This is a genomic window from Planomonospora sp. ID82291, assembly GCF_015711645.1.
GTDB lineage: Bacteria > Actinomycetota > Actinomycetes > Streptosporangiales > Streptosporangiaceae > Planomonospora.
On record NZ_JABTEX010000001.1, the window covers coordinates 2,056,200 to 2,111,122 of the forward strand.

The following is a 54,923-nucleotide window of genomic DNA, read 5'->3' on the forward strand; positions in this document are numbered from 1 at the left end:
GTTCGCCAGCGTGCCGGAGACCCTGATCTCGGTGGCGGGCTCCTTCGGCAGCTCCGGGGTGATCGACCCGATCACGAGCTGGAGGGTCTGGCGGACCGCCGCCGCCGTTCCTGCGGTCGCCGTACCGCCGCCGGCCACGGCCGCGAGGGAGAGCAGCGTGGCGAGCAGGACGACGAGCGGCACGTGCTTGCGGATCACGTGCCGGCCAAGGGTGAAATACGGCGCACGCCCGCAATGCTATGGCCTATCCGACGAGCCGGGCGGTCATCGGCTCTCCTCGGGGGCGGGGGACGGACAGGTCGACGATCTTCCCGGGGATGAGGGAGAGCAGGTCGCCGGCGTCGATCCGGAGCGCCGTGTGGCGTTCTCCCGCCGGGGTGTGGACGGGGCCGTCGATCCGGGTGAGCCGCTCGTCCACCAGCACGGTCAGGCCGTCGGGGAGCAGCAGCGGGCAGACGAGTCCGGCGGCGTAGTCGGTGGCGGAGTTCACGGTGAAGGCGGCGGCCGGGCGGACCCGGCGCACGTCCAGGACGCCGCCGACCGTGCCGGGCCGGGGCGGGGCGCCGACCGGGGCGACGGTCGCGACGACCTCGGGGCCGATCCGGGAGTCGACCTCGAACACGGAGACGCCCACGCAGGTGGCGGGATCGGCGGACAGGACCTCGGGCAGCTCGTCGGCACTCGTCAGCACACGGGGAAGGCGTACGATCTCATGATGGATCTGGAGCGAGAGGAGCCAGCGGTGGATCGCGAGGGCGTCCTTCATACGGGTCCTCCTTGCCTCGGCGCTCGGCTCGGCCCTGACCGCGGCTGAACGTAGCCTGGTGATCGCTGTACGGCGTCTCCCCAGTGGGGAACGTGTTCCCTGACCGAAGGACCTACCCGGTTTGTCCCTTTCAAATCTGTCTGAGAGCCAGCGGCACGGCATGACCGAGCTGTTCCGCAAGATCGCACCGGTCGTCGACGAGCTCGGTGAGCTGTTCGCGGCGCGGGGTTACGAGATCGCCCTGGTGGGCGGCTCGGTCCGCGACGTCTTCCTCGGCCGGATCGGCAACGACCTCGACCTGACGACGGACGCGCGGCCCGAGACGGTCCTGGAGCTCATCCGCGACTGGGTCGACTCGATCTGGACGATCGGCATCGACTTCGGCACGGTCGGCGCGCGCAAGGGCAACTGGCTGCTGGAGATCACCACCTACCGCAGCGAGTCGTACGACCCGAAGTCGCGCAAGCCCGAGGTGGTCTACGGCGACACGCTGGAGGGCGACCTGGCCCGGCGCGACTTCGCGGTCAACGCGATGGCGCTGCGGCTGCCCGGCCGGGAGTTCGAGGACCCGCACGGCGGCCTGGACGACCTGCACGCCAAGGTCCTGCGCACCCCCGGCCCCCCGGAGCGGTCCTTCGACGACGATCCGCTGCGGATGCTGCGCGCCGCCCGGTTCGCCAGCCAGCTCGGGTTCGCCGTGGACCCGGCGGCGCTGGAGGCGATGACCGCGATGGCCGGGCGGATCGAGATCGTCTCCGCCGAGCGCATCCGCGACGAACTGGACAAGCTGATCTGCGGCGACCACCCGCGCGAGGGCCTGCGGCTCCTGGTCGAGTCGGGCCTGGCCGCGCACGTCCTGCCCGAGCTGCCCAGGCTCCGCCTGGAGATCGACGAGCACCACCGGCACAAGGACGTCTACGAGCACACGCTGATCGTGCTGGAGCAGGCGATCGACCTGGAGGAGGGCGGTCCTGACCGCATCCTGCGCTGGTCGGCGCTCCTGCACGACGTGGGCAAGCCCAAGACCCGCCGCCACGAGCCCGGGGGCCGGGTCTCCTTCCACCACCACGAGGTCGTGGGCGCCCAGCTCGCCAAGAAGCGCCTGACGGAGCTGAAGTTCCCCAAGGACGTGGTGGCCGACGTCGCCCGCCTGGTCGAGCTCCACCTGCGCTTCCACGGCTACGGCACGGGCGAGTGGACCGACTCGGCGGTGCGCCGCTACGTCCGGGACGCCGGCCACCTGCTGGAGCGGCTGCACAAGCTGACCCGCGCCGACTGCACCACCCGCAACCGGCGCAAGGCCCAGACGCTCTCGCGCACCTACGACCAGCTCGAAGAGCGCATCGCCCGGCTCGCCGAGGAGGAGGAGCTCGGCAAGATCCGCCCCGAGCTCGACGGCAACGAGATCCAGGAGATCCTCGGGGTGCCGCCGGGCCCGGTGGTCGGGCGCGCCTACAAGTTCCTCCTCGACCTGCGGATGGACGAGGGCGTCGTCGGCAAGGAGGCCGCGGCCGAGGCCCTGCGGGAGTGGGCCGGGGCCAACGGGGTGCTGCCCGGCTGACGGGCCGCGGCCGGTGCGTGCCGTACGGCGGGCCGGCGGGCCCCGGCCGGGTTAGGGTGGCGCGGTGGACGCGATCGATGGGGACGTGCCGGCGCTCGACCGCGCGCACGTGTGGCACCCGTACGCCTCCGTGCCCCCGCAGGTGCCGGTCCACCAGGTGGTGCGGGCCTCCGGGGTGCGGCTGACGCTCGCCGACGGGCGCGAGCTGGTCGACGGGATGTCGTCGTGGTGGGCGGCGATCCACGGCTACGGCCACCCGCGCCTCGACGGCGCCCTGACCGCGCAGCTCGCCGACATGGCGCACGTCATGTTCGGCGGCCTCACCCACGAGCCCGCCGTACGGCTGGCGCGCACGCTGGCGGAGATGACCGGGCTGCCGAAGGTCTTCCTCGCCGATTCCGGCTCGGTGGCCGTCGAGGTGGCGATCAAGATGGCCGTCCAGTTCACCGGGCGGCACCGCCTGCTGACGGTCAGGGGCGGCTACCACGGCGACACCTTCGGGGCGATGGCCGTCTGCGACCCGGTGAACGGCATGCACCACCTGTTCTCCGGCGCGCTCCCGCGGCACGTGTTCGCCCCCCGGCCCCCCGCCGACCACGACGAGGCCTACCTCGCCGAGCTGGCGGAGACGGTCGCCCGGCACGCCTCCGAGCTGGCGGCGATCATCGTCGAGCCGGTCGTCCAGGGCGCCGGCGGCATGCACTTCTACCACCCGGCCCACCTGCGGCGGCTCCGCGAGCTGGCCGACGAGCACGGCCTGCTCCTGATCGCCGACGAGATCGCCACCGGCTTCGGCCGGACCGGCGAGCTGTTCGGCTGCGACCACGCGGGGATCCGGCCCGACATCATGTGCCTGGGCAAGGCGCTGACCGGCGGCTACCTGTCCCTGGCGGCGACGCTGTGCACCGAGCGGGTCGCGGCGGGCATCGGCACGCTGATGCACGGGCCGACCTTCATGGGCAACCCGCTGGCCGCCGCCGTCGCGAACGCCTCCCTGGACCTGCTGGCCGAGCGCCCGTGGCGGCAGGAGGTCGCCCGGATCGAGCGGGGGCTGACCGCGGGCCTGGCCGGGGCGGCGGACGCCCCCGGGGTGAAGGACGTGCGGGTGCTCGGCGCGATCGGCGTGGTCGAGACGCGGGAGCCGGTCGACGTCGGGCGCGTCCAGGACACCGTCATGCGGCACGGCGTCTGGCTCCGGCCCTTCGGCCGGCTGATCTACACGATGCCGCCGTACGCCACGGACGACGACGACCTGGCGCGGATCACGGCCGCGATGACGGCCGCGGTCGCGGACATCGGCCGGGACGCCTGACGGGGATCACGGCCGCGATGACGGCTGCTGCTGCGGATATCGGCCGGGACGCCTGACGATCCGGTAGAGCACGGCGCCGCCGGCGTATCCGGCGGTGACGAGGACCAGCACGGTCAGTGACTTCCCGTCGGCCGGGAGCAGCGCCGCCGCGCAGGCCGCGGCCAGCACGTAGCTGCCGTTGAAGAGCATGTCGTAGATCGAGAACGCCCGGCCGAGGTAGGCGTCGTCGACGTCCCGCTGGACGGCCGTGTCCGCGCAGATCTTGACGCTCTGCCCGGCGATGCCCAGCACGAAGCCGGCCGCCGCGAACCCCCACTGCTGGAACGGCGCGCACAGCGCGAAGGTGAGCACCCCGGCGGTGACGAGCATGGCCGGGACCCAGCGGTGCAGCCCGAACCGCTCGGTGGCCCACGGGGTGACCAGCACGGCCAGGAAGTAGCCGACCCCGGAGGTGGCGACCACGACGGTGACCGCGTCCAGGGCGTCCTCGGCGCTCTCGGCGAAGTAGTAGCGCGAGAGCATGACGAGCATCGCCGTGCACATGCCGTACATGAACCGGTGGGTGGCCATCGCGCCCATCGCGGCGGCGGCGGCGCGGTGGCCCGCGATGTGCCGGGCGCCGTCGGCGAGGCCGCTGAGGACGTGCCGTACGGCCTCGCGGGCCTGCGGCCGGTCCGGGTCGTAGGCCGGGCCGAGCAGCGCCCGGTCCATGGTCCGGGCGATCAGCGCGCTGAGCCCGAAGATCAGGCCGGAGATCAGCAGGAGCACGGCGACGCCCTGGTCGTCGCTGCCGAGGACCTTCCTGAGCAGGATGCCCGCGCCCACGCCGACGAAGGTCAGCACGGTGCCGGAGGTGGGGGTGACCGCGTTGGCCACCATCAGCCGGTCGGCCGGGACGACGTGCGGGAGCGAGGCCCCGAGCGCGGCCAGGAAGAACCGGTTCACCCCGAGCACGCAGAGCGCGGCGGCGTAGAAGACGGCGTCGGGGGCGCCGCCGGCCAGCAGCGCCGCGGTGGCCAGTAGCAGCGTGCCCCGGACCAGCGGCGCGACGACCAGGATCCGCTGCCGGGACCACCGGTCGATGAACACGCCGACGAAGGGCCCCAGCACGGAGTACGGCAGGAGCAGCACGGCCAGGCCGGCGGCGATCTGGACGGCGCTGGTGCTCTGCTCCGGGCTGAAGAACGCGAATCCGGCCACCGCGAACTGGAAGATCCCGTCGGAGAACTGGGAGACCAGGCGGGTGCCGTACAGCCGCCGGAAGTCCCGGCCCTCCAGGACGACGCGGAGATCGGATACGAATGACACGGGCTCAGCCTACGTGCGGGACGGGCCCGGGGGATCGGGGATGCCCCTGAGATCACCAAGGGGCGTATGTTGACTTCCCGCCCCGTATCGCCGAATGGGCGTGATGGGTAGACATGATCACGTACTCTCGATCCGTGACACCTGATGAACACGTCGTGCTCGTCGACGTCGAGGGCAACGCGGTCGGTACGGCGCCGAAGGCGGCGGTGCACGGCCCCGACACCCCTCTGCACCTCGCCTTCTCCAGCTATGTGTTCGACACCGACGGCAGGGTGCTCCTCACCCGGCGGGCGTCGCACAAGCTCACCTGGCCGGACGTGTGGACCAACAGCTGCTGCGGCCACCCCCTGCCGGGCGAGTCGACCCACGACGCGGTGGTCCGGCGGCTGGACTACGAGCTCGGGCTCACGGTCGTCGCGGCGGACCTGCTGCTGCCGCGGTTCTCCTACCGGGCCGTGATGGACAACGGCGTCGTCGAGCGCGAGCTCTGCCCGGTCTACCGGGTCGTCGTCGGCACCGCGACCGGCACCGTGGCCGGCACCGTGGCCGTGCCCAACCCCGACGAGGTCGGGGAGGTGCGGTGGACGCCGTGGAAGGAGTTCGCCCAGGGGGTGCTCGACGGGAGCCTGGCGATCTCCCCGTGGTGCCGGGAGCAGGTTCCCCACCTCGACGGGCTCGGCGCCGACCCCCTGCTCTGGCCCGTCGCCGACCCGGCCGACCTCCCGCCCGCGGCGCGCTGACGCCGGGCGGTCCCGGCCGGGCGCGGTGAGGGCGTGGTCAGTGGCCGCCGCCCGCCAGGTTGAGGCCGATGACGCCGCAGAGGATGAGGGCGATCGAGGCGATCTTGAGGAGGGACGCGTCCTCGCCCAGTGCGATCATGCCCAGCGCGGCGGTGCCGACGGCGCCGATGCCCGTCCAGACGGCGTAGGCCGTGCCGACGTCGAGGCTCTTGAGAGCGAAGGCGAGCAGGCCGAAGCTGAGGACGGCGGAGACGGCGAAGCCGATGCTCGGCAGCGGTGCGGAGAACCCGTCGCTGAGCTTGAGCGAATAGGCCATGGCGACCTCGAACAGGCCGGCGACGACGATCATGATCCAGGCCATGACGGCTCCCTTCGGTGCAGGAGCGTCGTCTTCGCAGGCCGGGTACGGCGCGTCTCGTCCGGGCGGCCCCGGAAGCGGGCCCGCAGCGGTGACAACGGCGGTGGTCTCCAGAGGATTCCCACCCCGGCAGGATGGCCGCAGGCGACGGCGAGATCGAGGCAGGGCCTCGCCTCAGTAGAGATCGGCCAGTGTCACCAGGACGACGTCGCCGCGACGCCGGGCCTCGGCCTCCAGGTCGGCGGTGAAGCCGTTCCTGGCGAAGATCACCAGCTTGGCGTCCTCCGCCGGAACGCGCTTGGCGGTGATGACCGCCCGGAGGTGGTCCAGCCGGTGCAGGTCGGCGCTGCCGCGGGGCTCTGCGGTGTACTTCGCCTCGCCCAGCACACTCACCGCCGGACCCTTCGACCGGGCCTGCTCTCCCGGACCCAGCATGATCACATCGATCTGGTGGCTCTTCCGGCACTCGGGGCATGAGATCGTCGTCTCCCCGACCTCGCCGCCGCCGTCCAGGCCGAGCCGCTCCACGCCGTAGACCCCGGTCCAGCGGCGGCAGACCTCCTCGAAAGCCGGTCCGAGGATCTTGGACTGGACCGTGTCCCGTGCGGCGGCCCAGACCGCCTCCGCGTTTCCCAGTTCGGCGTCGTGGACGCGCGGCTGCACCACCAGGTGGTGGAACCGGAGCAGGGGGTCGCTCAGGCGGTAGGAGATCTTGCGCTGGTAGAGCACGTCCTCCTCCTTGGCGATGAGGCGACGACGCTGGCGATTCGGCCCCGACCGTCAGCAGGCGGCGGGACAGGCGGTGTGCGGAGCCGGATACTGATACCCCTTTTGCCGGGAGAAGCGGCGGTTGAAGATCATCTTTCTCGCCTCCGCGCTCGAACGGCCATGACCATACCTCGAACGGCCATGACCATACAGAGCACGGCCCCCACCAGAGACGTCACCAGGATCGGATTGACATAGGCCGGCACCAGGTCCGTCGTCGTCCCGTCCTCCCAATGGCAGAGATGCCGGATCGGGAACCAGGTCCAGGAGACATATGGGGAACCCAACGGCCTGCTCGTGCAGTATTCGTCGAGCGGGAGCAGCGTCGCGAATTCTCCACTCCATAGGGCGTGCACGTAGATGGCGGCCGCCGTGAGCAGCGCCATGCACGACATCGCGACCCAGCGGCGGGAACTCATGGTTCGTGTCCCATCGCTGCTCCTCATGGATCGGATTCGTGCACCCTCTTCGTTCACTCTGGCGTAGTTCACCTGCAACCGGTCTCGAGAAGAGAAGAGCCCTCCGCCCCGGGAGGACGGAGGGCTCTCGGACATCAGAGGTCAGCGCTCGACCTCGCCGCGGATGAACTTCTCGACGTAGTCGTGGGCCTCCTCGTCGGAGTACTGCTCCGGCGGGGACTTCATGAAGTAGGAGGAGGCCGAGAGGATCGGGCCGGCGACGCCCCGGTCCAGGGCGATCTTGGCGGCGCGGACGGCGTCGATGATGACGCCGGCGGAGTTGGGGGAGTCCCACACCTCCAGCTTGTACTCCAGGTTCAGCGGGGTGTCGCCGAAGGAGCGGCCCTCCAGGCGGACGTAGGCCCACTTGCGGTCGTCCAGCCACGGCACGTGGTCCGACGGGCCGATGTGCACGTCGGCCTTGGCCATCTCGTGCGGGATCTGCGAGGTGACCGACTGGGTCTTGGAGATCTTCTTGGACTGCAGGCGCTTGCGCTCCAGCATGTTCATGAAGTCCATGTTGCCGCCGAAGTTGAGCTGGTAGGTGCGGAGCAGCTCCACGCCGCGGTCCTCGAACAGCTTGGCCATGACCCGGTGGGTGATGGTCGCGCCGACCTGGGACTTGATGTCGTCGCCGACGATCGGCACGCCCGCGTCGGTGAACTTCTGCGCCCACTCGGGGTCGGAGGCGATGAACACCGGCAGCGCGTTGACGAAGGCCACCTTGGCGTCGATGGCGCACTGGGCGTAGAAGCGGTCCGCCTCCTCCGAGCCCACCGGCAGGTAGGAGACGAGCACGTCCACCCGGGCGTCCTTGAGGGCCTGCACGACGTCGACCGGGGCGTCGTCGGACTCCTCGACCATCTCGCGGTAGTACTCGCCGAGGCCGTCGAGGGTGTGGCCGCGCTGCACGGTCACCCCGGTCGGCGGCACGTCGCAGATCTTGATGGTGTTGTTCTCCGAGGCCACGATCGCCTCGGACAGGTCGCGGCCGACCTTCTTGGCGTCGACGTCGAACGCGGCGACGAACTCGACGTCGCCGACGTGGTAGTCGCCGAACTTCACGTGCATCAGGCCCGGCACCCGGGTGCCCGGGTCGGCATCCCTGTAGTAGTGCACGCCCTGCACGAGCGACGCGGCACAGTTGCCTACACCGACAATGGCTACGCGCACCGAACCCATGGCACTCGCTCCCCTTAGTTCTGTTTGATCAGTTGTCCTCCGGAGCGGCGGGCCGCTCCGGGCCATCGGTTCCGGGCGAGGGCGCCCGGGACGTGTCTTCGTGTGCCGGCTGCGGCTCCCCGCCCGCGGCGGGGGCTCCGGGGCCGGCGCCCGGGGCCGCTGCGGACCCCCGCCGCTCGGTCTCGATCAGCTCGTTGAGCCACCGCACCTCGCGCTCGACCGACTCCAGGCCGTGGCGCTGGAGTTCGAGGGTGTAGCCGTCCAGCCGCTCGCGCGTGCGGGCCAGGGCCGTGCGGACGGCGTCGAGCCTCTCCTCCAGGCGGCTGCGGCGCCCCTCCAGGATGCGCAGGCGCACCTCGGCCTCGGTGTGCCGGAAGAAGGCGAAGTGGATCCCGAAGCTCTCGTCCTCCCAGGCGGACGGGCCGGCCTGGGTGAGGAGCTCCTGCAGCCGCTCCTTGCCCTCGGCGGTCAGCCGATAGACGATCTTCGACCGGCGGCCGGGGAGGGGGACGGCGCTCTCGGGGGCGGGGTCCTCCTCGACGATGAGCCCGTCCGTCAGCAGCTGGCGCAGGCACGGGTAGAGCGAGCCGTAGGAGAAGGCGCGGAACATGCCGAGCAGGGCGTTGAGTCGTTTGCGCAGTTCGTAGCCGTGCAGCGGGGTCTCGTGCAGCGACCCGAGCACGGCGAGCTCCAGCACGCCGCCTCGTGAACCGGCCACTGGAACCACCACCTCTCGCGCCGATGTATCGAGCCGATACATCAGAAGGATACGTCGGCTCGACATACTCGGCAACGCGCGACTTTCCCAAGAGGTTGGGAGCAAACGCAAAAAAGCCGTAGTCTGACCGTTATGTGGTCACAGCGAGCGGTGGTGGGCTCCGGCTCGCGCGCGCTCCGGACCGTCGATGGGCACGGGGAATTTCACGTCTGCGCAGGAGAGACCCGTCGTGGTTGCTCCCGGAGCCGCCCGGAGGTCGCGTTCGTCCCCGGGAACGGAGATCCCCCCGAAGAGGTCGGCTACTAGTGAGCCAAGGTGCTGAGATGTCCCCTGTCTAAGAGGTAATCTCACCCGCGCCTGCACGCCGTCGTAGACCCCGATGACCGAACGAGGACGCGTTGAGTTACAGCAGCAGCCATGACCCGGAGCCGAGCGGGCCTCAGCAGCGCCCGGACGGATCGGCTCGTCAGGGGCGGCGCCGTCGCTCGAACCCGGGAGCCGCCGCTCCCCGTACCGTCCCCCCGGGCACACCGTCCCAAACCGGTGATCCGAACCGGGGTCTGCCCCACTCCCAGCCGTACGCGCCGCAGGGACCGACGCGGGGGCAGGGTCCCGACCCGCGGTACGGCGCGGCCCCGCCGGGCCACCCGCAGGGCCAGGGCCACCCGCAGGGTCAGGGCCACAGCCAGGGCCACCCGCAGGGTCAGGGCCACAGCCAGGGCCACCCGCAGGGTCAGAGCCAGGGCCACCCGCAGGGCCCGGGCGCCGACCCGAGGCAGGGCCGTACCCAGGCGGGTCCGGCCGGGCCGGGTCCCCGGCCGGGAGCGGCCCAGGCCCCGGCGGGGCCGGGCCGTCCGGGCGGCGTGCGCCGGCAGGACACCGATCCGCGGGGCCGCCGCCCCGAGGCGGCCTTCGAGGACACCCAGTCCATGATGGCGGCGCAGGCCGCGGAGTCCGGGGGCGGCCGCCCGCCGGGCGACGGCGGCGGGCGGGGCAGGCGGGGCCGGGGCGGACGCGGCTCCGGCGGCGGACCGGGAGGCTCGGGCGGACCGGGAGGTTCGGGCGGACCCGAGGATCCCACGGCGGAGGACGAGCCCCGCCGCAAGGGCTGGAAGCGGTTCGTGCCCAGCTGGAAGATCGTGGTGGCGAGCTTCACGATCCTCACCGCGGGGGTCTTCGGCATGATCGCCGTCGCCTACGCCAACACCCCCATCCCCGAGCTGCCCAAGGAGGACGTGAACGACCGGGGCAGCGTCATCTACTACCGGGACGGCAAGACCCGGATCGCCACGATCGGCGTCAAGCGGACCCCGGTGGAGTACAAGCAGATCCCCCGGCACGTCCAGGACGCGGTGATCGCCGTGGAGAACCGCAGCTTCCGCGAGGACAGCGGCATCGACTTCGTCGGCATGGCCCGGGCGGTCTGGAGCACCGTCAGCGGCACCCAGATCCAGGGCGCGTCGACCATCACCCAGCAGTACGTCCGCGGCTACTACGAGGGCATCAGCAAGGACATCTCCCCCAAGCGGAAGATCACCGAGATCTTCGTCGCGGTCAAGGTCAACAAGCAGTTGTCCAAGGAGGAGATCCTCACCCGGTACCTCAACACCATCTACTTCGGCCGCGGCGCCAACGGCATCGAGGCCGCCGCGAAGGCGTTCTTCAAGAAGCACGTCTGGGAGCTGAGCGTGCCCGAGGCGGCCTACCTCGCGGGCCGCATCCAGAACCCGAGCCGGTTCGACACCCTGGAGCAGAGCGGCAACTTCGCCGCGACCAAGGAGCGCTACGAGTACGCGCTCGACGGCATGGTGCTGATGAACCCGGGGGCGTACGGCAAGTACGCCGAGGTGCCGTTCGAGAAGCTGAAGTTCGAGGAGGTCAAGCACTCCGAGGTCAACAAGGGCCTCAAGGGCTACATGCTCGACATCGTGCGCCGCGAGCTCAAGGCACGCGGCTTCGACGAGGAGCGGCTGGAGACCGGCGGACTCCGGATCGTCACCACCTTCGACAAGGACATGATGCTCGACGCCAAGAGGACGGTGAACGCCAGGACGAAGGGGCTCGACCCCACCATCCACGCCTCGGTGGCCTCGGTGGACCCCAGGAACGGCCGGGTGCTCGCCTTCTACAGCGGTGACGACTACACCCAGGACTTCAACAACCGCGCGTTCGACTCCCTCAAGCAGGCCGCCTCGGCGTTCAAGCCGTACGTGCTGGCCGCCTGGCTGGAGGCGGGCTACTCGCTGGACAGCTACGTCGACGGCAAGAGCACCATCGAGATGCCTGAGACCAAGCCGATCAGCAACTCGGGCAAGCAGAACTTCGGCCCGATCAACATGGTCAAGGCCATGGCCAGCTCGGTCAACACGGTCTTCGTCCAGATGGGCGAGAAGGTCACCCTGGAGAAGGTGGCCGAGGTCGCCAAGGAGGCCGGCGTCGGCGAGCGGGCGAGGACGCACCCCTCCTACGGCGGGAAGAACTCGGTCGACTGGGCGGTGGAGAACCACAAGTACGCCGTGACCATCGGCAGCGCCGCCGTCACCGCGGTCGAGCAGGCCGCGGGCTACTCGATCTTCGCCAACGAGGGCAAGCACGTGAAGTGGCACACCGTCAAGGAGGTCAAGGGCCCGGACGGGACCGTGCTGGCGGCGGAGCAGAAGATGCCCCAGCAGGTGATCAGCCCCGAGGCGGCGGCCGACGCGACCTTCGCCATGCAGGCCGTGGTCAAGGGCGGCACCGGCGGCGCCGCGAACCTGGGCGTGCGGCCGGTGGCCGGCAAGACCGGCACCAACAACGAGTACAAGGACGCCTGGTTCGTCGGCTTCACCCCGCAGCTCGTCACCGCGGTCGGCATGTCCAAGGACGTGCCCTACGACCGGCCGTGGAACAAGCCCGGACGCAAGAAGATCAAGGTCAACACGTACGGCCAGGTCGCCAACCCCGACAAGTTCCAGGGTAAGACGATCTACTGGGACGAGGAGCCGATGCCCTCCTTCATCGGCGGCGGCGGCACCCCCACGCAGATCTGGCACGACTACATGGCCGCCGTGACCGCCAAGGACGAGGTCAAGCAGTTCCCGCCGAAGGCCGGGGTCGGCGAGGTGAACAACCTGGCCACGCCGAAGCCCACGCCCAGCCCGACACCCACCATGGACGGCGGCGGCGAGGACTGGCCGGGCGGGGACGACGGCCTGCCGGAGATGCCCGACGGAACGCAGTGCACGCCGGGTGACTGGGCGTGCGAGTCCAGGAACGACGGCGACCCCCCGGACCTCGGCGGCACCGACGACGGCGGCGGCTTCGACACGAACGTCGGCGGCACCCCGCCGGCGGTCACGCCGAGGCCGACGCCGACGCCGACCGGTCGGCGGCCCTGATGGGCGTCCGGACGGAGGAGCCGCTGCCGGAGTCGCTGACGGGCTTCGGCGCGCGGGCGGTGCCGTACCTGCCCCTGGCCCTGTTCGCGGCGCTGGGGGCGGTCCTGGCCTACGTGTGGAAGTGGCCGTGCCGCTTCGGCGGGGCCTGGAACCACGGCACGCTGCAGTTCACGAACTTCTGCTACACCGACATCTATCCGCTGTGGTGGAACGAGAAGCTCAACGAGGGCATGGTCCCCTACGTCGACTTCCCGGTGGAGTACCCCGTGGGCATCGGGGCCATCATGGAGTTCTTCCGCCGGATCATCCCCGGCGACGCGAACACCACGGCGGCCGGGACGGTGTTCTACGACCTGACCGTGGTCCTCATGGCGGTCTGCCTGGTCGTCGGCGTGCTGCTGATGGCCGCGCTGGCCGGCCCGGCCCGCCGCTGGGACGCGCTCTGGTACGCCCTGGCGCCCGCCCTGATCCTCACCGCGTACATCAACTGGGACCTGGCGGCCAACGCGCTCGCGCTCGGCGCGCTGCTCGCCTGGGCCAAGCGGCGGCAGTGGCTCGCGGGCGTCCTGCTCGGCCTGGCCATCGCCACGAAGTTCTACCCGCTGATGTTCCTGGGCCCGCTCTTCCTGCTGGCCTGGCGGACGGGCCGGTGGAAGCCGTTCCTGCAGACGGCCGCCGGTACGGCCGGCGCCTGGCTGGCCGTCAACGTCCCGGTGATGGTCTTCGCCTTCGACGGCTGGAAGCGGTTCTACGTCTTCAGCGAGGAGCGGCCGGCCGACTGGGGCTCGCTCTGGTACTTCTTCAACCAGAAGCAGTGGCCGATCCTCGGCGACGCCGACCGGCTCGACACCCTGGGCGTGCTGTCGCTCGTCGCGTTCTGCGCGGCCATCGCGGTGCTCACGCTGACGGCGCGGGAACGGCCCCGGCTGATGCAGCTGTGCTTCCTGACCCTGGCCGCCTTCATGCTCACCAACAAGGTCTGGTCGCCGCAGTACGTCCTGTGGCTGATCCCCTTCGCGGTGCTGGCCCGGCCCAACTGGAAGCCGATCGCGCTCTGGATGGCCGCCGAGTGCTGGTACTTCTTCGCGATCTGGCTGTACCTCGTGGGGATCCAGGACGGCAACGAGCATCTGGGCATCGCCGGCGGCACCTACTTCACCGCCGTCTGGGGACGCGCGATCACCATCCTGATCATGATGGCCTTCGTGGTGCGGGACGTCCTCCGGCCGGACGGGGACGCCGTCCGGCGGGACGGGAGCGACGACGCCTCGGGCGGGGTCTTCGACGGCGCCCCCGACCGGTTCCGGGTCGCCCTCACCTGACACCGCAGCGCACACAGCGCCGACACCGCGAAGGGGGCCGGGAGGCCGTGGAGGAGACCGCCGGCGCCGTGCCGGAGGCCGCCGGGACCGCCCGGCGGCCCGCCCGGACCCCGCGGACCGCCGCAGCGGAGGCGCTGACGCTCTGGGCCGCCTCCCGCCTGGGGATCGTCGTCCTCGCCGCCGCGTCCGCCCAAGCCCTGCTGGCCCGAGGAGAGACCGTTGCGCCGTTCCCGGAGCGCTGGAGGCACTGGGACGCCGGCCTGCTCGCCGTCATCGCCGAGCACGGCTACGGCGGTGACCCGTCACGCGATCCGGACGACGGGCTGCCCGCCTTCTTCCCCGGCATGCCCCTGGCGCTGCGCGCGGTGAACCTGATCACGGGCGACTGGTGGCTCGCCGGACTGCTGATCTCCTCCGTGGCCGGGGCCGTCGCGGTGGTCGCGCTGGCCCGGCTCGCCGAGTTCGAGGGGCCGCCCGGCGCCGGGTGGCGGGCGGTGCTGGCGCTGCTGCTCTGGCCGATGTCGGTGTTCCTGTTCGCGGGCTACAGCGAGTCGCTGTTCCTGGCCTTCGCGATCCCCGCCTGGCTGGCCGCCCGGCGGGGCCGCTGGCCGCTGGCCGTACTGCTCGCGGCCGGGGCGTCCTGCGTGCGGATCACCGGCCTGTTCCTGGCGCTCGCCCTGATCGTGGAGTTCGCCGTGCAGCGCCGACCGCTGCGGCGGGCGCCCTGGCTGGCGGTGCCGTTCCTGCCGCTGGCCGCCTACTCCGCCTACCAGTACGGGCGCACCGGCGACTGGATGGCGTGGAAGACCGCCCAGGAGGCCGGGTGGGGCCGGACGATGGTCTGGCCCTGGGAGTCGCTGTCCACGACGTGGGACATGGCCATGGGCGAGGGGCAGTTCGCCTGGGCGTTCCGGATGGAGCTCGCCGGGGCGGCCGTCGGGGTCGCGCTCGTGGCGGTCCTGCTCCTGCTGCGCCGGTGGAGCGAGTTCGTCTACGTGGGGCTGCAGGTGGGGGCGCTGATCTGCTCGGCGTACTACCTGTCGATCCCGCGTTCGGCGCTGCTGTGGTGGCCGCTCTTCCTGCTCGTCGCCCGCGCGGCCACCCCGGGGCCGCGCTGGAGGACGGGCGTCGTCGCCGGCTACGCGCTGGTGCTGGGGCCGCTGACGGTCTTCCACACGATGAGCTTCATGGAGGGGGCCTGGGTGGGATGACCATCCTTACCCCTTTCTGGCGAAAAGTAATCCAGGGAAGTTATCCACAGGCTGGGGACAACCGGGAAGGCGGATCCGGGGGCGCGGATCAGAGGTTCTTCCTGAGGAAGGCGAGGTCCTCGGCCTGACCGGCGGCCGGGGTCTCCAGCACGATCGGCGCGTCCGCCCGCCGGCACACGTCGAGGATGAGCGCGGGGTCGATGGCGCCCGCGCCGAGGTTGGCGTGCCGGTCGGCGCCGGAGTCGAAGGCGTCGCGCGAGTCGTTGCAGTGGACGAGGTCGATCCGGCCGGTGATCGCCATGACCCGGTCGACCACCTCCGACAGCTCCTCGCCCGCCGCGTGCGCGTGGCAGGTGTCCAGGCAGAAGCCCACGTCGAAGCCGTCCAGCGCCTCCCACAGCCGGGCGATCCGCTCCAGTTTCCTGGCCATCGCGTTCCCGCCGCCCGCCGTGTTCTCGATGAGCACCGGCACGGGCCGCTCCTCCATGCGCTCGAACACCTTGCGCCAGTTCGCGAAGCCGTTGGCCGGGTCGTCGCCCGCGCCCACGTGCCCGCCGTGCACGACCAGGCCCTTGGCGCCCACCTCGGCCGCGGCGGCCAGGTGCGCGGTCAGCAGCCTGCGGCTGGGGACGCGGACCCGGTTGTCGGCGGTGGCCACGTTGATCACATAGGGCGCGTGGACGTAGACGTCCACGTCGGAGCCGGCGATCTCGCGGGTCCGCTCGCCGATGACCGGGCCCTTCCAGCTCTGGGGGTCGCCGAGGAAGAACTGCGCGACCTCGGCGCCGCGCGCCCTGGCGTGAGCGAGGGGGTCGTCCGAGTCGACGTGGGCTCCGATGCGCGGCATGCGTCGAGCCTAGCCGCTCGTCACCTTCCGGCCAGGACCGCGGAACCGGCCGTTTCGGCGGGCCGTCCGGGGGAAGCCGCGAGGACGCGTCCCCCCGCCGCCGTCCCGGAGGCGGCCCGGCCCGAGGAGTCGAGAATGGCCCCCTACCGCTACCGCCGAGGCATCGGCCTCGTCGGCCTCATCTACATCCTGATCGGTCTCTACGTCGCCTGGGTTCACGAGTACATCACCCCGGCGCTGCTGCGGGACATCGCCGAGGCGCTGCTCGCCGTCCTGCTCTGGTTCCTGGTCCTGCTCGGCGTGGACCTGCACCTCGGCGGGTAGCCGCCCGGCCGGGCCGCCGTGCGGCGGCCCGGCCGTCACCGGGTGGGCGGCGCCGGGCGTCACGGGATGAAGCCGCCGTGGTAGACGCCCAGGGCCACGCCCACGAAGGAGGCCACGATGCCGACGACGTTGAGCGCCCGCTCCGGCGTCGTGGCCGAGACGTACTGCGAGTAGAAGCCGCCCCAGAAGCCGATCAGCCCCAGCCAGGACGCGGCCACGTGCGCGGCCGTGAAGATCCCGCACACGAAGGCCAGCAGCCCGACGGCGAACGTGGCGAGGCTCAGGCCGTTCTCCAGCGGATGGGGCTCGCCGCCGCCGCCGAGCGGGAGCCTGGCGAACGTCGGCGCCCGCCTGCGGGTGGGACGAGTCGCTCGCGACATGGATCATCACCCCTTTCCCCCTGGTACGGGGGTTCCCGTGGAACGTCCGCCCAACCCTCGGCCCACTGGTAGGCTGGCTCGGCTGCGTCGTATGGGGGCGTGTGTTGTGAGCCGCCCTCCCGGACCGGGCGCCGAAGTGGGCGCGCGGGACGACGACGTCAGCGTCCTCCTGTCACGGCACGGTGTCGTGACCGCAAGAGTCCAGAGGAGGTTGGAAGCCAGCATGCGTCGTTACGAGATGATGGTCATCCTCGACCCTTCGCTCGATGAGCGCACGGTGGCCCCTTCCCTCGACCAGTTCCTCACGGTGGTCCGCAATGACGGCGGCACCGTGGAGAAGGTCGACGTGTGGGGTCGTCGTCGGCTGTCCTACGACATCGCCAAGAAGCCCGAGGGCATCTACGCCGTCATCGACCTGACCGCGGAGCCCGCCACGGTCAAGGAGCTCGACCGGCAGATGAACCTCAACGAGGGCATCCTCCGCACCAAGGTTCTCCGCCCGGACGTGCACTGACCCCGGCTTTTTTGTCGGGCGGCAGCCGTACTCTGAGCCGATAACCAGCCGAGGCCGCAGGAAGGGCACGCTAGCCATGGCAGCAGGCGACACTCAGATCACCATCGTCGGCAACCTCGTCGACGACCCGGAGCTGCGCTTCACCCCCGCGGGGCAAGCGGTGGCCCGGTTCCGCATCGCGTCCACTCCGCGGTTCCTGGACAAGCAGACCAACGAGTGGAAAGACGGCGAAGGTCTCTTTCTTACCTGCAACATCTGGCGGCAGGCGGCGGAGAACGTCGCCGAGAGCCTCCAGCGCGGCATGCGGGTCATCGTTCAGGGACGGCTGCGCCAGAGGTCTTACGAGACCAAGGAAGGCGAGAAGCGCACGGTCTACGAGGTCGAGGTCGACGAGGTCGGCCCGTCCCTGCGCAACGCCACCGCGAAGGTCAACAAGACCGCCCGTCAGGGCGGTGGCGGCGGCTTCGGCGGTCCGGCCGGTGACCCGTGGGCCTCCGCGGCGCCCGCCCCCCAGCAGGGCGGCGGCTACGGCGGCGGCAACAACTACGGGGGCGGCGGCCCGCAGGGCGGCGGCGGCTTCGGCGGCGGTCCCCAGCAGGGCGGCGGCTTCGGCGGCGGCGACTTCAGCGACGAACCGCCTTTCTAACGGGCGTGATCCGCGGCGGGCCTTCCGGCCGCCGCGACCGCGCCCACCCAGTCCCAGTATCCGCAGCGACCATTCCCGCCTGACGGCGGGGCTCTGAAAGGAGCACCACGATGGCCAAGCCGGCACTGCGCAAGCCGAAGAAGAAGGTTTGCCTGTTCTGCCACGACAAGATCTCCTACGTCGACTACAAGGACACGGCGCTGCTTCGGAAGTTCATCTCCGACCGCGGCAAGATCCGTGCCCGCCGGGTGACGGGCAACTGCACCCAGCACCAGCGTGACGTGGCGACCGCTATCAAGAACGCTCGTGAGATGGCGCTCCTGCCGTACATGAGCACCGCGCGCTAAGGAGGTCCGGACCAATGAAGCTCATTCTCACCAGTGAGGTCACCGGCCTCGGCACCCCCGGCGACATCGTCGAGGTCAAGAACGGCTACGGCCGCAACTACCTGCTCCCCCGCGGCTTCGCGATCCTGTGGACGCGCGGCGGCGAGAAGCAGATCGCCTCGATCAAGAAGGCGCGTGACGCCCGCGAGATCCGCGACCTGGGCACCGCCCAGGAGGTCGCGGGCCGGCTCAAGTCCCTCAAGGTGACCCTGAAGACCAAGGCCGGCGCGTCCGGCCGCCTCTTCGGCTCCGTCACCACGGGCGACATCGCCGAGGCCGTCAAGGCCGCCGGCGGCCCCGAGCTGGACCGCCGCCGCATCGAGATCCCCTCGGGGATCAAGAGCCTCGGCTCCCACCGGATCAACGTCAAGCTGCACCCGGAGGTCTCCGCGGCCCTCGACATCGAGGTCGTCGCGGCCTGACCGCCCGCGTGAACGAGGGCCCCTCCCCGATCTTCCGGGGAGGGGCCCTCTTCCGTGCGCCCGGCGGACGCGGAGGCGCCCGGCGGCGGGGTCTCCGGTCCGGGCGCCGGGCCCGTGTGTCCGGATACGGGGGTCTCCGGTCCGGGCGCCGGGCCCGTGTGTCCGGGCACGGGAGGCCGTTTATGCCCTGGTCGGTGCCCCTACGTAGAATTCGGGGGTCATCGCTCTCCCCGGAGGTCTCTCATGCCCCGTCCCTCTCTGCTGCTCGCCCTCGGCGCCCTCGCGGTGACCGCGGTGGCCTGCGCGCCGGTCTCGGACACGACGGGTCAGGCGAGCCCCTCCGCCCCCGCCGGTTCCGCGTCCGCGGACGCCTGCGCCAAGGGCGCACTGCCGCTGAAGACCCCGGGCAAGCTGACCGTCGGCACCGACAAGCCCGCCTACGAGCCCTGGTTCAAGAACGACGACCCGTCGAACGGCGAGGGCTTCGAGAGCGCCGTGGCCTACGCGGTGGCCGGAAAACTCGGTTTCGCCAAGGAGGAGGTCGTCTGGGAGACGGTGCCGTTCGACGCCTCGTTCGCGCCCGGGGCCAAGAAGTTCGACTTCGACGTCAACCAGGTCTCCATCACCCCCGACCGGGCCAAGGTCGTCGACTTCAGCAAGGGCTACTACACGGTCAAACAGGCCGTCGTCGCGCTCAAGGGCGCGAAGTTCGCCTCCGCGACGGAGCTGGCGGCGCTGAAGGAGGCCCGGATCGGGGTGCAGGTCGGCACCACCAGCCTCCAGGCCGTCAAGGACGTCATCGCGCCCACCACCGATCCCAAGGTCTACAGCCAGCAGGTCGACGCGGTGAACGCGCTGAAGAACAAGCAGGTGGACGCGATCGTGGTGGACCTGCCGACGGCGTTCTACGTCACCGCCGCGCAGGTGGAGGGGTCGGCGATCGTCGGCCAGTTCGACGCCGCCGGCGGCGCGCCCGAGCAGTTCGGCCTGGTCTTCGAGAAGGGCAGCGCGCTGGTCTCCTGCGTCGACGCGGCCGTCGAGGAGCTCTCCTCCTCCGGTGAGCTGGCGAAGATCGAGAGCACCTGGCTCGGCTCGGCCGCGGGCGCCCCGGAGCTGAAGTGACCCGTCGCGGCATCCACGGGCCCGGCGCATGAGCGAGCAGCGCACCTGGGTCAAGAGCGAACGGCAGATCCGGCGGGAGAGGATCCGCCGGATCCGGGCGGTCCGGTCGGGCACGGTCGCCACGGTCTCCACGGTCGCCTTCCTCGGCGTGCTGGTGGCGGTGGTCACCGGCTCGCCGGGCTGGCCGCGCGTCCGGGAGACCTTCTTCGACGCCGAGGCCTTCACCCGGGCGTGGCCGGACGTGCTCGCCGGATTCTGGACGAACGTCCAGATCTTCCTGATCGCCGAGCCGATCATCCTGGTCCTCGGCCTGCTCGTCGCCCTGGCCCGGAACCTGCGGGCCCCGGCCTTCTTCCCGCTCCGGGCCCTGGCGGTGGCCTACACCGACGTGTTCCGCGGGGTGCCGACGATCCTGGTGATCCTGCTGGTCGGGTTCGGCATCCCCGCGCTCGGGCTGCAGGGCGCGCCCACCGACGAGATCACCCTCGGGGTCGTCGCCCTGACCCTCTCCTACGGCGCGTACGTCGCCGAGGTGTTCCGGGCGGGCATCGACTCGGTCCATCCGAGCCAGCGGGCCGCCGCCCGGTCCCTGGGGCTGAGCCAGGGCCAGACGATGCGCCACGTGGTGCTGCCGCAGGCCTGGCGCCGGGTCGTCCCGCCGCTGCTCAACGACTTCGTCTCGCTGCAGAAGGACACCGCCCTGGTCTCGACGATCGGCGTGGTCGAGGCGCTGCGCCAGGCGCAGATCTACGCCGCGAGCACGTTCAACTACACCCCCACCCTGGTCGCGGCGCTGCTGTTCATCGCGCTCACCATCCCCATGGCCCGCCTCACCGACCACCTGGCGGCCCGTTCGCAGAGGCGGCGCGGAGCATGAGCCTGCTGACCATCGAGGGCGTCTGGAAGAACTACCACGGTCACAGCGTGCTGCGCGGGATCGACCTGTCGGTCGAGGCGCACGAGGTGGTCTGCCTGATCGGGGCCTCGGGCTCGGGCAAGTCCACCCTGCTGCGCTGCGTGAACCTGCTGGAGACCGTCGACGACGGCGTGATCCGCCTCGACGGCGTCGACGTCACCGACGTCGGGACCGACGCCGACGAGGTGCGCAAGAGCGTCGGCATCGTGTTCCAGGCCTTCAACCTGTTCCCGCACATGACCGTGCTGGACAACATCACGCTGGCCCCCCGCCGGGTGCACGGGATGAGCCGGGCGCGGGCGGAGGAGGAGGCCCGGGAACTGCTGGACAGGTTCGGCCTGGCGGACAAGGCGGGCGCCTACCCCGACCGGCTCTCCGGCGGCCAGCAGCAGCGGGTGGCCGTCATCCGGGCGCTGGCCACCCGGCCGCGCCTGATGCTGCTCGACGAGGTCACCTCGGCGCTGGACCCGGCGCTGGTCGCGGAGGTGCTGGAGATCATCAGGGAGCTCAAGGAGGGCGGGATGACGATGATCCTGACCACCCACGAGATGGGCTTCTGCCGGGAGATCGCGGACACCGTCTGCTTCCTCGACGACGGGGTGCTGCTGGAGCGCGGCACCCCCGAGCAGATCTTCACCGAGCCCCGGGAGCCCCGGACCCGGGAGTTCCTGCGGACGGTGCTCGACGCCCGCCGCCTGTGACCGCGTCCGGCCACCGCCCGGAGACGCGCGTCCGGGCGGTGGCCGGACGCGGTCGTTCGCGGCGTGTCCTGGCTGCGGTCAGCGGCGGTGCCGTCCGCGGACCTCGAAGTCCGGGTCGGCGGGCGGACGGCCCCCGGCCAGCACGCTGTTGCGCCTGCCGTACAGCAGGTAGACCAGCATGCCGAAGGCCATCCAGGCGGCGAAGTACAACCAGGTGACGACCTGCAGGTTCACCGCCAGCCAGAGGGTCGCCAGGATCGAGGCGACGGGCACGTACGGGGAGAGCGGGGTGCGGAAGCCGCGGGGCAGGTCGGGCATCGTCCGGCGCATCCGCAGCACGCCGGCCGCCGCCGCGACGAACACGCACAGGGTGCCGATCACCACCAGCGGCTCCAGGGTGAGCACCGGCACGAACTCGGCGAGCAGGATCGCCACCCCGCCGATGACCAGGGTGGCCCTGGTCGGGCTGTGGTAGGAACGGTTGATCTTCGCCAGCGGCCGGGGGAACAGCCCGTCGCGGGCCATGGAGAAGATCACCCGGGTCAGGCCCACGAGCAGCACCAGGACGACCGTGGTGAGGCCGAGCACCGCTCCGACGTTGATGACGTGCACCATGAAGCCGTCGCCCGTGCGGCGGAAGGCGCTGGCGAGCGGGGCGCCCGGGTCGATCCTGTCATAGGAGGTCATGCCGACCATGACCACCGCGACCGCGATGTAGATCACCGTGGTCGCCACCAGGCTGCGGATGATGCCCCGGGGGATGGACCGGGGGGCGTCCTCGGCCTCCTCCGCGGCCGTCGCCACGACGTCGAAGCCGATGTAGGCGAAGGTGATGGCGGCCGAGGCGGCGAAGATGCCGAACCAGCCGAACGCGGTCGTCTGGCCGAAGACCATGCCCAGGAGCGGGGAGTGCAGGGTGTCCGCGGCCGTCTCGACCGGGGCGGACGGCACCGGGATGGCCGCCAGGTTGCGCTGGTCGAAGTGGGTCGCGCCGACCACGATGACCGCCCCGACGGCCAGCAGCTTGGCGATCACGATGATCCACAGGGCGCGCAGGCCGACCCGGGCGCCGAGCGCCACCACCCCGGTCAGCAGCACCAGGATGAGCAGGGTGAACAGGTCGAAGCCCTCGGCCTGGCCGATGATCCCGGAGAGGGAGCCGGGGAGGGGCACGTCGAGGTCGGTCAGCATCTGGGCGGCGTACAGGGACCAGACGCGGGCCACCACCGCCGCGGCCACGAGCAGTTCCATCACCAGCGCCCAGCCGACGATCCACGCCCAGACCTCGCCGAAGATGACGTAGGTGAAGGTGTAGGCGCTGCCGGAGGCCGGCATGGCGGACGACAGCTCCGCGATGCAGAAGGCCACGAGCAGGCTCGTGATACCGGCGATCATGAAGGAGAGGACCACGCCCGGCCCGGCCATGGTGGCCGCCTGGCGGCCGGCCAGGCTGAAGATGCCCGAGCCGATCATGACGCCGATGCCGAGCACGATGAGGTCGGCCTGCCCGTAGGTCGTGGCCAGGCCGTGGCGCGCGCCGGTCCAGCGGTCCACCGCCTCGCTCGGGAGGAGGCGGCGGGCGATCGACGGAGAACGGTCCTGAGGCACGGGGCGACCAATCCTGTTCGGAAACGTCCTTGTTGCCGGACCTGTTCACAGTGCCGCAGGAGATCACCCGGGACAAGAGACGGGTGATTACGTGGTGGACACCTCCAGATCACGTCCCGGCCACCTCGGGCCGCGGGCGGGCCGGGCGTGCCCCGGCCGCCCCGGGGATCCGCGTCCGTCGTGGCGGATCACACCCGTCCCGGGGGTCCGTATCCGTCGTGGCGGATCACACCCGTCCCGGGGGTCCGTATCCGTCGTGGCGGATCACACCCGTCCCGGACCGGGCCCCGCGCCCGTCACCAGCCAGCCGTCACCGCGTGCCCGCAGGCCCAGCGTCACCGTCCGGGCCGCCATCCACAGCCCGAGCGCCGCCCAGAGCGCGACCAGTCCTCCGCCGGAGACGACGACCAGCAGTACGGCGGGCAGGTAGGCCAGCGTCGTCCACAGCCCCGCCCAGGCCAGGTAGGTCTGGTCGCCGGCCCCGATCAGCACGCCGTCCAGCACGAAGACGACCCCGGCGACCGGCTGCAGGAGCGCCACCGTCCAGAGCAGGGGGAGCAGCTCTCCGGCCACCGCCGGATCGGCGTCGAACAACGCGGGCATGAGCGGTCCGGCCGCGACCACGAGAACGCCCAGCACGACCCCGGAGCCGACGCCCCACGCCACCATCCTCCGGGTCGCCGCCCGGGTCCCCGCCACGTCTCCGGCGCCCAGGGCGTGACCGGTGATGGCCTGCCCGGCGATGGCGATCGCGTCCAGGGCGAAGGCCAGCAGGATCCAGATCCGGAAGACGATCGTGTGGGCCTCCAGCCGCTCGCCGCCCATCCGGGTGGCCACCGCCGTCGCGATGACCAGCACCGCCTGCAGGCAGAGGGTGCGGACGACCAGCGCGGCCCCGGCCGACCCCGCCGCCCTGATCCCGGAGAGGTCGGGCCGGAACGGCGCCCGGTGGCGGCCGAACATCATGGCCAGGTAGACCGCGGCGGCCACCGTCTGGGCCGCCACCGTGCCCCAGGCCGACCCGGTCAGACCCCAGTCGAGGACCAGGACGAACACGCCGTTGAGGACCGCGTTGAGCGCGAAGGAGCCGACGGAGACCAGCAGCGGCGTCGCGGTGTCCTGCATGCCGCGCAGCACCCCGGTCCCGGCCAGCACCAGCAGCATCGACGGCACCCCGAGCAGGCCGATCCGCAGGTAGGCCGCCGCCTGCCGGGCGAGCTCCCCCTCCGCGCCGAGCGTGTGGACGAGGTAGGGCGCGAGCGGCCACACCACCGCGATGACCACCAGCCCGACCCCGGCGGCGAGCCAGAGGCCGTCGACCCCCTGGCGGAGCGCCCGCCGCCGGTCGCCGGCGCCCAGCTGCCGGGCCACCGAGGCGGTCGTGCCGTACGCCAGGAAGACGCACAGGCCCACCAGGGCGCTCAGCACGGTGCCCGCGACCCCCAGCGCGCCGAGCGCGGGCGCGGGCAGGCGGCCGACGATGACGGTGTCGGTGAGCAGGAACAGCGGCTCGGCGACCAGCGCGCCGAAGGCGGGTACGGCCAGCCGGAGGATCCGGCGGTCGTCGGCGGGGAGGGTAAGAGGCACGTACTCATTGTGCCTCTTACCGGTGGCGGCGCACGGCGTCCGGCGGGCGTCCGGGACGTCGGCGAACAGTTCGGGCGCGTGCTCCCGACTTTCTTTCCTCCACAGGCAGTGGATTATGTTTTCCCAGCTCACGCTGGTCTTCGTTCCTGTGGAAAAGAGTTGTCCACAGGTCTGTCCCCAGGGTGTCCCCATGTCTGGGGGTGAACTGCACACGTTATCCACAGGTCTGTCGACAGGTCGCGTTGCCGCCCGGTCCGCGGAGCGGCGAGACTGTCAGACCGGTCGGCTACAACTAGGGGAAGCGCGGCCGCAGCGAACGAGGGGGTGCGCGGTGAGCATCGCAGATCCACCGGTCTTCGAGCCGGGGTTCGAACGCACGCCGCCGAACAACATCGAGGCGGAGCAGTCCGTGCTGGGCGGCATGCTCCTGTCCAAGGACGCCATCGCCGACGTCGTCGAGATCCTGCGGTCCGACGACTTCTACCGCCCGGCCCACCAGCTCGTCTACGACATCATCACCGGCCTCTACGGCCGCGGCGACCCGGCCGACGCCGTCACGGTCTTCGACGAGCTGCAGAAGCGCGGCGAGGTCGCCCGGGTCGGCGGCGGCGCCTACCTCCACACGCTCACCGCCGTCGTGCCCACCGCCGCCAACGCGGGCTACTACGCGCGGATCGTCCGCGAGCAGGCGATCCTCCGCCGCCTCATCGAGGCCGGCACCCGCATCGTCTCCTTCGGGTACGGCGGGCAGGACGAGGAGGTCGACGACCTGGTCGACCGCGCCCAGGCCGAGATCTACAAGGTCACCGAGCGCCGCACCTCCGAGGACTACGCGCCGCTGGCCGACATCATGCCCGGGGCGCTCGACGAGCTGGAGGCCATCGGCGGCCGGAACGGCCAGATGGTCGGCGTCCCCACCGGCTTCCAGGACCTCGACGCCCTCACCAACGGCCTCCACCCCGGCCAGATGATCGTCGTGGCCGCCCGGCCGGCCATCGGCAAGGCGCTCGCGCTCGACACCCCACTTCCCACCCCGGCCGGATGGACGACCATGGGGGAGGTCCAGGTCGGGGACCTCCTGATCGGGGCCGACGGGAAGCCCACCCGTGTCGTCGCGGCGACCGGCGTGATGCACGACCGACCCTGCTACGAGGTGGAGTTCAGCGACGGAACGGTCATTGTCGCCGACGCGCAGCACCAGTGGCGGACGACCACGCGTGCGAGTCGCCGCCAGAGGTCGGAGAACAGGCGTTCTCTCCACTGGTCACCAGAGTCGATCGAACGGGTGAGGGACGCCTACGAGGCCTCGGTGTCCGGGCCGGACCGGCTCATCACGCATCGAGAGGCTCTCTTGGCGGTGGGAGCCGAGTTCCGTAACGTCCTCCACACCGTGGAGAAGGCACTCGGCTCCACGGGCAAGGTGCCTCGCCCTGTCACGGGGCCAACCCGCAGCTATGCCTGGAACACGCCGGCATACGCGAACGGACGTCTCTTCGAGGCGTTGTACTCCCGCGTGACACAGCCGAAGAACGCCGCCACGACCACTGTGCACGATGACGTCGTCACCACCGAGGAGATCGCTGCCACGCTGCGGTGCGCCTCGGCGGATGAACGTCCGAACCACGCGGTGGCCGTTGCGTCGCCGTTCGACCTGGAGGAGCAGGAGCTGCCCCTGTCTCCGTACGTCCTGGGTGTGTGGCTCGGTGACGGTCACAGCGACGGCGCCCGATTCACAACGGCGGACTTGGAGATCGTCTCCAACATAGAGGCGGAAGGCCTGCAGGTCACCCGTACGGCCGCGGAGCTGTCCTACTCGATCAGGTTCCCCGACCCACAGCCTGTGGCGTTGCGTGCCTGCGCCGTCTGCGGGGCATCGTTCATGCCGCAGACGTCCCAGGTGCGTACCTGCGGTCGGTCGTGCGGTGGAAGGGCGCGTTTCGTGTCGGATCCGGCCCCGGTGCCCACATGTCCCGACTGCGGTGAGCCGTCGAGCGGGTTGAGGCGGTGTCAGGTATGCCGGAACCATCACGGAACGGTGCAGGCGGTCCTGCGGACTCTGGGTGTCCTCGGTGACAAGCACATCCCTCGCCAGTACCTCCGGGCATCGGAGGGCCAGCGGAGAGCGCTGCTGGCGGGTCTGCTGGACACGGACGGCTATGTGAGCCGCAGTGGTCAGATCCAGTTCGCGGTCACGAACAAGCGTCTCGCCGAGGACGCCCTGGAACTCGTTCTCAGTCTCGGCTACCGGGCCACCATGCGGACGAGGGAGGTCAAGGGCAGGAGCGCGGACTCCTCTACCTGCTACATGATTAACTTTACGGCGGCGGAGAAAGTGTTCCGTCTCGCCCGCAAGGCCGCCCGGCAGGTGACGGCGGCGCATCCGAAGGCCCTTGTCCGTTACATCGTGGATGTTCGGGCCGTCCCTTCGACGCCGGTGCGGTGCGTCGAGGTCGACAACGCCGACCACATGTATCTGGCGAGCAAGGCGTGTATACCAACCCATAACAGCACCCTTGGACTGGATTTCGCACGCTCTGCTGCTATCAAGCACGGTATGACGACGGTTGTGTTCTCGCTGGAGATGTCCAGAAACGAGATCACGATGCGCCTGCTCTCGGCGGAGGCGCGGGTGGCGCTGCACTCCATGCGGTCGGGCTCGATGACGGACGAGGACTGGGCCAGGCTGGCGCGCCGGATGGGCGAGGTGGCCGAGGCCCCGCTCTACATCGACGACTCGCCCAACATGTCGATGATGGAGATCCGGGCCAAGTGCCGCCGGCTCAAGCAACGGCACGACCTGCGCTTCGTCGTCATCGACTACCTCCAGCTGATGTCCTCGCCGAAGAAGACCGAGAGCCGGCAGAACGAGGTCTCGGAGATCTCTCGTGCGATCAAGCTGCTCGCGAAGGAGCTGGAGGTTCCGGTCATCGCGATCTCGCAGCTGAACCGCGGTCCCGAGCAGCGAACGGACAAAAGGCCCATGGTTAGCGACCTTCGCGAATCCGGCTCCATCGAGCAGGATGCGGACATGGTCATCCTTCTGCATCGGGAGGACGCGTACGAACGCGAATCCCCCCGGGCGGGTGAGGCGGACCTGATCGTGGCCAAGCACCGTAACGGCCCGACCGCCACGGTCACCGTGGCCTTCCAGGGCCACTACAGCCGCTTCGTCGACATGGCCCCCCACTAGGAGACATGGCCCCCGCCGGGAGACGCGGCCCCCACGGGGAGGCACGACCTCCCGCTAGGAGTCGGTCGTCGTCCGCGGCGGGAGGCCGCCCTGCCGCAGTCCGTTCATGAGGAGGGTGAGCAGGCGGTCGGCCTGGGCCGGGCCGTCCGGGGCGTCCTGGGCGGCCCAGGCGATGGCGCCGGTCATCCTCAGCACGTCCGCGTCGCGCACCTCGGCGGCGACCGCGCCTGATCGGCGCGCCCGTGCCAGCAGGGCGGCCCCCACCTCGAATATCTCCGCATGCCAGGCCGATGCCAGGTCGTCCCCGCGGTTGAGCGCCGAGTTCATCACCTCGGCCGCCATGCCCCGATAGGTCAGGGCGTGCGTGAGCACGGCACGCAACCAGGTGGACAACGCGTCGAACTCGTCCTCGGCCGTCAGCAGCGCGCGGCCGAGATCGGCCAGCTCGGTCATCCGCTCGGCGAGCACCGCCGCCATGAGGTCCAGCCGGGTGGGGAAATGCCGGTACAGCGTTCCGCTGGCCACCCCCGCCCGCCGGGCGATCTCGTCCAGGGAGGCGTCCACGCCCGACTCGGCGAACGCGATCTTCGCCTGCTCGACCAGTTGCTCGTAGTTGCGCCGGGCGTCCGCACGCCTCGGACGTCCGGCGCGCGACCGCGACTCGTGATCCACCGGGGTGCTCACCGCATCCTTGCTAAACGGGGACACAGTCCGTTACCGTGCCCATTAACCGGACCGTGTCTCACTTTAACGGCATGGGCCACCCGACTCATGGAAGGCCACCCCGATGGCGCTGTCGGAACAGGACCGGATCGACATCAACGACCTGATCAACCTCCACGGCCACTTCGTGGACGCGGGCAGGCTGGATCAGGCGGGTGAGCTGTTCACCCCGGACGTCACCTATGACATGGAGGACCTGGGCCACGGCTCGCTGCACGGCGTCACGGCCCTGCGCGAGGCCGCGATCGCACTGGGCGGCGCCGGTCCGGTCGGCCATCACGTCACCAACATCGTGATCACCGGGATCGACGACCGCTCGGCGCGGGTCCGATCCAAGGGGATCGGCGTCCAGGCCGACGGAACGGTCGCCAGCGTCGTCTACGACGACATCGTCATCCGCCGGTCCGACGGCTGGAGGATCAGCCGCCGCAAGGTGAGCGCGGGGCACGCCGTCTGATCTGCGCTCCGTCCTGGAGGACGGGTCCGCCCGGCCCGCCGTACGGAGGTCAGGGCACCGTGCGGACGTGGGTGGTGAGGCGGCGGCCGTCGAAGACGTGCAGGGCGAACTGGGGCGGCCGGTCCCGGTCGAGCGGGATCCGCTCGGTGGTCTCCGCGGAGGTCAGGGCGGTGCTGACCACACCGGGGGCGACCAGCAGGGGCAGGCCCGCGAACACGGTGCTCGCCGGGGTGTGGGCGTGCCCGGCGAGCACCGCGACGACCTGCGGGTGCCGGCGGAGCACCGCCTCCAGCCGCTCCGGGGCGCGCAGCCCGATCTCGTCCACGTAGGGGACGCCCAGCGCGACGGCCGGATGGTGCATCCCCACGAGGGCCGGGGTGCCGGGCGCCTCGGCGAGCACGGCGTCCAGCCAGGCGATCGTCTCGTCCTCCAGGAACCCCTCCGGCCGCCCGGGGACACTGGAGTCGCACAGGGCGACGGTGAGACCGCCGAGCCGCAGGACCCGGTTGACGGGACCGTCCCCGTCCTCGCCCCCGCCGTCGCCGTCCTCACCGAGGAGGACCTTGCGGAAGGCCGTGCGGTCGTCGTGGTTGCCCGGGCACACGACCGTGGGGAAGCGGGAGTCCAGCAGGTCGCGCGCGGTCGCGTACTCCTCGGCCAGGCCGTGGTCGGCGATGTCGCCGGTCACCAGGACGGCGTCCAGCGGCCCGGGGAGGCTCTCCAGGTGCCGCATGACGGCCCGGGTCCGGTCGGCGCTGCGCGGGTCGGCGTCGAGATGGGTGTCGCTCAGGTGGGCCAGGGTCAGCATGAGGAGATCCTGGCACGCGGTCCGCTGCGGCGGGCGGGCCACACCGCCCCGCCCGGCGGGGAAGGAGCAGGCCACTTCCCGGCGGCCGGAGAAGATCGGCCGGAGAAGATCGGGCGGAGAAGATCGGGCGGAGAAGATCGGGCGGCGGGTGGTCGGAGCATATGGGGTTTCAAGTCATCCTTAAGTCGCCTATGGCAGGGTTCGCGCCAGTTGTACGACGACTGTGGGGTGGAGATGTTCGGGATCGTTCGGCCATGTCGTCATGGAATGTGCCGAGGGTTGTTCACGTCATGGATGGCGCACCTGTGCGGGCTCTGCCTGGCACTGCGTGACGAGCACGGTCACGCGGCGCGGCTGGTGACCAACTACGACGGGCTGATCGTCTCGGTCCTGGCCGAGGCCCAGGCCCCGGTGCTCTCCCCGCGCCGCCGGGCCGCCCCGTGCGCGCTGCGCGGATTCTCCGGTGCCGAGGTGGTCGGCGCCCGGGCCGAGGGGGTACGGCTGGCGGCGGCGACCTCGCTGATCCTGGCCTCGGGCAAGGTCAGGGACCACATCGCCGACGGCGACGGGATGTACGCCCGGCGCCCGGTCGCCGCGGCGGCGGGCCGGGTGGCCGCGCGCTGGGAGGCCGCCGGGACCCGGACGGCCGCCGCCGTCGGGTTCGACGCGGGGGTGCTGGTGGACGCGGTGGCCCGGCAGGCCCGGCTGGAGGCCGAGCCGGGACTGGCGCTGCTCGCGCTGACCGCCCCGACCGAGGACGCGGTCGCCGCCGCGTTCGCGCACACCGCGGAGCTGGCCGGCACGCCGCACAACGCCGCCGCGCTGGCCGAGGCGGGACGCTGCTTCGGACGGCTCGCGCACCTGGTGGACGCGGTGGAGGACCTGGCGGAGGACCGGGCGGCGGGCGTCTACAACCCGCTGCTCGCCACCGGGACCGACCTCGCCGAGGCCCGGCGGCTCTGCGACGACGCGCTGCTCGGCCTGCGGCTGGCGGTGGCCGACCTGGACCTGGAGGAGCGGGGCCTGGTGAGGGCGCTGCTGGTGAAGGAGGTCGGCCGCTCGGTGGACCGGGTCTTCGCACAGGGTTCCCCGGCGGTCGGCGGGACCGGCATCCGGGAGGCGTCGGGTGACGTCTGCGCCCGGGAGACCGGGGAGACCGGGGAGACCGCGCCCGAGACCGAGATCGGGGAGACCGGCCGGGGACCGGGCCGGGACGCTCCGGCGGCGGCCCGGCGGAAGGGCGGTCCCGGGACGGCCGCGCCCCGCGACCCGCGGCTGAAGCCCGAACCCGGCTGCGGGCCCCGCCTCTGCTTCGCGCTCGGCTTCATGGCCTGCTCCTGCGGGCTCTACCGGCCGCCGTGGGACGAGGACCGCTACAAGCCCTGCGGCGAGCGCCTCGACTGCGGCGGCTGCGACGCCTGCGGGCAGTGCTGCGACGCGTGCTCGGGGTGCTGCGAGGGCTGCTCGTGCTGCTGCGGCGACGGCTGCGGCTGCGACTGCTGACCCCGCCGCTCCTTCACCCCGGCGCCCCTTCACCCCGCCGCTCCTTCACCCCGGCGCCCCTTCACCCCGCCGCTCCTTCACCCCGGCGCCCCCTCACCCCGGCGACTGCTCGCCCCCGCCGGTCCCGCCACCGCGGTGGGCCGGCCGTCCTCAGGGCAGCAGGACCAGGCGGCCGCGGAGGCCCCCCTCGGCCAACCGCCGGTGGGCGGCCGCGGCCTCGGTGAGCGGGAGGGTGTCCGCCACCCGCGGGGTCAGGCGGCCCTCGTCCGCGAGCCGGGCCAGTTCGGCGAGGCGGGTGCCGTCCGCGCGGACCCAGACGTTGGCCACCCGGATGCCGCGCAGCGGCACGGGCGCGGCACCGCCGATCACGGCCACGAACGCGCCTCCGCCGCGCACCGCGTCCAGCGCGGGCAGGCCGACCACGGCCGCGTCGATCGCGCCGTGGGCCCCGCCGGGGACGAGCGCCCGCACGGAGGCGCTCAGCTCGGCGCCGCGGGGGACGAAGAACTCGGCGCCGAGCTTCCTGACGGTCTCCTCGTCGGCCGCGCCCGCCACCGCGATCACCCGCAGCCCGCGGGCCGCGGCGAGCTCGACGGCGTAGCCGCCCACGGCTCCGGCGGCTCCGGTCACCAGCAGCGTCCGCCCCTCCTGCAGACCGGCCAGGTCCAGGGCCTGGGCGGCGGTCAGGCCGTTCAGGGGGATCGTCGCCGCCTCGGCCGGGGTGGCGCGGCGCGGGGCCGGGGCCACCGCGTCGGCGTCGAGGACGATCCGCTCGGCGTATCCGGCGCAGGAGACGTCGAGCCGGTCGGAGATCCCGATGACCCGGTCGCCCGGTGCGAACGCGTCCACCCCCGGGCCGACCTCGTCGACCACCCCGGCCACGTCCCAGCCGATGCCCTGCACCCGGCGGGCGGTCATCAACCCGGCCTCGGCGAGCACCCCCGCCCGGGTGGCGGCGTCGACCGGGTTGACCCCGGCGGCCTCGACCCTGATCCGGACCTGGCCGGCGCCGGTCGCGGGGACCGGGACGTCGACCGTCTCCAGGACCTCCGGACCGCCGAACGAACGGATCACCACAGCGCGCATCCCTGTCTCCTGAATCGTGTTCCGGTGCGGATGCGGCAAACCTATGGAGTGCTACTCTCCCTCGGGAAGTACGCACCTCGGAGTGCGTACCGCACCAAGAGGAGCGCCATGGCCACCAGGACGGCCGAACAACGGCGGCAGGAGACCCGCGCCGCCTACGACGCCTACCTCGCCGCCTGCCCGGCCAGGCAGCTGCTCGACACGATCAGTGACAAGTGGGTCAGCCTGCTGCTGACCGCCCTCGCCGACGGCCCCAGGCGCTACAGCGACCTGTCCCGGATCGTGGCCGGGGTCAGCCAGAAGATGCTCACCCAGACCCTGCGCTCCATGGAGCGCGACGGCCTGGTCTCCCGTACGGTGACCCCGGCCGTCCCGGTCCGGGTCGACTACGAGCTCACCGGTCTGGGCCGGGACCTACAGCCGCTGATGCGCGCCATCAAGTCCTGGGCCGAGTCGCACATCGAGCAGGTCCACGAGGCCCGCGCGGCTTACGACGCACGCACGTGACCGGGGGGTGCGTCCGATCCGGACGCACCCCCCGGTCACGCCGCCGGGAAGCGGGGCCACCGCCTCCGGGCGGGATCACTGCCAGCGGAAGAGCCGGGCCGCCAGCCCGCCGAACAGCAGCAGGGTCACGGCCATCACCGCCAGGTTCAGCGGCTGCGGGGCACCGCCCGCCCAGGTGTCCCGCAGCGCCTGGCCGAAGGGCGCCAGGGGCAGGAAGTCGCCGATCCGCTGGAGCAGGTCGGGCAGGAACTCCCGGGGGAACCACATGCCGGCCATGAACATCAGCGGGAACATCAGGAGCGAGCCGATGGCCGGTGCGGACTTGGCGTTGGGGGCGACCGCGGCGATCAGCAGGCCGACCGCGAACAGCGAGGCGGTGCCGAGGAGGAAGACCCCGACGAAGGGCAGCGGGTTCTTGGGCACGGGCACGTCGAGGAAGAGGTGGCCCAGCACGACCAGCAGGGTCGTGGCGATCACCGAGACGGCGAGGTTGTTCACCAGCTGGGCGGCCAGCACCCTGATCGGACTGACCGGTGTGGTGGACATCCGGCGCAGCACCCCCGCCTCGCGGTAGGCCGCCAGCGTGCCGGGCAGCACGGTCAGCGCCATCGTCACCACGGACAGGATCGTCATCATCGCGGGGAAGTAGCCGTCGATCCCCCGCTGGCCGCCCATCTCCGGGTTCGCCTCCCGCAGGCCGGGGATGACGTTGCCCAGACCGATCAGGAGCACGAGCGGGAGCAGGATCGCGAAGATCAGCCCGCCCGGCTCGCGAAGGAACAGCTTGGCCTCGGTCATGATCATCTTGCTCATCGGGCGTCTCCATGGGTGATCTTCTTGCCGGTGAGGGCGAGGAACGCGTCGTCGAGGGTGGCCTGCTCGACGCGGAGGTCGGCGGGGACGACCCCGGCCGCGGCCAGGGCGGTGGTGATCGCCAGCAGCAGGTCGCCGGTGCCGGTGACCTCGACCCTCCCGCCGGCGCTGTGCACCCCGGTCACCTCGGGCAGCGCCTTCAGCACGGCGTCGTCGAGCGGTCCCGAGGGCCGGAACCTGACGGTCTGCTGCCGGTCGACCCGGGAGATCAGCCCGGCCGGGCTGTCGACGGCGACCACCCGCCCGGAGTCGATCAGCGCGATCCGGTCGCAGAGCCGCTCGGCCTCCTCCATGAAGTGGGTGACCAGCACGATCGTCACGCCGTCCGCCCGGACCTGCTCGATGAGGTCCCAGGTGTCCCGGCGGGCCTGCGGGTCCAGCCCGGTGGTCAGCTCGTCCAGGATCGCCACCTTGGGGTCGCCGACCAGCGCCAGTGCGATGGAGAGCCGCTGCTGCTGGCCGCCGGAGAGCTTGCCGTACCGGGCGTCGCGCTTGTCGGCGAGCCCGACGCGCTCCAGCAGCGCGTTCCAGTCGGCGGGCCGGGAGTAGAAGGACGCGTACAGGTCCAGCGCCTCCCAGACCTTGATCTTCTCGGGGAGCGCGGAGCTCTGCAGCTGCACGCCGAGCTCCTCCTTGAGCGCGTCGCGGTGCAGGCCGCCGAGCACCCGCACCGTGCCGGAGTCGGGGGTGCGCAGGCCGGCGACGCACTCGACGGTGGTCGTCTTGCCGGCGCCGTTGGGGCCGAGAACGCCGAAGATCTCGCCCTCCTCGACGGTGAACGACACGTCGTCCACCGCGAGCCGGTCGCGGTACCGCTTGCGGAGGTTTGCAACCTCGATCACCTTCATGGCGACGACACTAGGAATCGCGGGGTTCGGGCGGAATCGGCCTGGGCACCGAGCCGGGGTGGGGCTATCCCCACCCCGGTACGGCACGCGGCCCCCTGTGCGGAACCCGCCCGATCCACCAGACTTCATGCATGAGGCGGACGGCATGAGGCGATATGCGACGGCCACCGGCCGGTCCCTGCTCCTGGGACTCCTGGCGCTGGCGGACCTGCTCCTGGCGATGGTGACGCTGCTGGGGATCGTCCTCTCGTTCACCCTGGGAATGATCTTCCTCTTCACGCCGGCGGTCCGGGTGATCCGGTGGCGTACGACGCTCGCCAGGAGGCTGAGCGGCAGGTGGCTCGGGCGCGAGGTCGGACCGTCCTACCTGCCGCCCCCGCCGCCGGTCCGGCCCCAGCCCGACGGCTGGTACCGCTACGACCGCCAGCTCTACAAGACACCGCGCTGGCCCGAGTGGAACAACCGCTGGAAGTGGATGTGCAGCGACCCGGCCACCTGGCGGGACGGACTCTGGCTGCTGCTCAACCCGCTCATGGGCGTCGTGCTGCTGCTGCCCGCGGTCGCGGCCGGGTACGGCGCGGCCGCGGCGTGGCGCTGGCATCCGGCGGCGCTGCCCGCGGGTCTGGCCGTCACCGCCGCCGCGGTCGCCGCGGCTCCCCGGCTGCTGCGCTTCTACGGCTGGTGGCACGAGCTGCTGCTCGGCCCCACGGCCAAGTCCCTGCTGGCGAGCCGGATCCACACACTCGACCAGGCCCGCCTGGAGACGGCCGATTCGCAGGCGTCCGAGCTGCGCCGGATCGAGCGCGACCTGCACGACGGGGCCCAGGCCCGGCTGGTGGCCATCGGCATGACGCTCGGCGCCGTCGAGGCGCTGGTGGACTCCGACCCGGCGGCGGCCAAGGCGCTGCTGGCCAAGGCGCGCGACGCCTCGTCCACGGCCCTCACCGAACTGCGCGACCTGGTCCGGGGCATCCACCCGCCGGTGCTGGCCGAACGCGGCCTCGGCGACGCCGTACGGGCCCTGGCCCTGGACAGCCCGCTGAAGGCCGAGGTCACCGTCGACCTGAAGACGCGGCCCGAGGCGCCCGTCGAGTCGGCCGCCTACTTCTCGGTCAGCGAGCTGCTGACCAACGCGGCCCGGCACGGGGGGGCGGACCGCGTCTGGATCGACGTCAGCGGCCGGGGCAAGAGCCTGCGGATCACGGTCACCGACGACGGCTCGGGCGGCGCCGATCCGGAGCGGGGCAGCGGCCTGCGCGGCATCGAGCGGCGGCTGGCCGCCTTCGACGGGGTGCTGGCCGTCAGCAGCCCGCGGGGCGGCCCGACCACCGCCACCATCGACCTGCCGCACGCCCTGGTCTGGGAGGAGGAGCGCGACCCGAGGCCGCGGATGCCCCGGTGGAAGTGGCTGATCGTCGGGCTCGGCTACGGCCTGGGATGGCTCCCGCTCTTCGCGCAGGGCGTGGTCGCGGCGGTGATGAAGGCCGTCGCCCCGGAGAACAAGAGCTGGTTCTACACTCTCTACCTTCCCGAATCGGCGCAGTGGCCGATGATCGCCTTCAACGTCGTCCTCGGCGTCGGCATGTACGCCGCGGCCGTGCTGATCCCGATCCAGCACTCCCGCGAACGCTGGATGGCCGAGGCCACTCCGCGCCGCCTATGGTTGGACCGGTGACCACCCGCACCGACCGGCCGGGCCGATGAGACCCCGCGCCGTCATCGCCGAAGACCTCTACCTGCTCCGCGAGGGCCTCGTCCACCTGCTCCAGGCGCACGGCTTCGAGGTCGTCGCCGCCGTCGAGTCCGGCCCCGAGCTGCTGAAGGCGCTCACCGCCGAGCGCCCCGACGTGGCCGTGGTGGACGTACGGCTCCCGCCCACCTTCACCGACGAGGGCCTCCAGGCCGCGCTGGCCGCCCGCCAGGCGGTCCCCGGCCTGCCGATCCTGGTGCTCTCCCAGCACGTCGAGCAGCTCTACGCCCGCGAGCTGCTCGCCGACGGCTCCGGAGGGATCGGCTACCTGCTGAAGGACCGGGTGTTCAACGCCGACCAGTTCGTCGACGCGGTGCGCCGGGTCGCGGCCGGGGGGACCGCGATGGACCCCGAGGTGATCGCCAAGCTGCTGGCCAGCACTGCCCGGCACGGACCGCTCGCCGCGCTGACCCCGCGCGAGCGGGAGGTGCTGGAGCTGATGGCCGAGGGCCGGTCCAACGCGGCGATCTCCCAGCGGCTGTTCCTCAGCGAGAGCGCGGTCGGCAAGCACACCGCGAACATCTTCGCCAAGCTCGGCCTCGGCCCGTCCGACGACGACAACCGCCGGGTCCTGGCCGTGCTGACCTACCTCAACGCGGCCCGGTCCTGAACGCCCCCGCCGCGATCCGCCGCGGTGCGCCGCGGTGCGCCGCGCGGCGGGGCCGAATGTCGGTGGCAGCGGATAACGTCTTTCTGAGTACGGGCATCCGTCCTCAGAAGGGATTCCGCCGTGAAATTCCGGGTTGACCGTGACATCTTGGCCGAAGCCGTGGCCTGGGCCGCCCGGGCGCTGCCGGCCCGTCCGGCGATCCCCGTCCTGTCCGGCCTGCTCCTGGAGGCCGGACAGGAGGACCTCGTGCTCTCGGCCTTCGACTACGACGTCTCCGCCCGGGCCTCGGTGGAGGCCGCCGTGGCCGAGCCCGGCCGGGTGCTGCTCCCGGGCCGGGTCCTGGCGGAGATCACGCGGAGCCTGCCGGGGGAGGCGGTCGAGGTCGTCGCAGACGGGGCGGAGGCGACGCTCACCTGCGGCAGCGCGGAGTTCACCCTGCGCACCATGCCGGTGGAGGACTTCCCGACGCTGCCCGCCATGCCCCCGAAGATCGGCGCGATCGGCGGCGGGGTCTTCGCGAGCGCGGTCGGCCAGGTCGCCCCCGCGGCCAGCCGCGACGAGACCCTGCCCATGCTGACCGGCGTCCGGGTCGACGTCTCCGGCCGGCACGTGGCGATGGCCGCCACCGACCGCTACCGCATCGCGGCCAGGGAGTTCGACTGGCGGCCGGAGCGGCCCGACGCCGAGGCCGCCGCGGTGGTCCCCGCCCGGGTGCTCGTCGAGGTGGCCAGGTCGCTGCGCGGCGGCGAGGTGGCGGTGGCGCTGGGCGACGGCATCGCGGGGTTCGAGAGCGTCGGGCGGAGCACCACGGTCCGGCTGCTCGACGAGCAGTTCATCGACTACCGCACCCGGCTGACCGGTGACCGGTCCATCCGGGCGGACGTCCGGGTGGCGCCGTTCGTCGAGGCCATCAAGCGGATCCGGCTGGTCGCCGAGCCCACCACCGCGATCCGGCTCTCCTTCGGGCAGGGGCGGGTGACCATCCAGGCGGGGGGCGGCGAGGTGGGCCGGGGGACGGAGGTCCTCGACGCGGAGCTGTCCGGCGGCGACATCCAGATCGCCTTCCAGTCCCAGTTCCTGCTGGACGGCCTCGCGGGGGTCGAGAGCGAGTTCGTCCGCCTCAACATGGAGTCGCCGACGCGCCCCGCCCTCATCACCGAGGTCCCCGGCGACGCCGTGCCCGCCTTCCGCTACCTCGTCATGTCCCTGCGCCAGGCGTGACCGCCTCCCCGCAGCGGGGGTGAGCCCGTCCCCGCGTGCCAGGCGCGGCCCCGGGCCGAGTACGTCTCCCGGGCCGAGTACGTCTCCCGGGCCGAGTACGTCTCCCGGGCCGGGCGCGGGCGACGCCCGGTGCCTCCGCGCGCCGACCCGTGCCCCGCATGCGGAAGGGCCCGTCCCGATGGGGGCGGGCCCTTCCGCGTCGTGTGCGGGAACAGCGCCGCCGGGTCAGGCGGAGACGTCCTGGGAGTCGGTGAGCGCGATCAGGATGTGCTCCATGCACGCGTGTCCCGCACGCTCGGCGGCGGTCACGTCGCCGGCGGCGATGGCGCGGGCGATCGCGTCGTGCGGGATGTAGCTGCTGTCGAGCGCCGTCCCCGCCGCCTTGATGCTGGCGCGCAGGGCGGCCGAGAAGTCCTCGTAGAGGTCGACCAGGACGCGGTTGTGGGTGGCGTGGACGACCGCCATGTGGAAGGCGAGGTCGGCCTCGACGAACCCGTCGGGCTCGCCGAGCTCCCAGGCCCGCTCCCGCACGGCCAGGGCGTCGTCGATGAGGGCGATGTCCTCGTCGGTGCGACGGGTGGCGGCCAGCCGGGCGGCCTCCACCTCCAGGGCGCGCCGCACCTCGAAGATCTCCAGCTGCTCGGCGGCGCGCAGCCGCCGGAGCATGGCCCCGGAGAGCTCGCTCGTGGCGCGCACGTAGGTGCCGTCACCCTGGCGGCACTCCAGCAGGCCCGCGTGGGTGAGCGCCCGGACGGCTTCCCGCACGGTGTTGCGTCCGACCCCGAGCTGATCGGCGAGCACCGTCTCCGTGGGGATCTTCGCGTTCATCTGCCAGGAGTTCGACGTGATCTGCTCTTTCAGCTGATCGATCACCTGGTCGACGAGCGACGCTCGGTGCGCCGTACGCAGACTCACAGTCCGCCTCCTATGGGGAACCAATCATCCTATGAGTCAATGACTGATCGACCCTAATTATTCCGGAGGCATAAATCCAAATCTGGAGCCCTGGGGGCAAGAGAATTCTTACCGCACCAGAGCCGAGTCGACCGTCATTCCCACCAGCGCGCCGCGCACGCCGACTGCCTCGAGTGCCTTACGATACGCCGCGGTCTGCGACTCCTGTGCACCGGCCCGGCCGTACAGGTCGCCGAGCCGGCGCCAGACCCGGGCGGCCTCCCGGCCGGAGCCCGCGAGCGCCGGGCGCAGGCCGTCGAGCAGGGCCTGGGCGTTCCGCAGGCTGCTGAGGGCGTGGCCCTCGCCGTACGCGAGCGCGACCTCGGCGAGCACGAGGTGCGCTGTGGCGCCGATGCCGTCCGGGTGCTCTCCGAGGACGTCGAGGGCCGACCCGGCCAGGCGGACCGCGCCGCCGGGGTCGCCGGTCCGCAGGTGCACGTGGGCGAGCACGACCAGGCTCCTGGCGCGCTCTCCGACGCGGGCGGGGAAGGAGGCGAAGACCTCGCCGGCCGCGTTCGCGAGCTCGGGGATCCCGCTCATGGGCTCGTCGTCGCGCAAGGCCGCCAGCCGGGACCACTCCATCGCGACGAAGGCGAGTCTGAGGGCCATCCGGGCCGGACGCCCGGTCGCGATCGCATCGTCGGCGAGGCGTACGGCGAGCGCCGAGTCCTCTCCTTCGGCGGCGGTCGCACTCGCCTGCCAGAGGGAGCGGACCTCCGCTTCGCGGTTGACCACGGCGGGCACCCCGTTGGCCATGATGACCTGCCGGACGTAGGCCAGCCCCGGGGAGTCCGTCTCCCGGGAGGAGTCCGTCTCCATCAGGGCGGCGGCCAGGTCGACCGCGATCTCCCCCTGGGTCAGCGCCAGCCGGTTCACGTGGGCCAGGGCGTCGTGCGCCAGATCGTGGGCGCGCAGGGTGTCGCCGGCGCGCAGGTAGCACCTGCTCAGGGCGACGGTCAGCGGCAGGTCCGCCAGGCGCTCGGGATGGGCGGCGGCCTCGCGCCGGAGCCGCTCGAACGCCTCGACGGCGGAGCCGAGCCGGCCCTGCGACTCCAGGGCGCGGGCCCGGCCGAACCGGGCGAGGGCGGAGATGACGGCGTTCTCGTCGCCCGCGGCCTTGACGATCTCCGCGAAGCGGTCCGCCGCCAGGGCCGGGTCGCCGTGGTGGAGCTCCAGCTCCGCGTGGCGCAGGCCGAGCTCGGTGTCGATGCGCTGCCGCGGCTCGACCCCGTGCAGGAGGAACTCGGTGGTGCATCCCAGGCGCTCGGCGAGCAGCCGCGCGACCACGGGGGTCGGCGTGCGCTTGCCCGACTCGATGAGGGACACGTAACTGTCGGACAGATCCGGCCCGGCGAGCTGGGCCTGGGACATGCGCCTGCTCAGCCGCAGTCCGCGGACACGGTCACCGATGGTTCCCTGACTCGGCATCTGATCTCTCAGGGCGGGGGATGGTCAATGGTGCAGCCATGATTGCACGAAGCAGTCGAATCGGGTAACCCCCGCGCAGAATCCCTGATCGAACTCGTTCCAATTCCGCTGCGTCACAGCGGACATACAGGGATTAATCATCCGAGTCGTTGCCGCCCGGGAAGAGCATCTGACAGACCTCGAGGTAGAGCGTCTCGGGATAGGGGATGTAGGGGATGGTCGACAGCGCCTGGTCCTGACCCGCCGACTCGAGGACGAACTCGCCGTATCCCAGCATGCGCCCGAGCAGGGAGCGCTGGAAGCTCATGTCCGTCACCTTGCCGAGCGGCATCATGTCGACCCGCCGCGTGATCAGCCCCGTGGTGAGCAGCATGCGCTTGGAGGTCACGACGAAGTAGTCGACCGACCACTCCGCCACCTTCCACACGAAGCGGATGAGCAGCAGCAACCAGGCCCACCAGACGACGAAGATCCCGCCGCCGGCGCCCTGGTCGTTGAGCCACTTGCTGAGCAGGCCGGCGATGATCAGGCCGCCGAAGACCTCGGCGACGGGACGGAGCAGCACGGCCGGGTGACGCCGCACCATGATGACCTGGTGTTCGTGGGGGAGCAGGTAGCGGTTGACCGACGAGGGAGCGGAGTCCCCGTGAGTCACCAGCCTCATGAGAGGTGGGAGACGAACTGGGCCAGGGAATCGGCCGCGGTGTACATCGAGTCGATGGCTCCTCTGACGGTGTGCGCCGCATCATCCGGCCGGGTGAACAGGAAGAACGCCACGAAGATGATGGCACTCCATTTCAAAACCTTCTTGCCCTGCACTGAGGCCTCCAGTTACCACTCACCCACTGCACCCGACGTATACATTACCCACGCATTACGTGGGGTAAAGCGCATGAGCCGATTCGGTCTTCCGCCGTCGGCGGACCTCACCGGCCCGGCACGGGTCTCATCGGTCGCGCCCGCTCGCGGCCGGCGCCAGCACCTGCAGGTGTTTGCGGGCGATCCGCTCCACCAGCCAGGGATGGGCGTGGCCTGTGATCTCCAGCGCACCGTAGCGGGCCGCGTCCACGCAGCGGGTCACGGTGGCCGCCGGATGGATCGCGGAGAACTCCTCCCGCAGCACGGCGCTGAGGTCCGCGTAGGGGTCCGGTTCCGCGGCCGGGATGATGCCCTCGTTCACTGTTCTCCCTGTGTGCGTCCGCGGTCGCCGGGCCGGGCGTGCCGAAGAGATGCCCTGTCGAAACTCTCCGTACCCATGTAATCACGCAATGTAACGGAGGGTGTCGGCGACACCCTCCGTTCGGCGGGAAGGACGGATTCGGCGTAAGGGGGAGGAGGGAAGGCGGAGGGGCGGAAAGAAGGGAGCGAGAAGGAGGGGACCGGCCCTGAGGGGCCGTCAGACCACGCCGTAGAGGCGGTCTCCGGCGTCTCCCAGCCCCGGGACGATGTAGCCGTGCTCGTTGAGCCGCTCGTCGAGGCCGGCCGTGACCAGGCGGATCGGCTTCCCGGTGCCGGCGAAGGCCGCGTCCATGGAGGCGACGCCCTCGGGGGCGGCCAGCAGGCAGATCGCGGTCACGTCGTCGGCGCCGCGCTCGAAGAGGAACTCGATCGCCGCGACCAGGGTGCCGCCGGTGGCCAGCATCGGGTCGACCACGTAGACCTGGCGGCCCGACAGGTCGTCGGGGAGCCGGGTGGCGTAGGTCTCCGCCTGGAGCGTCGACTCGTTGCGGATCATCCCGAGGAAACCGACCTCGGCCGTCGGCAGGAGCCTGGTCATCCCGTCCAGCATGCCCAGGCCGGCCCGCAGGATCGGGACCACCAGGGGGTGCGGGTGGGCCAGGTGCACGCCCTTGGCGGGGGCGACCGGGGTCTCCACGGTGACCTCGCTGACCCGGACGTGCCGGGTCGCCTCGTACGCGAGCAGGGTGACGAGCTCGTCGGCGAGGCGCCGGAAGGTGGGCGAGTCCGTCTTGGCGTCCCGCAGGACGGTCAGCTTGTGGGCCACCAGCGGGTGGTCGACGACCAGGGTCTCCATGGACGTCCACGGTAGCCGGGACCACAGGCAGGTGGATAACGGACGATGTGTGACATGAGTTTCGGGAGGGGATTTTGATCACGATTTGGCCGGAGTGGCGTACGGAGGCGCTCCACTTCTGAAAGCATTGGCATCCGTACAGGTCGGCTCGGTGGAGATGACGATGACAGACGAAGATGCGCTCGACTTCGCCATCGTGGTCTATCGCGAGGAGGACCGCTGGGAGGCGGAGATGCTTCCCGTGGCGCTCACCTCCGACCTCCACGGGCTCATCCACGCCCTGCGCCAGCAGCCCAGCCTGAGCGGCACGATTGGCCTGGTCGCCGTGGGGGATGAGTTCTTCGTGGCGCTACGGGTGTTCGGTGAGCGGGTGGAGGTGTTCCTCTCGGACGTCGCCGCGTCGCTGGACTTCCCGCTCGCGGAGCAGGTGCTGGACTACCTCGACGTCCCGGTGCCCGACGAGGACGAGCTCGACGCGATCCTGCAGGACGAGGAGACGGCGCTCCCCGCGGGGGACCTGTCCATCTTCGCCGACCTGGGCCTCGACGAGATGGAGCTCGGCATCCTCTCCGGGGACATCGACCTGCTTCCCGAGGACGTGCTGTCCAGCATCGCCGCGCGGCTCGGTTTCTCCGAACCGTTCGAACGCGCCATCGACTCCATGTTCGGCTGAGCTCGGGAGATCGCCATGGCCTCCAGACCGTCCGGCAGCAGGCTCTTCTCGGCGGCCTTCGTGCGCACCGCGAACGGCTGGCGGGGCGCCGAGGTCGACCTCGGCGAGGCGGAGATCGTCGACGACCTCGGCGACGTCGTCCAGGAGAGCCTCGGCCTCGACGGCGAGGAGCTGGCCCTGCTCTGCGTCGAGGCCGAGGACGAATGGTTCGCGATCGTCCGCTACCGGGGGGAGTCCGATCCCCGCGCCTTCCTGTCCGACGCGCAGGCCGCGCGCACCGACACGCTCGGCGAGCTCTTCGGCGAACTGGCCGGGGTCGCCCCGGCGGGGGACGCGCCCGAGCTGGGCGTACGGCCGGCGGGTGACTTCGAGCTCCTGAGCGATCTGGGGATGAGCCCCGACGAGCTCATCGAGCTCAGCATGGAGGAGGGCGCGCTCCCGGCGGACACGCTCTCGGTGATCGCCGAGCGGCTGGCCTTCGCGGACGAACTCGACCGCCTGCGGTGAGGGCTCCGGCGGCGTCCGCGGTGAGGGCTCCGGCGGGAGTGAGGAGTCCGATGGAGAGCGGGGATCCGGTGGAGCGGTGAAGGACCCGGTGGAGACGGGTGCCGGGGGGACGGGTGCCTCGGAGGCGGGCCACGGTCCCGCGATGCGGCTGGCCCTGGCGCAGGCCGTACGGGCGGGGGAGCGCGGTGAGGTGCCGGTCGGCGCGGTCGTGCTCGGTCCCGGCGGCGAGGTGCTGTCGCAGGCGGGCAACGACCGCGAGTCCCTGGCGGATCCGACCGCGCACGCCGAGGTGCTGGCCCTGCGGGAGGCGGCGCGCGGGCGGGGCGGGTGGCGGCTGAGCGGGTGCACGCTCGTGGTCACGCTCGAACCCTGCACGATGTGCGCGGGGGCCGCGGTGCTGGCACGGGTGGACCGCGTCGTCTACGGAGCGGTGGACGCCAAGGGCGGGGCCGCGGGCTCGCTGTGGGACGTGCTCAGGGACCGTCGGCTCAATCACCGCCCGGAGGTCGTCATGGGGGTGCTGGCCGACGAGTGCGCCGGGGTCCTCACGCGGTTCTTCGCCGCGCGCAGGCCGCGCGAGCAAGGGTGATTATCCGGTAAGCTGCTCGGCGGTGGTGTCGCCTAGTGGCCGAGGGCGCACGCCTCGAAAGCGTGTGATGGGGCAACTCATCCGTGGGTTCAAATCCCACCACCACCGCCACTGCGAAGGGCCTCCGACCTGTGTGATCAGGTCGGAGGCCCTTCGCATGTCAAGTGATGGGGCCGGTGACGCCGGCGCAGCGGCGTGCGAAGGCGCGGGTGAGCTCGGGCGGGCTGATGACCGTGGTGGCGGTGTCGAAGCGGGCGATGGCGGCGGCGAGGCCGGTCCAGGACCAGGAGCCGAGGGTGAGCCGGCAGCGGCCCGGGCCGATTTCCTCGAGGACGCCGTCGCCGATGTAAGGCGCCAGGGTGGCGGCGTCCTGGTCGAGGATGACGGTGCCCGTGCAGGGCCAGCCGCCCGCGGGGTCGGTGGAGCCGCGGAATCGTCCGGTGACGAAGGCGGCGACGTCACCGCCGGGCAGCTGCCTGGGGGGGAAGCGGGGTCCGTTGGGGGTGCGCAGGGTGATCCGGTCGGCGCGGTAGGTACGCCACTCCTGCTTGTCGAGGTCGTAGGCGACGAGGTACCAGCGCCGGTCCCAGGTGACGACGTGGTGGGGTTCGACGCGGCGGGGAGGCCGGTCGAAGGGGTCGGTGCCGTAGCCGAAGCCGAGCACTTCGCGGTTCCGGGCGGCGGTGCTGAGCGCGAGCAGCACGTCACCGCCCACGGGGGCGGCCGGCTGTGCGGCGGGTCGTTCGACCGCGGTGACCTGCAGGGCGTTGACGCGGTTGCGCAACCGGGCGGGCATGACCTGCCGGATGGTGTTCAGGGCTTGGGCGGCGGGTACGGCGAGGCCGCCGTCGGCGTTGCCGGCGGCGATCTGCAGGGCGACGGTGAGGGCGATGGCCTGGTCGTCGTCGAACAGCAGCGGGGGCGGTTCGGCGCCGGCGCCGAGCCGGTACCCGCCCTCGGGGCCCTTGACCGCGGTGATGGGGTAGCCGAGTTCGCGGAGCCGGTCGACATCGTCGCCCACCACGTCGGCTGACCTCGGCCCGGAGCGGGGGCTGCGACCGTCTCACCGGCCGGGAACGCCTCGGCCGGAGACGGGCGGGGCTCAGGCGTCCGGCGGCAGGTCGAGGACCCTGGCGTGCAGGACCGGGCGCTGGTGCAGGGCCGAGCGCAGGGCCCGGTGCAGGCCGTCCTCCAGATAGAGTTCGCCGCGCCACTGGACCACGTGCGGGAACAGGTCGCCGTAGAAGGTGGAGTCCTTGGCGAGCAGGGAGTGCAGATCGAGCACCGCTTTCGTGGTGATCAGGGTGTCGAGCCGGACCTGTCGCGGCGGTATCTGCGCCCACTCGCGGTTCGAGAGGCCGTGTTCGGGGTAGGGCCGTCCATCGCCGACCAGCTTGAAGATCACCTCATATAGTTTAAGAGACAATCCGGTCGTTCGCCCGCCGGTCCGGTCGCCGCGCTGGTCACGAGCCCGGCCCGGTGCCCGCTCGGTGGCCGGCCCCGCGTCCCGGCTCGGCGCCCGCCCGGCGTCCCGGCTCGGCGCCCGCCCGGCGTCCGCTCAGATGCCGCCGGAGAAGGTGTCGCAGCGCTTCGGGTCGCCGGTCTCGTACCCGGTGGTGAACCACTTGACCCGCTGCGCCGAGGTCCCGTGGGTGAAGCCCTCGGGGTCGACCCGGCCCCGGGTGCGCTCCTGGATGCTGTCGTCCCCCACCGCGGAGGCGGCGCTCAGCGCCTCCTCGATGTCGGTCTGCGTGAACGGCTTGGCGAACAGCCCGGTCTCGTAGGCGTTCTTCGCCCAGGCGCCCGCGTAGCAGTCCGCCTGCAGCTCCACCCGGACCGCGCCGCTCTCCGGCCCCTGCCGGTCGTCCTGCGAACGGCCCAGGACCCCGGTCAGGTTCTGCACGTGGTGGCCGTACTCGTGGCCGATCACGTACGCCTGGGCGAACGGGCCGCCCTTGGCGCCGAAGCGGCTCTGCAACTGGTCGAAGAAGCTCAGGTCGAGGTAGACCCGCCGGTCGCTGGGGCAGTAGAACGGTCCGACGGAGGAGTCGGCGGCGCCGCACCCGGTGTCCACCGCGCCGGAGAAGAGCACGGTCTTGGCCTCCTCGTAGCCGTCCACGGCCGTGGGCCAGTACTCCTGGATGCTGTTGACCACGCCGATCACCCGGCATTCCTCGTTCTGGTCGGCGTCCTGGCCGGTCTTGCACTGCGCCGCGAGGTCGGCGCCCGAGTCGACCGGGGCGGGGGCCGCACCACCGCCGGTGAGGCCGCCGAGGTCCACGCCGAACACCAGCGCCGCGATGAGCGCGATGATCCCGGCGACGCCTCCGCCCACCGCGAGCCCGCCGCCGGGGACGCGACGGCCGCCGCTCTCGACCTGTGAGCTGTCCAGTCGGACATCGTCCTTGAAATCCATCGCCGACGTCCCTTCGATCCGGTCGGGACGCCTCCACTGCCCGTGAAGCGGCGCGGGAAACGGCGGCGGGGCGGGCGAAGCAGGAAGGGACCGGCGGGAGGGGCCGGAGAGAGGGAGAGAGGACGGGAACGCCGGAGGGGCCGGACCGCGTGTGCGGTCCGGCCCCTCTGATGTGGCGGAGGATAGGAGATTCGAACTCCTGAGGGGTTGCCCCCAACACGATTTCCAATCGTGCGCCCTAGGCCAACTAGGCGAATCCTCCGCCGGAAAGCTTAGCGGACTTTCGGGCCCGGGGTGACCGCGTACCCGTGCGACATTCGCGGACCCGAGCACCGCCGCGGGGGGTTAGACTGTGTCCGGACCCCTCGCGCGGCGTCATCCTGTGAACCTCCCCAGGGCCGGAAGGCAGCAAGGATAAGCGGGCTCTGGCGGGTGTGCGAGGGGTTCCTTCGTTGCAGGACCCCTCGCAGGCGGGAGCTCCTTGATGAGTCTGGCGCTCTACCGCAAGTACCGGCCCGGGACCTTCGCCGAGGTCAAGGGCCAGGAACACGTCACGGAGCCGCTCCGGCAGGCGCTGCGCAGCGGCCGGATCAATCACGCCTACCTGTTCAGCGGCCCCCGCGGGTGCGGCAAGACCTCCAGCGCCCGGATCCTGGCCCGCTCGCTCAACTGCGAGAAGGGGCCGACCCCCGACCCGTGCGGTGAGTGCGAGTCCTGCGTGGCGCTCGCCCCCACCGGCCCCGGCCACCTCGACGTCATCGAGATCGACGCGGCCTCGCACGGCGGCGTGGACGACGCCCGCGACCTGAGGGAGCGGGCCTTCTTCGCGCCCGTGTCGGCGCGCTTCAAGATCTACATCATCGACGAGGCGCACATGGTGACCCGGGAGGGGTTCAACGCGCTGCTCAAGCTCGTCGAGGAGCCCCCGCCCCACCTGAAGTTCGTCTTCGCGACCACCGAGCCGGAGAAGGTCATCGGGACGATCAAGTCCCGGACCCACCACTACCCCTTCCGGCTGATCCCGCCCGCCGCGCTGCGCACGCTCATGGAGGAGATCCTCACTTCCGAGGACGTCCCGTTCGAGCCCGCCGCGCTGCCGCTGGTCGTGCGGGCGGGCGCGGGCTCGGCCCGCGACTCCCTGTCGATCCTCGACCAGCTGTTCGCCGGGTCGGACGAGGCCGGCATCACCTACGCGCGGGCGGTCTCCCTGCTGGGCTACACCGACGGGGGCCTGCTCGACGACATGGTCGCCGCGTTCGCGGCGCGGGACGGCGCGCGGGTCTTCCAGGCGGTGAACCAGGTGATCGAGGGCGGCCACGACCCCCGCCGGTTCGCCATGGACCTGCTGGAGCGCTTCCGCGACCTCGTGGTCCTGGCCAACGTGCCCGAGGCGGCCGGCAGCGGCCTGCTCGACCGCCCCGACGACGAGCTGGAGCGGCTCCGGGAGCAGGCCGCCTCGATGGGACCCGCCGACCTGACCCGGGCGGCGGAGGTCTTCAACGCCGGACTGGTCGAGATGCGCGGAGCCGCCTCGCCCCGGCTGCTGCTGGAGCTGATGTGCGCCCGGGTGCTGCTCCCCGGAGCGGCCCAGGACGAGGCGGCGCTGCTGGCCCGGCTGGAGCGGCTGGAGCGGGGCACCGCGGGCCCGCCCGGGGCCCACGCGTTCACCGTCCCAGGACCTACCGCCGGATACACGCCTCCCTCCGCGGGACCCGCCCCGGCCGCCGTGCCCGGACCTCCGGCCGCCGGGTACGCGGCCCCCGCCGCGACCGCGCCCTACACGCCGCCCACCGTCGCGCCGCAGAGCGTCACGGTCCCCGCCGTCGCGCCGCAGGCCGCCGCGTCCGGTCCGGTCGCGGCGCCGCAGACCGGTACGGCCTCCGCCGACGACTGGCCGGTCACGGTCAAGCCCGGCTCGCCGCCCGCCGCTCAGGCCGGGCCGCGGTCCCCGGCGTCCGGACCGTCCTCAGCGCCCGCTCCGGTGCCCGCGCAGCCCGCCGCGCCCCCGGCGCCCCTGACGGGTCCCGCCGCCGGCTCCGAGGTGGCGGCCGTGCAGCAGGCCTGGCCGCAGGTGCTCGGCGCGCTGAAGCAGCGCAGCATCGTCGTCTGGGCGAACGTCAACACCAACGCCCAGGTCGTCGGCGTCGAGGGGAAGATCCTCACGTTGGGCTTCACCCAGGTCGGCGCGATGAAGAACTTCGTCGGCGGCGGAAAGGACGCGGTCGTCGCGGCGGCCCTGCAGGACGTGCTGGGCGGCGCCTGGAAGGTCGAGGCCGTGGTGGGCGGCTCCGGCGGGGCCGCCCCGTTCGGAGGCAACCATCCGCCGGCCGCGCCGCCGCAGCAGCCCTCCGTGCCGGGTCCGGCACCGGAGACCCCCGGCGCCGGGGACCCGGTCCGGAGCGCTCCGCCGGTCCCGCGCGCGCAGGGCGGCCCGGACGGCCCGGGGGGGACCGCCCAGGCCGTCGCCGTCGCCCCCGTCCGCCGGGAGACGGCCGCCACGGACGAGTCGTGGCCCGACGCGCCCCTGCCGGAGGACCCCGGCTCGCCGCCCGCTCCGGGCCCCGGCCTGGCCGCCGCCCGCTCGGCCGCCAGGGCGGCGGCCCAGGGCGGCGTCAGGGCGGGCGCCCCGGCCGGTGCCCGCACGCCCGCCCAGCCCGGGCCGCGCCCGGCCGGCGGCGCGTCCGCCTGGCCGGACGCGATACCGGGTCGCGGGTCCGGCGTCGAGGCCGACGAGGTCGATCCGCTGAACGACGCGGACGCCGACGTCGACGCGCTCACCGGCATGGCGCTCATCCAGCGCGAGCTCGGCGGGCAGATCATCGAGGAGATCGACCACGGCTGACCGGCGGCGCGCCGTACCGGGCCCGGCGGAGGTTCGGCGGGCGCGGTCGGGGAACACGTGCGACCGCCAGTGCGCGAGCCCGCTCCGACCCCGTAGGCTCGTGACGACTGACGTCATGGACGAGGAGCGCACGACGGTGAATCCAGGGGATGTCAACCTCCAGCAGCTGCTGGAGCAGGCACAGCTCATGCAGCAGCAGCTGGTGAGCGCCCAGCAGGAGCTGAACGACGCGGAGATCGAGGGCTCGGCGGGCGGCGGCCTGGTCGTGGCCACGGTCAACGGCGGCGGCGAGCTGCTGGAACTGAAGATCAGTCCTGAGGCCGTGGACCCCGGTGATCCCCAGGAGACCGCCGAGACGATCGCCGACCTGGTGATCGCGGCGATCAGGGACGCCGTCCGCGCGGCCAACGACCTGCAGCAGGAGAAGCTCGGCCCGCTCGCCCAGGGGCTGGGCGGCGGCGGTCTCGGCCAGCTGCCCGGGTTCTAGGCCATGTACGAGGGGGTCGTCCAGAACCTGATCGACGAGCTGGGCATGCTGCCCGGCGTCGGTCCCAAGAGCGCGCAGCGGATCGCGTTCCACCTGCTGGCCGCCGAGCCGGCCGACGTGAAACGGCTCGCGCACGCGCTGCTGGAGGTCAAGGAGAAGGTCCGCTTCTGCCGGGTCTGCGGGAACGTGGCGGCGGAGGAGGAGTGCCGGATCTGCCGTGACGCCCGGCGCGACCCCCACGTGATCTGCGTCGTCGAGGAGTCCAAGGACGTCGTGGCGATCGAGAAGACCCGGGAGTTCCGCGGCCGCTACCACGTGCTCGGCGGGGCGATCAGCCCGATCGACGGCGTCGGCCCCGACGACCTGCGCATCCGGGAGCTGATGACGCGCCTGGCCGACGGCCGGGTGACGGAGCTGATCATCGCCACCGACCCCAACCTGGAGGGGGAGGCGACGGCGACCTACCTCGCCCGGCTGGTGAAGCCGATGGGCCTGAAGGTGACACGACTGGCCAGCGGTCTGCCTGTGGGCGGTGACCTCGAGTACGCCGACGAGGTCACCCTGGGCCGCGCGTTCGAAGGACGGAGGCTGCTGGATGTCTGAGATCTCCAATGAGTGGAGCGCGTTCGCGGACCGGATCGCGGTGCACGCGCAGAACTACCTCGACGGCCTGACCCGGCTGGCGGGCGGCGAGGGCGGGGACGCCGTCCTGCCGCTGCTGCTGGTCGAGGTCGCCCAGGTCAGCTCGGCCGGCGCGCAGCTCGGCGCGAGCCAGGACGTGATCCTGTCGGAGAACTGGGAGCCGCACCTGAGCGCGGACCCCGACGTCGACCCCCTGCGCACGGCCCTCGCCGAGCGGCTGGGCCCGGTGGACGACTACGCCGAGGTCTTCGACCCCTACAAGGACACCGCGGTCACGCCGTACCGCCTCTCGGACGACCTGACGGCGGTGGCGGCCGACCTCATCCACGGCCTGCGGCACTACCGGGCGGGGCGTCCGCTGGAGGCGCTGTGGTGGTGGCAGTACTCCTACTTCAACACCTGGGGCAACCACGCGGGGGCGGCGATGCGGGCGCTCCAAGCGCTCGTCGCCCACACCCGCCTCGACGTGGCGGAAGAGCGGACAACCGTGTGATCGTCCACATAGTGGTCTAAACCAGAGGAAGCCCGGTGCCGCGACAGTAGACTGAGAGCTCCACAGCCCCAGATTGCTTCGGAGACATCTCGTGGCGCTCGTCGTTCAGAAGTACGGTGGTTCGTCCGTCGCCGACGCGTCCTGCATCAAGCGGGTCGCGCAGCGGATCGTCGCGACGAAAAAAGCCGGCAACGACGTCGTGGTGGTCGTCTCGGCGATGGGCGACACGACCGACGAGCTGCTCGACCTCGCCCAGCAGGTCTCGCCGCTGCCGCCGGGCCGCGAGCTCGACATGCTGCTGACCTCCGGCGAGCGCATCTCGATGGCCCTGCTGGCGATGGCGATCGCCAACCTGGGCCACGAGGCGCGCTCGTTCACCGGCTCCCAGGCCGGGGTCATCACCGACTCGACGCACGGCAAGGCGCGGATCATCGACGTGACGCCCAGTCGGATCCGGGGGGCCCTCGACGAGGGCCAGATCGCGATCGTGGCGGGCTTCCAGGGCGTCTCGCAGAACACCAAGGACATCACCACGCTGGGCCGGGGCGGCTCCGACACGACCGCGGTCGCGCTGGCCGCCGCCCTGGACGCCGACGTGTGCGAGATCTACACCGACGTGGACGGCGTCTTCACCGCCGACCCGCGCATCGTGGCGAAGGCCCGCAAGATCCCCCGGATCTCCTACGAGGAGATGATGGAGATGGCGGCCTGCGGGACGAAGATCCTGCACCTGCGCTGCGTCGAGTACGCCCGCAGGTTCAGCCTGCCGATCCACGTCAGAAGCTCGTTCAGCACCAAGGAAGGCACGTGGGTCGTCTCCGACCCCGACAGCGAAGGAAACGAGATGGAGCAGCCGATCATCTCCGGCGTCGCGCACGACCGGAGCGAGGCCAAGATCACCGTTGTCGGGGTGCCCGACAAGGTCGGCGAGGCTGCCACGATCTTCAAAACGCTGGCGGACGCCGAGATCAACATCGACATGATCGTGCAGAACGTGTCGGCGGCGGCGACGGGCCGGACGGACATCTCCTTCACGCTGCCCACGACCGACGGCTCCGCGGCGCTGACCGCGCTGAAGAAGGTCCAGGAGCGGATCGGCTTCGAGTCGCTGCAGTTCGACGACCAGATCGGGAAGGTCTCGCTGATCGGGGCGGGCATGCGCTCGCACCCCGGCGTCACCGCGACGTTCTTCGCCGCCCTCGCCGACGCGGGGGTGAACATCGAGATGATCTCCACCTCGGAGATCCGCATCTCGGTGATCGTCGGGCAGGACGAGGTGGACGCGGCCGTCACCGCCGCGCACCGCGCGTTCGACCTCGACGCCGACCAGGTCGAAGCAGTGATCTACGGAGGTACCGGACGATGAGCCGCAAGCCCACCCTCGCCCTGATCGGCGCGACCGGTGCCGTCGGCACCGTCATGCGCGACATCATCTCCTCCCGCGAGGACGTCTACGGCGAGATCAGGCTCGTCGCCTCCGCCCGCTCCGCGGGCAAGGTCCTGCGGGTCCGCGGTGAGGACGTGGTCGTCCGGGCGCTGGCCCCCGAGGTCTTCGACGGCGTGGACATCGCGATCTTCGACGTCCCCGACGAGGTCTCCGCCGAGTGGGTGCCGATCGCCGCCGGCCGCGGCGCGGTCGTCATCGACAAGTCCGGCACCTTCCGGATGGACCCCGAGGTCCCGCTGGTGGTGCCCGAGGTCAACCCGGAGGCCGCGCGCAACCGGCCGAGGAACATCATCTCCACCCCGAACTGCACCACGCTCTCGATGATGGCCGCGATGGGCGCGCTGCACGAGCAGTACGGCCTGCGCGAGCTGGTGGTCGCCTCCTACCAGGCGGTCTCCGGCGCGGGCGTGGCCGGTTCGGCACGGCTCTACGACGAGGTCGAGGCGCTGGCCGGCGACCGCACGGTGGGCCAGACCGCGGGCGACGTGCGCAAGGCGCTGCAGAACACGCTGGGCGACGGCGAGTCGCCGTTCCCGGCGCCGGTGGCGTTCAACGTCGTGCCGTGGGCGGGCTCGCTCAAGGACGGCGGCTGGGCCTCCGAGGAGCTCAAGCTCCGCAACGAGTCCCGGAAGATCCTGGGCATCGACGACCTGAAGGTCTCGGCGACCTGCGTCCGCGTCCCGGTGATCACCACGCACTCGCTGGCCGTGCACGCGACCTTCGAGCGCGAGATCACCGTCGCCGACGCCCACCGGATCCTGGAGGCCGCCCCCACCGTGGTCGTCATGGACGACCCGGCGAACGGCGTCTACCCGACCCCGGTCGACGTCGTCGGCACCGACCCCACCTATGTGGGCCGGATCCGCCAGGCGCTGGACTTCCCGAACACGCTCGACCTGTTCGTCTGCGGCGACAACCTCCGCAAGGGCGCGGCGCTGAACGCCGCGGAGATCGCCGAGCTGGTCGCGGCCGAGTTCACCGGCTGACGCCTTCCGCACGGGCCGTCGCGGGCCCCTTCCGCCGTGCGGCGGAAGGGGCCCGTCCGTGTGCGGGCCGTCCGCATCCAGGGCCGCCCGTGTGCGGGGCCGCCCGTCTCCGGCCGGCGCGGCCGGGAACGGGTGCTCACGGGTCAGCGGAAGAGGATGTCCCAGTGGGACGGTGTGCGGGCGTAGAGGGCCTCCGGAGAGCCGTAGAGGAGCGCTCCGTCGGACCGCGTGCCGCGGAACGGCCGGGTGGCGGTGATGTGCCGGTCGACGCAGGCGTTGGGCGCCACGTCCAGCTTGTAGCCGTTCCCGTGGCTGTAGCGGCCGACCACGTGACCGATCTCGGTGCCGCCGGTCAGGGTGACCGGGCAGCCGCTGCGGTGCTTGAGCCGGATCGCCCCCCGCAGCGTCCTGGCCCTGATCGCCTCCAGGGAGGTGCACTGCCGCATCCGGCGGTCGGTGCACCCGCCGGACGAGTACAGCCCCAGGCCGGCCCGGTCCAGCCGCCGGGCCGCCTGGCCGTGGCTGAGCCACATCGACCGCGCCCGCCGGGCCGGCGCGCCCGCCAGACGCAGCGGGGCCGCCGGGCGCAGCGGGGCCGCCAGGACCGCCGCGGTCATCGGCGCGGTCGGTGCCGGAGCCGGGCCGCGGGCAGGGACGGCGGTGACGCCGGCCGCTGCGATGAACGTTGTCTGTACGGCGAACAGGGTGCCGGCGGCAAGCCGGACAGCCCTCCGTTCGCAGGGACGTGTCCCCATACACCTTTTCCTTGTCGCGGGTTCGCCCTTCCGCCGAGAAGATCAGTCCCACGCCCGGAACCGGATCACGCCGGGGACGCTCCGATCTTTGCCCTGTGATGTCGATCACCGTGAGGCGCCATGACTCACCGGGGCGCGGGCCGTACAGTGACGAGCGTGGCCGAGCCGACCCGCAGGACCAGGGGATCCGACAGGACCCGCGAAGCGATCGTGGAGACGGCCCTGCGGCTGTTCCGCGAGCGGGGCTACGAGGCGACCACCATGCGGGCCATCGCGGCCGAGGCGGGGGTCTCGGTGGGGAACGCCTACTACTACTTCTCCTCCAAGGAGGCGCTGGTCCAGGCCTACTACGACCGGGCGCAGGCCGAGCACGAGGCGGCGTGCGAGCGGGTGCTGGCCACCGAGCGGTCCCTGGCCGGGCGCCTGGGCGGGGTGCTGCGGGAGTGGGTGCGGGTCTCCGAGCCGTACCACGAGTTCGCGGTGAAGTTCTTCAAGCACGCGGCCGAGCCGAGCAATCCGCTCAGCCCGTTCAGCGCCGACTCCTCGCCCGCCCGGGAGG

The 54,923-nt window shown here is 71.8% G+C and carries 58 protein-coding genes, 2 tRNA genes, 1 other RNA gene and 1 riboswitch (2 of these 62 cut by a window edge); of the genes, 33 read left to right on the plus strand and 28 right to left on the minus strand.

Features of this window, described 5'->3' with window-relative positions:
- Positions 1-198: the start of a DUF6049 family protein gene (locus HS045_RS09150; RefSeq protein ID WP_196450663.1), read on the minus strand. It extends 2,046 nt beyond the left edge of the window; the window shows 198 of its 2,244 coding nt (coding positions 1-198); its start codon is at positions 196-198; the stop codon falls past the left edge of the window.
- Positions 199-244: 46 nt separating this feature from the next.
- Positions 245-766: an aminoacyl-tRNA deacylase gene (locus HS045_RS09155; protein WP_196450664.1), complete on the minus strand. Its 522-nt coding sequence runs from the start codon at positions 764-766 to the stop codon at positions 245-247.
- Between the two features lie 160 nt (positions 767-926).
- On the opposite strand from HS045_RS09155, the gene HS045_RS09160 reads away from it, so the two are divergent.
- Together HS045_RS09160 and HS045_RS09165 are read left to right on the plus strand one after the other, a co-directional pair.
- A complete protein-coding gene (locus HS045_RS09160) occupies positions 927-2,327 on the plus strand; it encodes a CCA tRNA nucleotidyltransferase (protein WP_196450665.1) in 1,401 nt (466 codons plus the stop codon).
- A gap of 64 nt (positions 2,328-2,391) precedes the next feature.
- Positions 2,392-3,639, plus strand: a complete 1,248-nt coding sequence (locus HS045_RS09165) for an adenosylmethionine--8-amino-7-oxononanoate transaminase (protein ID WP_307827431.1) — start codon at positions 2,392-2,394, stop codon at positions 3,637-3,639.
- 6 nt (positions 3,640-3,645) lie between these two features.
- Here HS045_RS09165 and HS045_RS09170 read toward each other — a convergent pair whose 3' ends face one another.
- Entirely contained in the window at positions 3,646-4,947 is a 1,302-nt protein-coding gene (locus HS045_RS09170) for an MFS transporter (protein ID WP_196450666.1), read from the minus strand.
- A gap of 134 nt (positions 4,948-5,081) precedes the next feature.
- Between HS045_RS09170 and idi the strand changes: the two genes are divergently transcribed.
- A complete protein-coding gene (gene idi / locus HS045_RS09175) occupies positions 5,082-5,687 on the plus strand; it encodes an isopentenyl-diphosphate Delta-isomerase (RefSeq protein ID WP_374191367.1) in 606 nt (201 codons plus the stop codon).
- 37 nt (positions 5,688-5,724) lie between these two features.
- Here idi and HS045_RS09180 read toward each other — a convergent pair whose 3' ends face one another.
- The 5 genes from HS045_RS09180 to HS045_RS09200 form a co-directional block, all read right to left on the minus strand.
- Positions 5,725-6,048 (minus strand): multidrug efflux SMR transporter, encoded by a 324-nt coding sequence (locus HS045_RS09180; protein WP_196450668.1) that lies wholly within the window; start codon positions 6,046-6,048, stop codon positions 5,725-5,727.
- Positions 6,049-6,067: 19 nt separating this feature from the next.
- Positions 6,068-6,133, minus strand: a riboswitch (guanidine-III (ykkC-III) riboswitch).
- Between the two features lie 86 nt (positions 6,134-6,219).
- Entirely contained in the window at positions 6,220-6,774 is a 555-nt protein-coding gene (locus tag HS045_RS09185; RefSeq protein WP_196450669.1) for a hypothetical protein, read from the minus strand.
- A 128-nt stretch (positions 6,775-6,902) separates the two neighbouring features.
- On the minus strand, positions 6,903-7,199 hold the full coding sequence (locus tag HS045_RS09190) for a hypothetical protein (protein WP_196450670.1): 297 nt from the start codon (positions 7,197-7,199) through the stop codon (positions 6,903-6,905).
- Between the two features lie 174 nt (positions 7,200-7,373).
- On the minus strand, positions 7,374-8,453 hold the full coding sequence (locus HS045_RS09195; RefSeq protein ID WP_196450671.1) for an inositol-3-phosphate synthase: 1,080 nt from the start codon (positions 8,451-8,453) through the stop codon (positions 7,374-7,376).
- A 28-nt stretch (positions 8,454-8,481) separates the two neighbouring features.
- Complete coding sequence (locus tag HS045_RS09200) at positions 8,482-9,171, minus strand: PadR family transcriptional regulator (protein WP_196450672.1); 690 nt, start codon at positions 9,169-9,171, stop codon at positions 8,482-8,484.
- An 863-nt stretch (positions 9,172-10,034) separates the two neighbouring features.
- On the opposite strand from HS045_RS09200, the gene HS045_RS09205 reads away from it, so the two are divergent.
- From HS045_RS09205 to HS045_RS09215, 3 genes are read left to right on the plus strand one after another with little or no spacing between them, the layout of a single operon-like run.
- A complete protein-coding gene (locus HS045_RS09205) occupies positions 10,035-12,548 on the plus strand; it encodes a transglycosylase domain-containing protein (RefSeq protein WP_196450673.1) in 2,514 nt (837 codons plus the stop codon).
- The gene (locus HS045_RS09210; RefSeq protein ID WP_196450674.1) at positions 12,548-13,870 is read left to right on the plus strand and encodes a glycosyltransferase family 87 protein; all 1,323 of its coding nucleotides are present in this window, start codon (positions 12,548-12,550) and stop codon (positions 13,868-13,870) included. The genes HS045_RS09205 and HS045_RS09210 overlap by 1 nt, the downstream gene beginning before the upstream one ends.
- Positions 13,871-13,917: 47 nt before the next feature.
- Complete coding sequence (locus tag HS045_RS09215; RefSeq protein ID WP_307827432.1) at positions 13,918-15,081, plus strand: mannosyltransferase family protein; 1,164 nt, start codon at positions 13,918-13,920, stop codon at positions 15,079-15,081.
- Positions 15,082-15,169: 88 nt separating this feature from the next.
- Here HS045_RS09215 and HS045_RS09220 read toward each other — a convergent pair whose 3' ends face one another.
- Complete coding sequence (locus HS045_RS09220) at positions 15,170-15,928, minus strand: deoxyribonuclease IV (protein ID WP_196450675.1); 759 nt, start codon at positions 15,926-15,928, stop codon at positions 15,170-15,172.
- A gap of 135 nt (positions 15,929-16,063) precedes the next feature.
- On the opposite strand from HS045_RS09220, the gene HS045_RS09225 reads away from it, so the two are divergent.
- Positions 16,064-16,252, plus strand: coding sequence for a hypothetical protein (locus HS045_RS09225; RefSeq protein WP_196450676.1), 189 nt, complete (start codon positions 16,064-16,066; stop codon positions 16,250-16,252).
- Between the two features lie 59 nt (positions 16,253-16,311).
- Here the strand turns inward: HS045_RS09225 and HS045_RS09230 are convergent, their stop codons facing one another.
- Positions 16,312-16,632, minus strand: a complete 321-nt coding sequence (locus tag HS045_RS09230) for a hypothetical protein (protein ID WP_230883504.1) — start codon at positions 16,630-16,632, stop codon at positions 16,312-16,314.
- A 223-nt stretch (positions 16,633-16,855) separates the two neighbouring features.
- On the opposite strand from HS045_RS09230, the gene rpsF reads away from it, so the two are divergent.
- The 7 genes from rpsF (at position 16,856) to HS045_RS09265 (ending at position 21,339) form a co-directional block, all read left to right on the plus strand.
- Positions 16,856-17,146, plus strand: coding sequence for a 30S ribosomal protein S6 (gene rpsF, locus HS045_RS09235; RefSeq protein ID WP_196439166.1), 291 nt, complete (start codon positions 16,856-16,858; stop codon positions 17,144-17,146).
- Positions 17,147-17,222: 76 nt separating this feature from the next.
- Complete coding sequence (locus tag HS045_RS09240) at positions 17,223-17,792, plus strand: single-stranded DNA-binding protein (protein ID WP_196450677.1); 570 nt, start codon at positions 17,223-17,225, stop codon at positions 17,790-17,792.
- Between the two features lie 110 nt (positions 17,793-17,902).
- Positions 17,903-18,139, plus strand: a complete 237-nt coding sequence (rpsR, locus tag HS045_RS09245) for a 30S ribosomal protein S18 (RefSeq protein WP_012895699.1) — start codon at positions 17,903-17,905, stop codon at positions 18,137-18,139.
- Positions 18,140-18,153: 14 nt separating this feature from the next.
- On the plus strand, positions 18,154-18,600 hold the full coding sequence (gene rplI, locus HS045_RS09250) for a 50S ribosomal protein L9 (RefSeq protein ID WP_196450678.1): 447 nt from the start codon (positions 18,154-18,156) through the stop codon (positions 18,598-18,600).
- A 243-nt stretch (positions 18,601-18,843) separates the two neighbouring features.
- On the plus strand, positions 18,844-19,722 hold the full coding sequence (locus HS045_RS09255; RefSeq protein WP_196450679.1) for an ABC transporter substrate-binding protein: 879 nt from the start codon (positions 18,844-18,846) through the stop codon (positions 19,720-19,722).
- Positions 19,723-19,750: 28 nt separating this feature from the next.
- Positions 19,751-20,599, plus strand: coding sequence for an amino acid ABC transporter permease (locus HS045_RS09260; RefSeq protein ID WP_196450680.1), 849 nt, complete (start codon positions 19,751-19,753; stop codon positions 20,597-20,599).
- Positions 20,596-21,339: an amino acid ABC transporter ATP-binding protein gene (locus HS045_RS09265; RefSeq protein WP_196450681.1), complete on the plus strand. Its 744-nt coding sequence runs from the start codon at positions 20,596-20,598 to the stop codon at positions 21,337-21,339. The genes HS045_RS09260 and HS045_RS09265 overlap by 4 nt, the downstream gene beginning before the upstream one ends.
- A 78-nt stretch (positions 21,340-21,417) precedes the next feature.
- Here HS045_RS09265 and HS045_RS09270 read toward each other — a convergent pair whose 3' ends face one another.
- Positions 21,418-22,947, minus strand: coding sequence for an APC family permease (locus tag HS045_RS09270; protein WP_196450682.1), 1,530 nt, complete (start codon positions 22,945-22,947; stop codon positions 21,418-21,420).
- Between the two features lie 264 nt (positions 22,948-23,211).
- Positions 23,212-24,534 (minus strand): MATE family efflux transporter, encoded by a 1,323-nt coding sequence (locus HS045_RS09275; RefSeq protein ID WP_307827433.1) that lies wholly within the window; start codon positions 24,532-24,534, stop codon positions 23,212-23,214.
- 331 nt (positions 24,535-24,865) lie between these two features.
- Here HS045_RS09275 and dnaB point away from each other — a divergent pair, with 331 nt between their 5' ends.
- Positions 24,866-27,724, plus strand: coding sequence for a replicative DNA helicase (gene dnaB / locus HS045_RS09280; protein ID WP_196450684.1), 2,859 nt, complete (start codon positions 24,866-24,868; stop codon positions 27,722-27,724).
- A gap of 54 nt (positions 27,725-27,778) precedes the next feature.
- Here dnaB and HS045_RS09285 read toward each other — a convergent pair whose 3' ends face one another.
- Entirely contained in the window at positions 27,779-28,408 is a 630-nt protein-coding gene (locus HS045_RS09285; RefSeq protein WP_196450685.1) for a TetR/AcrR family transcriptional regulator, read from the minus strand.
- A 103-nt stretch (positions 28,409-28,511) separates the two neighbouring features.
- Here HS045_RS09285 and HS045_RS09290 point away from each other — a divergent pair, with 103 nt between their 5' ends.
- A complete protein-coding gene (locus HS045_RS09290; RefSeq protein ID WP_196450686.1) occupies positions 28,512-28,904 on the plus strand; it encodes a nuclear transport factor 2 family protein in 393 nt (130 codons plus the stop codon).
- Positions 28,905-28,953: 49 nt separating this feature from the next.
- Here the strand turns inward: HS045_RS09290 and HS045_RS09295 are convergent, their stop codons facing one another.
- On the minus strand, positions 28,954-29,712 hold the full coding sequence (locus HS045_RS09295) for a phosphodiesterase (protein WP_196450687.1): 759 nt from the start codon (positions 29,710-29,712) through the stop codon (positions 28,954-28,956).
- Positions 29,713-29,946: 234 nt separating this feature from the next.
- On the opposite strand from HS045_RS09295, the gene HS045_RS09300 reads away from it, so the two are divergent.
- Positions 29,947-31,215, plus strand: coding sequence for a DUF5685 family protein (locus HS045_RS09300; protein WP_196451129.1), 1,269 nt, complete (start codon positions 29,947-29,949; stop codon positions 31,213-31,215).
- Between the two features lie 150 nt (positions 31,216-31,365).
- On the opposite strand, the gene HS045_RS09305 is transcribed toward HS045_RS09300, so the two are convergent.
- Positions 31,366-32,301 (minus strand): NADP-dependent oxidoreductase, encoded by a 936-nt coding sequence (locus HS045_RS09305; protein ID WP_196450688.1) that lies wholly within the window; start codon positions 32,299-32,301, stop codon positions 31,366-31,368.
- Positions 32,302-32,409: 108 nt separating this feature from the next.
- On the opposite strand from HS045_RS09305, the gene HS045_RS09310 reads away from it, so the two are divergent.
- A complete protein-coding gene (locus tag HS045_RS09310; protein WP_196450689.1) occupies positions 32,410-32,808 on the plus strand; it encodes a helix-turn-helix domain-containing protein in 399 nt (132 codons plus the stop codon).
- 75 nt (positions 32,809-32,883) lie between these two features.
- On the opposite strand, the gene HS045_RS09315 is transcribed toward HS045_RS09310, so the two are convergent.
- Together HS045_RS09315 and HS045_RS09320 are read right to left on the minus strand one after the other, a co-directional pair.
- Positions 32,884-33,621 (minus strand): ABC transporter permease, encoded by a 738-nt coding sequence (locus HS045_RS09315; protein WP_196450690.1) that lies wholly within the window; start codon positions 33,619-33,621, stop codon positions 32,884-32,886.
- Positions 33,618-34,529, minus strand: coding sequence for an ABC transporter ATP-binding protein (locus HS045_RS09320; protein ID WP_196450691.1), 912 nt, complete (start codon positions 34,527-34,529; stop codon positions 33,618-33,620). Before HS045_RS09320 ends, HS045_RS09315 begins: the two co-directional genes overlap by 4 nt.
- Positions 34,530-34,674: 145 nt before the next feature.
- Here HS045_RS09320 and HS045_RS09325 point away from each other — a divergent pair, with 145 nt between their 5' ends.
- The 3 genes from HS045_RS09325 to dnaN all read left to right on the plus strand — a co-directional run bounded on the left by HS045_RS09325 (position 34,675) and on the right by dnaN (position 38,110).
- Entirely contained in the window at positions 34,675-36,204 is a 1,530-nt protein-coding gene (locus HS045_RS09325) for a sensor histidine kinase (RefSeq protein ID WP_196450692.1), read from the plus strand.
- 25 nt (positions 36,205-36,229) lie between these two features.
- Positions 36,230-36,889, plus strand: a complete 660-nt coding sequence (locus tag HS045_RS09330; protein ID WP_196450693.1) for a response regulator transcription factor — start codon at positions 36,230-36,232, stop codon at positions 36,887-36,889.
- Positions 36,890-37,009: 120 nt separating this feature from the next.
- The gene (gene dnaN, locus HS045_RS09335; protein ID WP_196450694.1) at positions 37,010-38,110 is read left to right on the plus strand and encodes a DNA polymerase III subunit beta; all 1,101 of its coding nucleotides are present in this window, start codon (positions 37,010-37,012) and stop codon (positions 38,108-38,110) included.
- Between the two features lie 225 nt (positions 38,111-38,335).
- Here the strand turns inward: dnaN and HS045_RS09340 are convergent, their stop codons facing one another.
- The 6 genes from HS045_RS09340 to upp all read right to left on the minus strand — a co-directional run bounded on the left by HS045_RS09340 (position 38,336) and on the right by upp (position 42,527).
- Positions 38,336-39,025 (minus strand): FadR/GntR family transcriptional regulator, encoded by a 690-nt coding sequence (locus tag HS045_RS09340; protein ID WP_196450695.1) that lies wholly within the window; start codon positions 39,023-39,025, stop codon positions 38,336-38,338.
- A 108-nt stretch (positions 39,026-39,133) separates the two neighbouring features.
- Positions 39,134-40,492: a helix-turn-helix domain-containing protein gene (locus tag HS045_RS09345; RefSeq protein ID WP_196450696.1), complete on the minus strand. Its 1,359-nt coding sequence runs from the start codon at positions 40,490-40,492 to the stop codon at positions 39,134-39,136.
- A gap of 133 nt (positions 40,493-40,625) precedes the next feature.
- The gene (locus HS045_RS09350; protein WP_196450697.1) at positions 40,626-41,156 is read right to left on the minus strand and encodes a PH domain-containing protein; all 531 of its coding nucleotides are present in this window, start codon (positions 41,154-41,156) and stop codon (positions 40,626-40,628) included.
- Positions 41,153-41,311 (minus strand): hypothetical protein, encoded by a 159-nt coding sequence (locus HS045_RS09355; RefSeq protein WP_196450698.1) that lies wholly within the window; start codon positions 41,309-41,311, stop codon positions 41,153-41,155. Before HS045_RS09355 ends, HS045_RS09350 begins: the two co-directional genes overlap by 4 nt.
- Positions 41,312-41,438: 127 nt before the next feature.
- Positions 41,439-41,672 carry a hypothetical protein gene (locus tag HS045_RS09360; RefSeq protein WP_196450699.1) on the minus strand — a complete coding sequence of 78 codons (234 nt, stop codon included), beginning with the start codon at positions 41,670-41,672 and terminating at the stop codon, positions 41,439-41,441.
- Between the two features lie 216 nt (positions 41,673-41,888).
- Positions 41,889-42,527, minus strand: coding sequence for a uracil phosphoribosyltransferase (upp, locus tag HS045_RS09365; protein ID WP_196450700.1), 639 nt, complete (start codon positions 42,525-42,527; stop codon positions 41,889-41,891).
- Between the two features lie 163 nt (positions 42,528-42,690).
- Between upp and HS045_RS09370 the strand changes: the two genes are divergently transcribed.
- From HS045_RS09370 to HS045_RS09385, 4 genes are all read left to right on the plus strand, one after another.
- Positions 42,691-43,200, plus strand: a complete 510-nt coding sequence (locus tag HS045_RS09370; protein ID WP_374191368.1) for a tRNA adenosine deaminase-associated protein — start codon at positions 42,691-42,693, stop codon at positions 43,198-43,200.
- A 15-nt stretch (positions 43,201-43,215) separates the two neighbouring features.
- Positions 43,216-43,707 (plus strand): tRNA adenosine deaminase-associated protein, encoded by a 492-nt coding sequence (locus HS045_RS09375; RefSeq protein WP_196450702.1) that lies wholly within the window; start codon positions 43,216-43,218, stop codon positions 43,705-43,707.
- Positions 43,708-43,849: 142 nt separating this feature from the next.
- Positions 43,850-44,296, plus strand: coding sequence for a tRNA adenosine(34) deaminase TadA (tadA, locus tag HS045_RS09380; RefSeq protein ID WP_196451130.1), 447 nt, complete (start codon positions 43,850-43,852; stop codon positions 44,294-44,296).
- A 21-nt stretch (positions 44,297-44,317) separates the two neighbouring features.
- Positions 44,318-44,407: transfer RNA gene (locus tag HS045_RS09385), tRNA-Ser, on the plus strand.
- A gap of 49 nt (positions 44,408-44,456) precedes the next feature.
- Here HS045_RS09385 and HS045_RS09390 read toward each other — a convergent pair.
- The 4 genes from HS045_RS09390 to HS045_RS09405 all read right to left on the minus strand — a co-directional run bounded on the left by HS045_RS09390 (position 44,457) and on the right by HS045_RS09405 (position 46,974).
- On the minus strand, positions 44,457-45,320 hold the full coding sequence (locus HS045_RS09390; RefSeq protein WP_196450703.1) for a YafY family protein: 864 nt from the start codon (positions 45,318-45,320) through the stop codon (positions 44,457-44,459).
- A 78-nt stretch (positions 45,321-45,398) separates the two neighbouring features.
- Positions 45,399-45,701, minus strand: coding sequence for a type II toxin-antitoxin system VapB family antitoxin (locus HS045_RS09395; protein ID WP_068900387.1), 303 nt, complete (start codon positions 45,699-45,701; stop codon positions 45,399-45,401).
- Between the two features lie 153 nt (positions 45,702-45,854).
- Positions 45,855-46,712: a neutral zinc metallopeptidase gene (locus tag HS045_RS09400; RefSeq protein ID WP_196450704.1), complete on the minus strand. Its 858-nt coding sequence runs from the start codon at positions 46,710-46,712 to the stop codon at positions 45,855-45,857.
- 173 nt (positions 46,713-46,885) lie between these two features.
- Positions 46,886-46,974, minus strand: a tRNA-Ser gene (locus HS045_RS09405).
- A 93-nt stretch (positions 46,975-47,067) separates the two neighbouring features.
- Between HS045_RS09405 and ffs the strand changes: the two genes are divergently transcribed.
- The 7 genes from ffs (at position 47,068) to HS045_RS09440 (ending at position 53,609) form a co-directional block, all read left to right on the plus strand.
- Positions 47,068-47,166, plus strand: an RNA gene (gene ffs, locus HS045_RS09410) — signal recognition particle sRNA small type.
- A gap of 30 nt (positions 47,167-47,196) precedes the next feature.
- Positions 47,197-49,554 (plus strand): DNA polymerase III subunit gamma and tau, encoded by a 2,358-nt coding sequence (locus HS045_RS09415; RefSeq protein WP_196450705.1) that lies wholly within the window; start codon positions 47,197-47,199, stop codon positions 49,552-49,554.
- 136 nt (positions 49,555-49,690) lie between these two features.
- Positions 49,691-50,041: a YbaB/EbfC family nucleoid-associated protein gene (locus HS045_RS09420; protein WP_196451131.1), complete on the plus strand. Its 351-nt coding sequence runs from the start codon at positions 49,691-49,693 to the stop codon at positions 50,039-50,041.
- 3 nt (positions 50,042-50,044) lie between these two features.
- Entirely contained in the window at positions 50,045-50,644 is a 600-nt protein-coding gene (recR, locus tag HS045_RS09425) for a recombination mediator RecR (protein WP_068900394.1), read from the plus strand.
- Positions 50,637-51,176, plus strand: a complete 540-nt coding sequence (locus tag HS045_RS09430; RefSeq protein ID WP_068900396.1) for a DUF5063 domain-containing protein — start codon at positions 50,637-50,639, stop codon at positions 51,174-51,176. Before recR ends, HS045_RS09430 begins: the two co-directional genes overlap by 8 nt.
- A 91-nt stretch (positions 51,177-51,267) precedes the next feature.
- A complete protein-coding gene (locus HS045_RS09435; RefSeq protein ID WP_196450706.1) occupies positions 51,268-52,542 on the plus strand; it encodes an aspartate kinase in 1,275 nt (424 codons plus the stop codon).
- Positions 52,539-53,609 carry an aspartate-semialdehyde dehydrogenase gene (locus HS045_RS09440; RefSeq protein WP_196450707.1) on the plus strand — a complete coding sequence of 357 codons (1,071 nt, stop codon included), beginning with the start codon at positions 52,539-52,541 and terminating at the stop codon, positions 53,607-53,609. Before HS045_RS09435 ends, HS045_RS09440 begins: the two co-directional genes overlap by 4 nt.
- 143 nt (positions 53,610-53,752) lie before the next feature.
- Here HS045_RS09440 and HS045_RS09445 read toward each other — a convergent pair whose 3' ends face one another.
- A complete protein-coding gene (locus tag HS045_RS09445) occupies positions 53,753-54,226 on the minus strand; it encodes a hypothetical protein (protein ID WP_196450708.1) in 474 nt (157 codons plus the stop codon).
- A gap of 294 nt (positions 54,227-54,520) precedes the next feature.
- On the opposite strand from HS045_RS09445, the gene HS045_RS09450 reads away from it, so the two are divergent.
- Positions 54,521-54,923: the 5' portion of a TetR family transcriptional regulator gene (locus HS045_RS09450; protein ID WP_307827434.1), read on the plus strand. The gene runs 272 nt beyond the window's last position; 403 of the gene's 675 nt are visible here — the first part of the coding sequence; it begins with the start codon at positions 54,521-54,523; the stop codon falls past the right edge of the window.

Excerpts from the sequence above, each read along its gene's own strand:
- HS045_RS09155 (WP_196450664.1), bottom strand. The coding sequence starts at position 766 with ATGAAGGACGCCCTCGCGATCCACCGCTGGCTCCTCTCGCTCCAGATC.
- HS045_RS09160 (WP_196450665.1), top strand. The coding sequence starts at position 927 with ATGACCGAGCTGTTCCGCAAGATCGCACCGGTCGTCGACGAGCTCGGT.
- HS045_RS09180 (WP_196450668.1), bottom strand. The coding sequence starts at position 6,048 with ATGGCCTGGATCATGATCGTCGTCGCCGGCCTGTTCGAGGTCGCCATG.
- HS045_RS09190 (WP_196450670.1), bottom strand. The coding sequence starts at position 7,199 with ATGGCGCTGCTCACGGCGGCCGCCATCTACGTGCACGCCCTATGGAGT.
- HS045_RS09195 (WP_196450671.1), bottom strand. The coding sequence starts at position 8,453 with ATGGGTTCGGTGCGCGTAGCCATTGTCGGTGTAGGCAACTGTGCCGCG.
- HS045_RS09210 (WP_196450674.1), top strand. The coding sequence starts at position 12,548 with ATGGGCGTCCGGACGGAGGAGCCGCTGCCGGAGTCGCTGACGGGCTTC.
- HS045_RS09220 (WP_196450675.1), bottom strand. The coding sequence starts at position 15,928 with ATGCCGCGCATCGGAGCCCACGTCGACTCGGACGACCCCCTCGCTCAC.
- HS045_RS09225 (WP_196450676.1), top strand. The coding sequence starts at position 16,064 with ATGGCCCCCTACCGCTACCGCCGAGGCATCGGCCTCGTCGGCCTCATC.
- HS045_RS09230 (WP_230883504.1), bottom strand. The coding sequence starts at position 16,632 with ATGTCGCGAGCGACTCGTCCCACCCGCAGGCGGGCGCCGACGTTCGCC.
- rpsF (WP_196439166.1), top strand. The coding sequence starts at position 16,856 with ATGCGTCGTTACGAGATGATGGTCATCCTCGACCCTTCGCTCGATGAG.
- HS045_RS09240 (WP_196450677.1), top strand. The coding sequence starts at position 17,223 with ATGGCAGCAGGCGACACTCAGATCACCATCGTCGGCAACCTCGTCGAC.
- rpsR (WP_012895699.1), top strand. The coding sequence starts at position 17,903 with ATGGCCAAGCCGGCACTGCGCAAGCCGAAGAAGAAGGTTTGCCTGTTC.
- rplI (WP_196450678.1), top strand. The coding sequence starts at position 18,154 with ATGAAGCTCATTCTCACCAGTGAGGTCACCGGCCTCGGCACCCCCGGC.
- HS045_RS09255 (WP_196450679.1), top strand. The coding sequence starts at position 18,844 with ATGCCCCGTCCCTCTCTGCTGCTCGCCCTCGGCGCCCTCGCGGTGACC.
- HS045_RS09260 (WP_196450680.1), top strand. The coding sequence starts at position 19,751 with ATGAGCGAGCAGCGCACCTGGGTCAAGAGCGAACGGCAGATCCGGCGG.
- HS045_RS09265 (WP_196450681.1), top strand. The coding sequence starts at position 20,596 with ATGAGCCTGCTGACCATCGAGGGCGTCTGGAAGAACTACCACGGTCAC.
- HS045_RS09290 (WP_196450686.1), top strand. The coding sequence starts at position 28,512 with ATGGCGCTGTCGGAACAGGACCGGATCGACATCAACGACCTGATCAAC.
- HS045_RS09295 (WP_196450687.1), bottom strand. The coding sequence starts at position 29,712 with ATGCTGACCCTGGCCCACCTGAGCGACACCCATCTCGACGCCGACCCG.
- HS045_RS09300 (WP_196451129.1), top strand. The coding sequence starts at position 29,947 with ATGTTCGGGATCGTTCGGCCATGTCGTCATGGAATGTGCCGAGGGTTG.
- HS045_RS09305 (WP_196450688.1), bottom strand. The coding sequence starts at position 32,301 with ATGCGCGCTGTGGTGATCCGTTCGTTCGGCGGTCCGGAGGTCCTGGAG.
- HS045_RS09310 (WP_196450689.1), top strand. The coding sequence starts at position 32,410 with ATGGCCACCAGGACGGCCGAACAACGGCGGCAGGAGACCCGCGCCGCC.
- HS045_RS09315 (WP_196450690.1), bottom strand. The coding sequence starts at position 33,621 with ATGAGCAAGATGATCATGACCGAGGCCAAGCTGTTCCTTCGCGAGCCG.
- HS045_RS09320 (WP_196450691.1), bottom strand. The coding sequence starts at position 34,529 with ATGAAGGTGATCGAGGTTGCAAACCTCCGCAAGCGGTACCGCGACCGG.
- HS045_RS09325 (WP_196450692.1), top strand. The coding sequence starts at position 34,675 with ATGAGGCGATATGCGACGGCCACCGGCCGGTCCCTGCTCCTGGGACTC.
- HS045_RS09330 (WP_196450693.1), top strand. The coding sequence starts at position 36,230 with ATGAGACCCCGCGCCGTCATCGCCGAAGACCTCTACCTGCTCCGCGAG.
- HS045_RS09345 (WP_196450696.1), bottom strand. The coding sequence starts at position 40,492 with ATGCCGAGTCAGGGAACCATCGGTGACCGTGTCCGCGGACTGCGGCTG.
- HS045_RS09350 (WP_196450697.1), bottom strand. The coding sequence starts at position 41,156 with ATGAGGCTGGTGACTCACGGGGACTCCGCTCCCTCGTCGGTCAACCGC.
- upp (WP_196450700.1), bottom strand. The coding sequence starts at position 42,527 with ATGGAGACCCTGGTCGTCGACCACCCGCTGGTGGCCCACAAGCTGACC.
- HS045_RS09370 (WP_374191368.1), top strand. The coding sequence starts at position 42,691 with ATGACAGACGAAGATGCGCTCGACTTCGCCATCGTGGTCTATCGCGAG.
- HS045_RS09375 (WP_196450702.1), top strand. The coding sequence starts at position 43,216 with ATGGCCTCCAGACCGTCCGGCAGCAGGCTCTTCTCGGCGGCCTTCGTG.
- tadA (WP_196451130.1), top strand. The coding sequence starts at position 43,850 with ATGCGGCTGGCCCTGGCGCAGGCCGTACGGGCGGGGGAGCGCGGTGAG.
- HS045_RS09400 (WP_196450704.1), bottom strand. The coding sequence starts at position 46,712 with ATGGATTTCAAGGACGATGTCCGACTGGACAGCTCACAGGTCGAGAGC.
- HS045_RS09415 (WP_196450705.1), top strand. The coding sequence starts at position 47,197 with ATGAGTCTGGCGCTCTACCGCAAGTACCGGCCCGGGACCTTCGCCGAG.
- recR (WP_068900394.1), top strand. The coding sequence starts at position 50,045 with ATGTACGAGGGGGTCGTCCAGAACCTGATCGACGAGCTGGGCATGCTG.
- HS045_RS09430 (WP_068900396.1), top strand. The coding sequence starts at position 50,637 with ATGTCTGAGATCTCCAATGAGTGGAGCGCGTTCGCGGACCGGATCGCG.
- HS045_RS09440 (WP_196450707.1), top strand. The coding sequence starts at position 52,539 with ATGAGCCGCAAGCCCACCCTCGCCCTGATCGGCGCGACCGGTGCCGTC.
- HS045_RS09445 (WP_196450708.1), bottom strand. The coding sequence starts at position 54,226 with ATGACCGCGGCGGTCCTGGCGGCCCCGCTGCGCCCGGCGGCCCCGCTG.